Below are 57,671 nucleotides of genomic sequence, written 5' to 3' on the forward strand. Positions count from 1 at the left end.
AGCTAAGAGAATCAGGTTACATCGTGAAATTTGTTGCCGTTCGCCTGCCATACGGAACACAAAGAGATGAAGAGGATGCTGAGCTTGCACTGTCATTTATTAACCCTGATGAACGAATTTCTTTCAATGTTAAAGAAACAGTAGATGTTTTTTCAAAAAACTATAAAACGTATGTTTCACAGCCGCTTTCTGATTTTAATAAAGGAAATGTCAAAGCAAGAGTAAGGATGATCACACAGTATGCTGTAGCTGGTCAGGCAAACTTATTAGTGATAGGAACAGATCACGCCGCTGAAGCGATAACGGGATTTTTTACGAAGTATGGAGATGGAGGGGCAGATATCCTTCCACTCGCCGGTTTAACAAAGCGTCAAGGTAAAATGCTGTTAAAAGAATTAGGAGCGCCAGAAAAATTGTATGTCAAACAACCAACGGCTGACCTATTAGATGAAAAACCACAGCAAGCCGATGAAACAGAATTAGGTATAACGTACGATGAATTAGACGATTATCTAGAAGGAAAAGTCGTTGCTGATCAAACAGCAAAGCGAATTGAAGAACGTTATCTTCAAACTGAACATAAAAGACAGCTTCCCGCATCTCTTCATGATGAATGGTGGCAATAAATAATAACAGCTGATTCTAAAAGGTACTTACTTAGGGTACCTTTGAGTCAGCTGTTTTGTTGTATTTTCCTAAATATTTTTAAAAGAAGTTAACTTTTAGCTATTTTTGGAAAAAATATAAATAAACTAATGAAAGATGCAAAAAACGTTTACGGGACTATTGATTTAGGGAAGAGCCTTATAAATACCTTATGAGCGCATGGAGGATTATAGATGGCTACCGTAATAAAAGGAGAATACAAATACGTGAACTGTGATAGTGAATACGGCACATTAAAAAAAGTAATTGTGTGTGAACCGAGATATATGAAGATCGATGAAATTATTAATGAAACACAGCGCCATTTTGCTAAAGATAACATCAACATGAAACGAGCGATGAAACAGCACCAACTATTCGTAGATACGATGAAAAAAAATGGTGTAGACGTTTATAAGCTTCCTGCGATGGAAAAGTTCCCAGAACAAGTTTTCACTCGCGATATAGGGTTTACGATCGGTGAAACCGTCTTCGTTTCCCGGATGGGAAGCAACATTAGAGATGGTGAAGAGAAGGTCTTGCGAAACTGGTTGTTAGAACACCAGATCAATCTTTCATTGATCGAAGGAGACAGGATTGAAGGTGGAGACGTAATCGTCCATGGTGATACCGTTTATATCGGGGTGAGTGGAAGAACGTCTGAGGAAACCATTCAAGAACTTCAATCACAGGTTCCTCATATGAATGTCGTAGCAGTTCCATTTGATCCTATCTATCTACATTTAGATTGTGTATTTAACATTTTGTCTGAAAAAGATGCTCTGATTTACAAACCAGCTTTCGAAGAAAAAGACTATCAGATGCTTGCTTCTACGTTTAATGTGATTGAAGTAGAGAAAGAAGAACAATTTACGTTGGGTACGAACGTGTTATCAATAGGAAACAAAAAGGTTTTGAGTCTTCCTATTAATGAAAACGTAAATAGGGCGCTTCGTGAAAGAGGTTATGAAATACTCGAAGTGGACATTTCTGAGATCATAAAATCAGGTGGATCTTTCCGCTGCTGTTCAATGCCTTTATATCGGGAAGAGATGCACTAAGGGTTTATGCGGTAGTATTTGCTAGTGGAAGATTCTTTTTCTATATTAAAGAGGAACTTGGACGTTTTCCAAGTTCCTTTCTATATTTCTATTTGAGAAGTCTCTTCTTCCTGCATAGTACCTTGAAGAGGAAGTACGATGGTGAAGGTCGTTATGTTATCATCGGATGAACAACTGATGGAACCATTGTGTTTTTCAATAATTTTTTTACACACAAATAGTCCTATACCTGTCCCCAATTCTTTTGTAGTAAAAAAGGGCTCGAAGATCGTACTGATTGTTTCAGGTGGAATAGCTGGGCCATTATTAGAAATGGTGATATGTACGTTATCGTTATTTTCGATCTTGCTAAAGATCATGATTCGGCGATTCTGTTTCATCTGGCGCAACGCATCGATCGAGTTCATGATGAGATTAAGCAAAACTTGTTTCAACTCATCCTTGTGTGCCCGCAAAGTAATCGTAGGATCAACACGCGGAATAACCGTAACATCTGCATCAACTAAACTTGGATACATAAAATCTAAGATATCTGTGAATAAATCTTCTAAAGCAAAATCCTCCGCTTCACGTTCTTGTACCCCTTTTCTAGAGGCATGAAGAAATTGAGAGATTCGAAAGTTTAATTGAGTTAATTCATGACTGATGATATCAATGTATTTCATGTTTGGATTTTCTTGCTGCATGAGTTTTACAAATCCCATAACAGCTGTTAACGGATTTCTGAACTCATGTACAAAGCTAGATGACATCTGCCCCAAAATGGTTAAACGTTCTTTGTGACTTTGATCGATGAATTCTGTTTTTTCCTCAATCTCGATATCCTTCAACTGTGTATACTTCTTAACCGCGTGATATAAAAACTCATCAAAAAGTGAATTGATCGTTTCAATTACGGGCTGAAGCTGTTCAATAGATATGCCGGAGCCCGTCACGAAACGGACGATTTCACTTCGTCCAAGGTTCACATTATAAACAAATTCACCAATATTAATTTTGGCTTCTAACCGCTGAAGCGCTACTTCATGTGCGAGGTGCATAATTTTTTCAGGAGATAGCTCGCCTCGTAAGGATTGTTTAACGAGCTCAACCATATGTAAGGCATTCTCTATCACTTTTTCTTTATGTACATCATGATTCGATATCACGATTCTCTGGTGCCATTCATGTAAGTATGTAGGCAAGTTATCATCCATATAAGTGACTAGACTTTCTGTTATGTCCACCGCTCGCACCTCTTTCACCATTAAAATCATGGAAAGAATAAAGAACTGAATCAGTAATCATTTGATATATAAAAGTATTTATACTACATATAGTAATTGAAATATAGACTAAATGCCATATGCAGTTTACATTTTTTTCATTAAATTATGAAAATTATGTAGGTATTTGGGCAGAGAGCAACGAAATCATTCATAATCTCATAAACTCCTATTGTTTATACATCTTCGTTATAGAAGAAAAACTATCCTTTAAATTTTACGTACTATACGAAATATATTTTAGTGATTTCATCTGTATCAAACTCGTTTGAGGAGGAGAAATTGTGATTTCATCTGTTCAAAAAATTTCAAGGATATTAAATTGTTTCACCAAAGATGAACCCGCGTTAGGAAACTTGCAGATTGCAGAAAAGTTAAACATGAATGCAAGCACAGTACATCACTTAGTTCGTACTCTGTGCTCAGAGGGCATATTGATTCAAGACAGCCAGAAAAAATATAGATTAGGATGGAAATTGCTAGAATGGAGCAACCACGTGATGTATCAGCAAGATATCAACACAGAAGCACTTCCTCTATGTGAAGGCCTTGTAAGAAGGTTTAATGCGACTGTACATATCGGAATGCTTGATCGTGGAGAAGTCCGCTTTGTTCTCAGAGTAGCTTCTTCAAACTCAGTTTCAGTTCCTACTTTTATAGGTGATACAAAGCCTGCCTATTGTACAAGCACAGGTAAAGTATTGCTTGCATTCAATCCTTCCATGATTAAGCCGACCATCTCAAGAGGCTTGCTTCGCCGAGCTCCAAATACGATTACATGTGTTGAAAAATTAAAGAATGAGTTTGAAGTTATTCGTTCAAATGGATATGCCATCAGTAACAATGAAAATGAGATGGGCTTATATGGGATTGCTGCCCCGATTAAGTCTTATACAGGACAAATTATTGCTGCTCTTAACATGGTAGGACCTGTATCCTATATGGTTGGGCAGGATACTCAATCTATGATTCGTCATGTTGTAAAAACAGCAGAGTCTATCTCAAAAGAATTAGGCTATATAAGCGTTCTATAATAATGTTTTCCTTCTATCCGCTACACGGTATATAAAATTCTTCCACATTTACTCCAAATGTCTATTCATTCAGCTAAATGCTTCTTCGTACATTGCACCTCAGAGCATATTGAATATTTTATTTTAGTGAGAATAATTAATAAAATTTTCTGACGATTTCATAATGTGAAATTTCGTGGTAGCAAATTGAAAGCGCTTTCTTTTATAGTGGAAACTAATTCACATATCTTTAACAGAGGAGGCAGATTGGATGGGAATTCGAACAGGTGCTCAATATATAGATGGGCTCAAGTCACGTTCACCTGAGATTTGGATGGAAGGCAGGAGAGTTGCAGACATTGTAAACGAACCTGTTTTTAAACAACCGATAGCTGAGATCGCCAAATTGTACGATATGCAACATGATCCAAAATATCAAAATGACATCACTCATATTTGTAAAGAGACAGGAGAGCGAGTCAACAATTCATTTCTTCACCCTACAACCTATGAAGAGATGATGGCAAGAAGTCAGCTGTTTGAGATCTATGCAAGGTCCACCTTCGGATTGATGGGGAGAACACCCGATTTTCTTAACGTGGTAGTGACAGGTATGGCCAATAACGGATGGTTCCTCGATCAATATAATCCCGAATGGTCGCTGAATATTAAGAACTACTACAACTACTTGAAGACCAACGATCTGTTTTTAACGCACGCCATCATCAACCCTCAAAATGACCGCAGCAAGAATTCTCATGGACAAAAAGATATGTATACACATTTAGGTGCTGTTGAAGAAACACCTGATGGTTTAATCGTTAGGGGAGCCAAAATGCTCGCTACATTAGCGCCGATTACTGACGAAGTCATCATCTATTCATTCCCAGGATTTGCGCCTGGTGATGAACGTTATGCTCTAGCTTTTGCAGTTCCTGTGGACACGCCTGGACTTAAATTGCTTTGCCGTGAACCTATGCAAGATGGAAAACGTTCGCAGTTCGATCATCCGTTAGCATCCCGTTTTGAAGAGATGGATGCATTGCTTGTCTTTGATGATGTTCTTGTACCGTGGGATCGTGTCTTTCTTTATAACAATGTGGAGGCAGCTAACCTTCTTTATCCTAAGACTGGGATCGCTCAGCAGCCAGCTCATCAGTCTGGTGTAAGAGGATATGTGAAACTTGCATTTGCGACAGAAGTTGCTTGTAAACTTGCAGATTCTATTGGTGTTGATGGATATCTGAATGTACAGAACGACTTGGGTGAACTCGTACAGAACGTGGAAGTAATCCGCTCATTATTAAGAGTAGCTGAATATGAGTATGAAACGACAGCATCTGGTGAAGTGATGCCAAATGCAGCAGCGCTAGAAACAATAAGAGGAATGCTTCCTAAAATGTATCCTAGAGCGATTGAAGTGATGCAGATTATTGGAGCAGGCGGGCTTCTTATGTCACCGACAGGCAACGACTTTAATGCTCCAGAAATTCGAAGTGAGATTGATAAGTACTATTTAGGTCGTGACGGAGTTGACTCACTTGAACGCGTGAAACTGTTCAAGCTTGCGTGGGATCTTTGCGGAGAAGCTTTCGGTCAGCGACTTGTACAATATGAGCGCTATTATACGGGAGATCCGATTCGAAAGAGAGCAATCTTTTATAACGGTTATAAAAGAAAAGCTAAGTTCGCTATGGTTGATGAAGCACTTTCCGTAACAAATGAATTCGTGAAGGACCAGCCTAAGCTGACTAAATAAAGGGAGGTAATTGTAATGAGTACAACGACTTTGAAATCTTTTAACCTATTAAAATGGATTGATGAAAACAAAGACTTGCTCAAGCCCCCAGTCAACAACAAAGTCATTTGGCAAGATTCCGAATTTATCGCCATGATATTAGGTGGTCCGAACAAAAGACGTGATTTTCACGTAGACCCTTCAGATGAGTTCTTTTATCAGATAAAAGGCAGCTGTTATGTAGAAATCATCAATAAACACGGAAAGCGTGAAGTCGTTGAAGTAAAAGAAGGAGACGTGTTCATGCTTCCAGCAATGGTTCCTCACTCCCCTCATCGTGTGGCCAATTCGTATGGTCTCGTAATCGAGCGAAAACGTGCACAAGGTGAGCTTGAAGACTTCGTTTGGTTCTGTGATCGCTGTGATTCTGAGATGCATCGCGTGACCGTGCAATTGAGTGATATTGAGAAACAAGTAAAAGAAGCAATCCACAGCTTTAACTCGAATGAACGAGTTCGTCTATGCAAAGACTGCGGTTATCAGATGCCAGAGAACGTGGAGGAATGGAAGTGCTAAGAATTGACTTTCACACACATATCATTCCAGAGTCGTTTCCTGACTTTGCCGAAAAATATGGTGGAGAAAGGTGGCCGGTGTTAAACCGGACTTGTGCTTGCGGCGCAGCCATTATGGTAGGCGGGAAAAATTTTAGAGATGTAACTGACCAAGTATGGGATCCGAAAAAACGAATACAGGACATGGACCGTGAAGGGGTAGACATTCAAGTGCTATCCCCGATCCCTGTTACATTCTCGTACTGGGCTCCACCAGAACAAGCAGAAGCGATGGCAAAAATCCAGAACGACTTTATTGCTGAAACGGTCAATGAATATCCAGACCGTTTTGCTGGTCTTGGGACCGTGCCGATGCAGGATGCTAAGACGGCGATACGTGAGATGGACCGCTGTATGAATGACCTTGGCCTTCATGGGATCGAAATTGGAACAAATATAAATGGACAGAACCTCGATCATCCTGACTTTATTCCATTTTTTGAGATGGCTGAAAAGTGGGAAGTGCCGCTTTTTATTCATCCGTGGGAAACGCTAGGGAAAGAGCGTATGCCAAACCATAACTTTATGTATACGATCGGGATGCCGAGTGAAACGGCATTAGCCGCAGCTTCATTAATTTGGAGTGGGATGATGGAGAAGTTTCCAAGGCTTAAGATCTGTTTTGCTCATGGAGGAGGTTCGTTTCCTTACTTGATTCCGCGTCTTGATCAAGGATGGCAGGTGTGGCCGCATCTTCGCCTGACAACACATCCCCCAAGTCATTATGCAAAGCAGTTTTATTTTGATTCATTAAATTACGATCCGATGAACATCCGCTATATGATGGAGCGATTCGGTTCAGATAAGATCTTTATGGGTTCAGATTATCCGTTTCTGCTACGTGAAGTGAATCCCGGAAAAGTCCTGGATGAAACGCTTGAGCTGACGGATGAACAGCGTAAAGCGATGTTTGGCGGAAACGCTGCTGAATTTTTAAGTCTTGGTAAAAGAAAGCGGGGTGCAGTCGTTGCAAGTCATTCAAACACCGGAGGATAAACTTGAAACGTTAGGAATCGTGCTGCCAGAAGTCCGCAGAGCTGTAGGGAACTATGTCGGCTGTGTAAGAGTGGGTAATCTTCTATTTACAGCCGGACAAGGTGTCGATCAATACCACGGCAAACTAGGAAGAGACTTATCCTTAGAAGACGGGTATGCCGCTTCTCGCCAATCCATGCTGAATTTGCTGGCAGTAGTTCAGAACGAGCTTGGCAGTTTAAATAAAGTAAAACGCATTGTAAAACTTCTTGGATTCGTGAATTGCACGGAGGATTTTATCGATCAGCCAAAAGTAATTAACGGTGCGTCAGATCTTCTTGTTGATGTTTTTGGCGAGAAAGGAAAGCATGCCCGATCAGCAGTTGGCATGGCCCAGTTGCCAGGCGGAACGGCGATCGAAATTGAAATGATTGTTGAAGTGGAAGAAGAGAAGGGGGACTAACAAATGAAAACAGAAACCCTCGCGCAACATGTAAAAGTGAATAACGCAAAATTGTTCATTGATGGAGAATATGTCGATGCACTTTCGGGTGAAACCTTTGAATCCATCAACCCAGCAACAAATGAAAGGTTAGCGCTTGTTGCAAACGGCAGTGAACAAGATGCGAAACGAGCGATTCAATCTGCCAAAAGTGCCTATGATAGCGGCGTCTGGAGCAAGATGCCTGTAGAAGAACGATCCGAAATTTTATGTAAAATGTCAGACCTTATTATGGAAAACGTGGATGAACTTGCGATGGTAGAGACACTCGACGTAGGAAAACCGATCAAAGAGAGCCGTGGGTTTGATATTCCTCGCGCTGCCTCCAATTTCCGTTTTTTTGCTGAGATGTCCAAGTACATGGTGAGTGAGCATTATGACAAACACAATATCATGTCGTATGCCAAATACAGTCCAGCTGGGGTTACAAGTCTGATCATCCCTTGGAATCTGCCATTCATGCAGATGACATGGAAAGCTTCCGCAGCACTAGCGGCTGGAAACACGGTTGTCGTTAAGCCCGCATCTTACACACCGCTTTCTGCTGTTATGTTTGGGGACATCGCTAATAAAGCAGGACTTCCGCCAGGTGTACTAAACATTATCACTGGACCAGGAAGCACGATGGGAGCTGCGATGACGACTGACCCTAACGTCCGCCGCATCTCGTTTGTGGGTGAATCGAACACTGGGAAAACGATTATGAAAAACGCGGCTGAAAATTTGATTCCAGTTTCTCTGGAATTAGGAGGAAAGTCAGCAAACATCGTTTTTGAAGATGCGGATCTGGATGAAGCAGTTAAAGGATCGATTGATGCGATCTATCGAAATCAAGGGGAAATCTGCCTGGCTGGATCACGTCTGCTTTTACAAGAAAGCATCTATGATCAGTTTATGGACAAGTTTGTGGATGCTGTAAAAAACATTAAAGTAGGCGACCCGACACAGGAAGATACGGACATGGGTGCACTCGTGTCAAAATGTCACTTAGAGACCGTAGAAACGTATGTGGACATTGGTATTAAAGAAGGAGCCAAGCTTGCTTGCGGGGGTAAACGGGTTGAGGGGCTAGGAAACGGAAACTTCTATGAACCTACAGTCTTATATGACGTGAACAACAAATGGCGTGTGGCGCAAGAAGAGATTTTCGGGCCGGTGCTTGTGGTCATACCGTTTAAAACAGAAGAAGAGGCAATAGCTATTGCAAATGATTCACAGTACGGGTTGGCGGGAGTCGTTTGGACGAACGATTTACGCCGCGCTCAACGTGTTTCCGCAGCTGTAGATTCTGGCCTGCTTTGGATCAACTGCTGGTACATACGTGATCTGCGTACGCCGTTTGGTGGTTCGAAGGCAAGCGGAATCGGGCGTGAAGGCGGGAGACACAGCTTTGAGTTTTATTCAGAGGCGAAGACGATAACGATGAAACTATAGAGGGTGGTTACTTTCCAGGTGCTTTTGAAAGTAGTTGATTTCCGCTCCAGGTTGCTCGCTTTCCGCGGGGCAGGCGGTGAGCCACATTTGTACGTTTCACTTTTAAGTGTCTCACCTGCCCGCCTGTCCCGCAGGAGTCTCGCACCTTACGCTCCAATCAACTTGCAAATGATGAGAGAAAAAACAAAAGCAACAATCCTATAGAAAGCAATGGTGTTCCTTCGTCTACAAGCAATTACTTTCGAAAGTGACTTTTCGTCGCATGTCTTGAAAAGAGGATTCAAGCGGTTAGCACCCACCAAATTACCTTCAACGTGTTTTTAAAGCATACTTTGAAAGTTACGATTGTGCCATGTGTAAAAATGTATGTATACAGCTTTTAGTTAAACGTGATTGGACTCCAGTCGCGTTTTGCTCTTTGAGAAAAGAAAGGAGGAAGTAAAGATGCAAAAGCAAGTGATTTCAAGATTAACAGAAGAACTTTTAGAAGCAGAAGAGAAACTGACTCCGGTAGAGCCATTATCCAAGCGTTTCCCAGAATTGTCGGTAAAGGATTCATATGAAATTCAGCTTGAGTGGGTTGAGAGAAAGCTTGAAGAAGGTCGTGTGGTGATTGGAAAAAAGGTTGGCCTCACGAGTAAGGCGATGCAAAATATGCTTGGGGTTGATGAGCCTGATTACGGTCATCTGCTAGATCATATGAAGGTTGACTCTGGAAGTGTTCTCAGCAGAAAAGATTTTATTAAACCGAAAACAGAAGCGGAAATCGGCTTTATTTTAAAAGAAGACTTACGGGGTCCGAATGTGACATACGTGGATGTACTGATGGCAACAGAAGCGATTGTACCGGCACTTGAAATTATCGATAGCAGAATAGAAGATTGGAAGATTCAGCTTGTGGATACTGTCGCTGACAACGGTTCATCGGCTAGAGCAGTTGTAGGGAAACCATTTTACGAGATGGACCAAATTGATCTGCGTACACTGAGCATGACACTTTTAAAGAATGGTGAAGTGACGGCGACTGGAGCCGGAGCCGCGGCTCTTGGGCATCCAGCACATGCCATCGCATGGCTCGCTAATAAACTAGCAGACTACAACATTTCATTAAAAGCGGGAGAGTTAATTCTGCCAGGTGCACTGTCTGCTGCGATAGACATAGATCCAGGCGATGAAGTGACTGCCTCTTTTGGAAAACTAGGTTCAGTAACCATCTCATTTCGGGATTAAAAACTGTGCAGAAAGGACCTAATACATTGAAAAAGATGAAAGCAGCCATAATTGGTTCGGGGAATATTGGTACGGATCTGATGTACAAGCTTCAAAAAAGTAACTATTTAGAACTAACGGCAATGTTTGGAATCGATCCAGATTCTGACGGACTAAGACGTGCGAACTCTGCAGGGTACAGAGTATTTACGAACGGAATTAATGACTTTGTTGAACGTCCAGAGTTAGCTGATATTGTTTTTGATGCAACTTCAGCTAAAGCTCACTTACGGCATGCTGAGATTTTAAAAGATATGGGAAAAACAGTGATCGATCTGACGCCTGCTGCCGTTGGACCTTTCGTGTGTCCGCCGGTTAATTCAGGTGAACATATGCAATCTCAGAACATCAATATGATTACTTGTGGAGGGCAAGCTACCATCCCGATGATTCACGCAATAAATGAAGCTGCTGACGTTTCATATGGTGAGATTGTAGCAACGATTTCATCCTTAAGCGCAGGTCCAGGTACGCGTGCAAATATTGATGAATTTACAATCACAACACGGCGTGGCATCGAGGAAGTTGGTGGAGCGGATATCGGAAAAGCCATTATTATCTTAAATCCGGCTGATCCTCCGATTTTAATGAGAGCGACGATTTATTGCGAAGTAAAGCTTGTTGATGTTGAGAAAATTAGAACGGCTATTTTAGATATGGAGAAAAAGGTACAGAGCTATGTTCCTGGATACAGATTAAAACAGGAGCTGCTATTTGATGGAAATCGCATCACCGTTTTTGTTGAAGTAGAGGGAGCTGGCAACTATTTTCCGAAGTATGCCGGTAATCTTGATATTATGACTGCAGCCGCTAAACAAGCTGGAGAAATGGTTGCTAAACATCACTTAGGGCAAGGGAAACTGGATAAGGCGGTGACAGCATATGAAACGAAATAGCACGTTGCCGCTAAAGTTTACAGAAGTCTGTCTTCGTGATGGCAGTCATGTGATGGCTCATCAGTTCACAGAAAAGCAAGTGTATGATGCAGCAAAAGCACTTGATGAAGCAGGTATGCATTACATTGAAGTCAGTCACGGTGATGGTTTGGGAGGCTCTACGCTTCAGTATGGAAGATCGCTTGTAGATGAGATGAAGTTGATTGAAACAGCTTCGGGTGTGTGTAAGCAGGCGAAAGTTGCTGTTCTTTTGCTGCCTGGTATTGGAACGGTTCATGAGCTTAAGCAAGCGGGAAGATTAGGAGCGAGTCTTGTTCGTGTGGCAACACATGTGACAGAAGCTGATGTATCCGCTCAACATATCTATATGGCACGTGAACTTGGTATGGAAGTGATGGGATTCTTGATGATGGCCCATTCTGCGCCTGTTGAAAAGCTTGTCGAACAAGCAAAGTTGATGGAGTCTTATGGTGCACAAGGTGTGTATGTAACGGATTCCGCGGGAGCATTATTGCCGAACGAAGTAAAAGAAAGAATTGCAGCTTTGCGGGGATCACTTGATATTGAAGTCGGATTTCACGCACATAACAATCTATCAGTAGCAGTTGCTAATACACTTGTTGCGATTGAAGAAGGAGCGACACGCATCGATGGAAGTGTCCGCTGTTTAGGTGCAGGAGCAGGAAATACGCAAACAGAGGTATTGCTTGCTGTACTTGAGCGCATGGGAATACACACAGGTATTGATCTCTACAAAATGATGGACCTAGCAGAAGATGTGATCGGACCGATGCTGCCGGATGCACAGGAAATCCGAAAAGGAAGTTTAGCTATGGGGTATGCAGGGGTTTATTCAAGCTTTCTTTTGCATGCAGAACGTGCGGGTAAACGCTTTGGTGTGGATTCAAGAGATATCTTAATAGAATTAGGTAAACGAAAAGCGGTAGGTGGACAAGAGGATCTTATCCTAGAAGTGGCAGCTGACCTGGCACATCAAGCCAAACTGGAGGTGTAGAAGATGACGGTTACGAATAAGGTTAACGCGGAATGGGTTGATTATCTTTTAAGAGCGGAAAGTGATGTTACAGAAGTGGTCAAGATAACAGACCGATATCCTGAGCTTTCTTTAGAAGAAGCGTACGATATGCAAAAAAAACTGATCGAAAGACGCATGGAGAAGACACAAACAAAGCGTATAGGAGTTAAGCTAGGACTAACGAGTAAAGCGAAACAAGAGATGATGGGCGTTCATGAAGCGATTTACGGTTATCTTTTGAGTGATATGCTCGCATTCGAGTGGGAACCCTTACAGCAACACCGTCTCATCCATCCAAAAGCTGAACCAGAGATCGCTTTTATTATGGGTGAGGATTTGATGGGAAAAGATGTGACAGCATCAGATGTCATGAGGGCGGCAAAGTATGTGGTAGCTGCAATCGAAGTAATCGACAGCCGTTACAAGGACTTTCGTTTTACACTTCCTGATGTTGTGGCAGACAATTGCTCATCCGCCAAATTGATTTTAGGAAGCAAGATGGTTCGGCCAGAAGAACTTGATATGGCGAATATCGGAATGGTGATGAGTAAGAATGGAGAGATTATGACAACCGGTGCGGGATCTGCAGTTCTTGGTCATCCAGCAGAAGCGGTAGCTTGGGCTGTTCAAAAGCTAGCCGAGCGTGGTGAAGGTTTAGTAAAAGGAGATATCGTTTTGAGCGGGGCATTATCTGAAGCGATTGCTTTTGATATGGATGATACGATTGTTGCACAGTTTGATTGTCTAGGATCTGTAACACTATCTTCGAGATATGTGAAATAGGTGAAGAGTTATGCCAATCATTCAAGTGCATGTAATAGAAGGACGAACAGATGAACAGTTGAGCACCTTGATGGAACGATTAACAGTGGCAGCTGCTGAATCATTGGATGTAAAAAAAGAACAAGTCCGCGTGCTGATCCAAGAGGTCCCAAATAAGCATTGGGGAGTTGGCGGAAAACCGAAGTTTTAAGAACGGGAGTTGAGACCCTTTGCTAAGCAAAGGGTTTTTCTTTTAGGGATACAAGTGGTTTGTGAGCGATTCTTGAGATTTATGATCGATTCCGGAGTTGGTGCTCGTATCTTGTCCCTTTCCTTCATCTCATCGATATTCAAAATTAACCAGCATAGTACAATCTTGACATCACATACCCTTAAACGACATGCAATCGTGAGGAGGGAGCACTATGTTTAAACGCTATAACCGGCTGGCGATCGAACTACCAACACCTACGAATCCTGATGCGAATGCGGCCGCTGCGGTTCAAGAATTGCTAGGCGGTCGTTTTGGTGAGATGTCGACACTTAATAATTATATGTATCAATCTTTTAACTTTAGAAAAAGAGGGAAATTAAAACCGTTCTTTGATCTCGTCTCAAGTATTACTGCAGAAGAATTTGGGCACGTTGAGCTTGTTTCACATACCATTAATATGATGATCTATGGCACGACACATCCAGGTGATGTCAATGATGCGCCAATGGCAGCTGCTACTGACAAGAGGAACACACAGCATTTTATTGGGACCGCACAAACATCCTTCCCTTTTGATTCGATGGGGAAAGCTTGGAACGGTGATTATGTGTTCAGCAGCGGAAACTTACTCCTTGATCTCCTGCACAACTTTTTCTTAGAGTGTGGAGCCAGAACACATAAGATGAGAGTTTATGAGATGACGAGTAACCCTGTTGCTCGAGAGATGATCGGCTATCTTCTTGTACGCGGTGGTGTGCATGTTTTGGCATATGCAAAAGCAATCGAGATGGTTACAGGTGTCGACATTAAGAAGATGCTGCCAGTTCCTGATCTAGAGAACTCAGCTTTTGAAACGACACGAAAGTTTGAAGCAGAAGGCGTACACCGAAAGTTATATACGTTCAGTGATACCGATTATCGAGATATTGCTTTAATCTGGGCTGGTCAGCATCCGCTAGGAGGACCACTTGAGACGGTAATCGGTGCTCCAGAAGGTGCCCCAATGCCTGAATTGCGCTCCATCTCAGAAGAGTTTGCTCCAGGCATCTCTCATGAAGATTTTATGCAGATTGCTGAAAGACTGAAGAAGAATGCAGGAATAAGTTGATCGACCGGCGTACAATACGTCGGTTTTTTTTATGGTATGATTTATTATGTTTATAGAATTTGTAAGAAATGAAGGGAAGTCTGGCAGATGACATACAGACAGATTAAATGGTTGATCCTGCTTATTCCAACGATTTCAGTTGGTTTATGGGAATACGTTAGACATACGGTTCTCTTGCCTTATATATCCATGAACACGGGAAACTGGCTCTCTGCCATAATTGTATTTCTTGTTACGCTTTACTTTTTGAATATCTTGTTTGGAAGATTAGAGAGAATGCAGCAGGAGCTTCAGAGAGAACGTTCTGAGAAAGCAGTCTTAGAAGAGCGGGAAAAAATTGCGAAAGAGCTGCATGATGGCATCGCACAGTCTTTATTTTTTCTCTCTGTTCAAGTGAACAAGCTGGGTAGTGAATTTAGTAAGGATGATAAATCGTATAATAAGTTAAAAAAAACGTTGCAGTACATTCATGACGATACTCGAAGTGCCATTCAAAATCTACGTAGCGTTCCGGCAGAAGCTGATATTTCGTGGACACGAGCATTAAATGCATTTTTTAATGAAATGGAGAGTCAGCATGACTTAAAGATTCATCGAGAGTGGCGTTTAAAAGACGATGATCTTACCTCAAAGGAAAAAATTGAGCTGTTTGCATGTGTACGAGAGGCAATTATCAATGTTATAAAACACGCTAATACGAACGAAGTATGGTTGAATACTACGACTACTCCAAAAGGATGGATCTGTACCATTGTAGATAAAGGATCAGGATTTGATTCACAAGAGCCAACGGACGGCTTTGGTCTGAAAATTTTACAAGACAGAGCTTATTCTATGGACTGGAAACTAAGGATCGCCAGTACGGAAGGAAAAACAACGGTTACGGTTGAAAAGGAGGAAAATGCATGACGACACAGCCTATTCGTTTATTAATTGTTGATGATCATCATCTAGCACGAGAAGGAGTCAAAGAGATTCTTGAGGATCAGACCGAGTTTGAAATTGTGGGTGAAGCCTCTAACGGTATACAAGCCGTAGAGAAGACTGAAGCTCTTATGCCAGATCTTGTTCTCATGGATATCTCTATGCCTAAGATGAATGGTTTTGAAGCGACTAAAGAAATTAAGATGCAGTTTCCAAACGTAAAAGTAGTAATCATGACGGTTTCTTATGACATTACGGACTGGTTTGAAGCTTTAAAGCGTGGTGCACAAGGATACCTTCTTAAAAATTTGAACACAGAAGATATGCTGAACGGATTAAAAGCATATGCGATGGATGAAATACCGATGTCGAAAGAGATGGCTTTTCGTATATGGAAGGAATTTAAGAAGGATGGACAAGCTGAGCAATCTCTTTCTTTAAGAGAGCAGGAAGTGTTGCAGTTGGTAGCTAAAGGACATTCGAACAAGGACATTTCAAAAGTACTTACTATTTCTGAGAATACCGTTAAAACACATATGAAGAACATCCTAGGAAAACTGCATCTAGAAAATCGTGTACAATTAGCGAGTTATGCTTACGACAATGGAATCGTTTAACTTCCAATGTCATACAATTGACACATTTTTATTTTCGTAATCACCCTTTAGAGTGATTACCATTTCATGCTTGTTGTTTATACTTTTCCATATTGAGTACGAATAAGGAGAAAATAATTATGCAAGCAACAGCTTATAAGTTACCAGAAAACAATGAAAATCCATCGAAAAAATCCAATAGTCTTTATCAAACTTTTTGGAGATGGCATTTTTATGGCGGAATTATCTTTGCACCTTTTTTAATCTTACTTGCCATAAGTGGCGCACTATATTTATTCCAAGCTGAAATTGAGACGATGATCTACAAAGACAAGATTATTGTTCAAAAAGGCGATCAATCTCTTCCGCTCTCACAGCAGATCGACACCGTTAAAGCAGAGTACCCAGAAGCTGAAATAGGTTCGGTCAGACTTCCGAAAGAAGATAATCGAGCTACTTTAGTAAAAGTGATCGAAAATGACGTTGTTACACAGGTTTATGTAAACCCATACACTGCATCAATAACGGGAACCATTCTCGATGAAGATCATTTCAAAAACGTTGTAGCCAAACTGCACAGCGAGTGGATCGTTGGTGGAACATTCATCAATAGATTCGTTGAACTGGCTGCATGTTGGACGATCATCATTTTAGTAACGGGGCTTTATATTTGGTGGCCAAGGAATAAAAAGACATTCATGGGGACGATTTTTCCTCGTCTGAAGAAAAATGGCCGCATGTTTTGGAGAGATCTTCATGCAGTTACTGCATTCTGGCTATCACTGATGATCCTAATTCTTATTGTAACGGGTCTGCCATGGTCAGGTGTGATGGGAGAACAGATCAACAAGCTGGCGACGAATGCAAAAGCGGGATATCCAACTTATGCGTTCATGGCACCAACAGCAGAAAAGACGACAGATGAGATCGCAGAAGATATTCCTTGGGCAACGGAGAACAACCCTGCTCCAGCTTCAAAAAAAGATGACGGATCACTCTCTGTTGATCAAGTGATGTACTTAGCTCAAGAGAACAAGATTCAAAAGCCTTACACGATTTCAATGCCAGTAGGAGAAGATGGAGTATTTACTGTTGCTTCTTCAAGAGATAAACCTGAAAATGAAGCTACCGTTTATTTTAACCAGTATAACGGTGATATCGTAGAGGATGTAAGGTTTAGCGATTACGGATGGATGGCTAAAGCTATTTCAATCGGAATCGCACTGCATGAAGGTCATTACTTTGGTCTGGCTAATCAGCTTTTAGGAGCAATAGCTGCTCTAGGCTTAGTTGCAATTGTCATCTTCTCACTTATCATGTGGAAGAAGCGTAAACCTTCCGGGAAATTGGGAGTGCCAAAAAAATCAGACAAAAAATTAAAGCCGTGGATCATTATCCTTATGGTCATAACAGGTATTGTTATGCCACTTGCAGGTATATCTTTCGTCTTCGTATTCTTACTTGATCGTTTTGTTATACCAAGAGTAAAGCCACTACAGGCTTGGCTATCATAATATAAATTTTATTAGAGGTGAACTTATTATGAAAAAAATGATGATAATTTTCGGTCTAGTGCTGACGATGGCAATCTTATCAGCATGCGGTTCAGGCGGATCAAAGGACGAACACGAGAATCATAAGAACCACGAACAACATAATAGCGAAAGCAAGGAGACGTCTCAGTCATTAGACTGGGACGTTCAGTCGTTTTCTTTCAAAGACCAAAACGATGCTGAATTTGGATTGGAAGACTTAAAGGGAAAAGTGTGGATGGCAAATTTTATCTTCACGAACTGTACAACAGTTTGCCCGCCGATGACTGCACATATGGCTAAACTTCAAGGAATGGCGAAAGAAGAGAATGTGGACGTAGAATTTGTTTCTTTCTCTATCGATCCAAAAAGAGATGATGCTTCAGCATTAACGAAGTTTGGTGAGAACTATGACGCAGACTTCTCCAACTGGCACTTTCTTGGAGGCTATGAACAGAAACAGATTGAACAGTTAGCAAGAGATTCATTTAAAACACCTGTAGTAGCTGATCCTAACTCAGATCAATTCATTCATGCGACTGCATTTTTCTTAGTTAATAAAGAAGGAAAAGTAGTTTCTAGATATGATGGAGTAGAGAATACGCCGTACGAAGAGATCATTGCAGATATGAAAAATAGACTGAAAAAATAAAGTAGCTGTATTACATAGTGAAAATATAGCAAACACCCTAGTGGAATAACGAAAAGCGAAGGAAAAGAAAAATAGTTTGGGGTCTGACCCCAAACTATTTTTCTTTTATTCATTTGTTCACACAATAGTTATGGTTTGGAAGTCTAACTTCTACCTACTTATGATAAAACTAAAGATAGAATCGTCATTATGTGATAATGGAGGTATATTCATTTATGAATCCGATAAAAACGTTAAAAACAGTAGGTTATCTTGAAGGTGCTTCGTTCTTGATCCTTCTTTTCATCGCCATGCCGTTGAAGTATTTCTTAGATCAGCCGATGGCCGTATCAATTGTTGGTGCCCTTCATGGTCTATTGTTCGTTCTCTATATTCTCGTCATTCTATATGTGTACAACGTGAAGAAGTGGCCGATCATGCGTGCGTTCTTGGCGCTAGTTTCTTCTGTCTTGCCGTTTGGCCCGTTCATTTTCGATCGTAAGTTTTTAAAAGATTAATACTGTTAGATGGGAGCCTGCTTTCACAGGCTCTCTTTTTTTGTTAGGTAAAAAAGATAGAAGAGATGTATCAGGATTTGTCGAAAAGTCTATATTTTTCAATTTAGACTTAATTATTTTGATTTAGACTTAATTATTAGCAGATTAGACTTAATTACTACTGATTCCGACTTAATTAACCCGCCACACCTAAATCACACTCGTGGGTGTACTTTCCACATGTACACTTAGCCTGATATTGTACTCCTCAGACACAACTACCCCCCATTAGAATAAAATCTCAATAAAATCTTAAAACCAAACCGTTCATGTTAAGAATTCGTTTAAATTGTTTTAATTTTCTAATTTTCGGCTATTTATACTTTAATATGGTTTTTAACAAGGAGGGACAAGCTTGTGATTAAAGCACTACTACTTAATGCGTCTCTTAAAAGTGGTGAAGAAGTCTCCAATACGGAAAGTTTGATGAACGAAGCGGTGCATATTTTTAATAAGAACAACATAGATACAGAGATGGTAAGGCTTGCTGATTACAGAATCGCACATGGTGTTACGGCAGATGAAGGTGATGGCGACGAGTGGCCTGAGATTTTTGAAAAAGTGAAGGCGGCTGATATCCTCATTATCGGTACACCTCTATGGCTCGGTGAAAAGAGCAGCTTAGCAACACAAGCAATCGAGAGGCTGTACGGTGCGAGTGGTATGACAAACGAAAAAGGCCAATATATATTTTATAACAAGGTGGCAGGTGTAGTTGTGACAGGTAATGAGGATGGAGCGAAACACGCGAGTGCATCCATTCTATATGGCCTGTCTCATATTGGATTTACACTACCACCAAATGTGGATACATATTGGGTTGGTGAAGCAGGTCCAGGGCCTTCCTACATTGAAGCGGAAGGCAACAAAAATGATTTTACGATGCAGCACAATAAAATAATGACGTACAATCTGATTCACTTTGCAAAGCTATTAAAAGAACATCCTATTCCGACAGAAGGCAATGTGGTAGAAAGCAACAGCTAATAAAGGGAGGATATTTATGGCCATCGATCAAGTAGCAGTGGAACGATTAAGTGAGCAATTCAGGGGAATTAGGTCATTATCTGAAAAACTGGCATCAAAGCTTCAAAATGAAGATACGATTATTCAGGCGATGCCAGATGTGAGTCCACCAAAATGGCACCTTGCGCACACGACGTGGTTTTTTGAACGTTTCATCTTAAAAGAAAAGAATCTTTCATACGTTCCCTTTAATCCAAAGTTCGATTACCTCTTTAATTCCTACTATGAAACGATCGGTTCTTATCATCCTAGACATTCTAGGGGCGTATTGTCCAGGCCATCAATGGATGAAGTCTATGCTTATCGGAACTATGTTAACGAAGAAATTTTGAGTCTGCTTAGGGACTATGGCGATCAGCTCCCTAAAGAGGTTGAAGATTTGATCGAGATCGGTCTTCAACACGAACAGCAGCACCAAGAACTTCTATTAACAGATGTAAAATATAACTTCAGCTGCAATCCGATGCTGCCATCGTACACAGAACCTTCACTCTCAAACAAATCAACAAATACAGATCAAAAATCGCAAGTTACTGAAATTAAGTTTGAAGGGGGACTCGTTGAAATCGGTTTTGCAGAAACGGGGTTCTCATTTGATAATGAACGGCCGCGTCACAAGGTTTGGTTGGATGCTTATCAGATATCTTCCCATCCAGTTACGAACGGAGAATATCTTTCTTTTATTGAAGCGGGTGGATATGAGCAGCCAGAGCATTGGTTGTCGGATGGCTGGGCAACAGTCAAAAAAGAAAAATGGAAACATCCCCTTTATTGGCGTAAAACCGAGGATGGTTGGTACACGTTCACGTTAACAGGTGAAAAGAAATTAAATCTTGATGAACCCATCTGCCACGTAAGTTTTTATGAAGCGGATGCTTTTGCTAGGTGGAGTGGAAAAAGGCTGCCAACAGAAGCAGAATGGGAGCATGCAATGAGTTCCATCCCAATAGAAGGGAACTTTGTTGAGGATGAATCGTTTCATCCGGTTGTCGGTGAGTCTTATTCAAAATCACCAATAAAAAAAGCTTTTGGAGATGTATGGGAATGGACCAGTAGTCCTTACACTTCTTATCCTCAAAGTAAACCACTCGAGGGTGCGCTCGGAGAATATAACGCTAAGTTCATGTGCAATCAGATCGTTTTGCGTGGTGGATCGTGTGTAACATCAAAGCTGCATATTCGACCTACTTATCGCAACTTTTTTCAAGCAGATAAAAGATGGCAGTTCAGCGGAATTCGCTTAGCGGGGGACCTCTCATGAAAACGGTAAGATCGAATGTTCATTATCATATTGGAAACGAACCTGAAACAGATATGTATAGTGAGGTACTACATGGACTCCAAAGCGAAAAGAAGTTCATTTCACCCAAGTACTTTTATGATAAAAAAGGTTCTGAGCTGTTTGAAGCGATTACGATGCTTACAGAATATTATCCGACCAAAACGGAGCTGCTTCTATTAAATAAATTTAAAGACGAAATGGCCAATGCAATTGGAAGGGATACAGCACTCGTAGAGTTTGGAAGTGGCAGCAGTGAAAAGGTGAGGACGCTTTTAGAGGCGATGCCTGAACTTAAAGAATATGTACCGATTGATATCTCAAAAGATTTTCTGTATCAATCAGCACGAGCGCTTTCTATAGAATATCCTCATCTAGACGTTCATGCGGTTTCTGCCGATTACACGGATAAGTTTGAGCTACCAGAGCTCACATCTAAACGGAAAGCTGTGTTTTTTCCAGGATCTACTATTGGAAACTTTGAGCCACAAGAAAGAATGAATTTTCTAAAGATGACAGCCGATTTTCTTCAGCCAGATGGCGGCCTATTGATCGGTGTAGATATGAAAAAGGATCATGCTGTTTTGAATGCTGCTTACAATGATAGTAAAGGGATTACAAGTCAGTTCAATACAAACCTACTAAACCGATTGAACAGAGAACTTTTGGCAAACTTTGACCTTGAAAAATTTCAGCATCATGCTTTTTATCATGCAGACAAAGGCAGAATTGAAATGCACCTTGTTAGCTTGTCAGATCAGACGATCACCATTGGTAATGAAAAAGTCTTCTTTAATGAAGGTGAGACTATTCACACTGAGAATTCTTATAAGTTTACAATTGAAGAGTTTCAAAATATGGCAAGAGAGTGTGGGTTCACACCTAAAAAAGTATGGTGTGATGATAAGAGCTGGTTCAGTATGCATTATTTGGTTGTAGAATAGACTCGAATGGACTCCTTCATTAGGGGTTCCTTTTTTGTCCAAAACCTTTTTCTTCCTCAGCAGGTTTACGTTCATAAGTACGTGTCAAAGCATTTTATTGGGCATTTTTATAGCAAAGGGAGATAATAGGGGAAAATGGCATAGAAGAGAGGTTAATCATGAATTTAAAAGGAATTCACCACGTTTCTGCGCTTACTGCAAAAGCACCTGAAAACTTTAAGTTCTATACAGAAGTAATGGGATTAAGACTGATCAAGAAAACTGTAAATCAGGATGACACTAGCGTTTATCATTTGTTTTATGGGGATGAGAAAGGAAATCCAGGAACGGAGCTTACGTTTTTTGAAATTCCGATGGCTGGAAGAAACCATGATGGGAACAACAGCATTTCCGCTATCTCGCTTCGCGTAAATAATGATGATGCTCTTCACTATTGGCAGGGTCGTTTAAAGGATCATGGAATCGAAACAGAAGGTATTAAAGATCGGGCAGGTCGAAGCACACTGGCGTTTAGAGATCCTGAAGGTCAGAGGATGATCTTAGTTTCTGATGAGAACAACAGAGGGGTTGTAGGTGGTCAGCCTTGGAGTAAGAGTACAACACCAAAAGAACATGCAATTGTTGGGCTTGGACCTGTTAGGTTAACAGTTCCTGCAGCTGAACCAACTATTGGAGTGCTAACAGAACTATTAGGTTTTCGGAAAAAGGGAAGCTATTCACCTGAACTGGCAGGTCAACCTGATATTGTTGTATTAGAAACGGGTGAAGGTGGAAGTGGTGCCGAAATTCATGTAGAAGAACGAAATGACCTTCCCCAAGAACGACTTGGTCGGGGTGGCGTGCACCATGTAGCCTTTAGAGTAGATAATGAAGAAGAACTTCGTGATTGGATTGAAAAAGTACAAACATCTAGGTTTCCAAACTCTGGATTTGTGGATCGTTTTTATTTTAAGTCTCTCTATTTCCGTGAACCGAACCGAATTCTATTCGAACTTGCAACAGACGGTCCAGGCTTTGATACGGACGAAGAATTGGAACATCTAGGAGAGTCACTTGCATTACCTCCGTTCTTAGAGCCTCATCGTGAGGATATTGAAGCGAAATTAAAACCTCTCCAAACAAAACAATAAAATTTTCTTTGCCTGAATCTTAACGGATTCAGGCATTTTTGTTTGAAGTAATGTTTTCCATTAATACAAATGAGCGACTTTAGGGGTTACTACAACTGTTGAGGCACGACAAAAGCTGAGTTATTGAAATTATTTTTTGAGCAAGAACTGGTCATAAAAAATGCAATTTGGGAAAAATTAAAAAGCGTTACAACAATAAACAAAAATGAAGGAGATGTCACAAGATGTATTGGCAAAAAAATGCAAAGAATATTTCAAAATATGTGAGTGCTTTTGTATTGGCATTAGCACTACTTTTAGGTACTTCAAATGCAGCTTCTGCAGTTGGGAAGAATGCGAAGGGTCCAGATGTTTACGCAATTCAATCCATGCTTAAATCCCTAGGAAGTTACTCTGGAAAAATAAATGGTTACTATAACGCATCAACGGTTAAGGGTGTAAAGTATTTTCAAAAAAGTCACGGACTACCTGTAACAGGATCTGTTGACGCTCGTACGTATCAATCCATTCTGTACGCTTACTCTTCGTTAAAATTACCTAAAGTTCGCCAAGGCGGCGGAGCAGGTCAAGGCGGCGGAGCAGGTCAAGGCGGCGGAGCAGGTCAAGGCGGCGGAGCAGGTCAAGGCGGCGGAGCAGGTCAAGGCGGCGGAGCAGGTCAAGGTGGCGGAGCAGGTCAAGGCGGTGGAGCAGGCCAAGGTGGCGGAGCAGGCCAAGGTGGCGGAGCAGGCCAAGGTGGCGGAGCAGGCCAAATTGAACAAGGTGAAGGTCAACAGCAACAGCAAGAAGAAGGACAAGAGCAGGAAGGTCCTAAGCAGATGGAAGAACAAAAAGGTGAGACTCCACAAGCACCACAAGCACCTAAACAAGATATGCAACAAAAAGATTCAAAACAAGGTCCAAGTGTTCAACCTGGGAAAAGCAGCCCATCACCAGGAATGAAAGATAATGGAAAAGACTAAAAGTATAGTATGAAAACAAAATTTTAAATGAAAATAACAAAGAGGTCAGCTCCCGTGATCTCTTTGTTTTTATGAATAAGAGAAATAATTAATCGGAGTGATCGATAAATGTTGCAAGTATGGTTAGCTGGACTGCTTTTATTATCAACAACTGGTCAACAAAGCGCTGAAACATTAATAGTGAATCAGGAAGGGCAAAAACTTGCAGAAGTAAGTCGCAAACAGTTCGAAGGCTCTATACCTGGATTTCCAATGATTGATGACACAAAATATAATCAATTTGTTGATCTGCTTGATAAGAGATCATACAAAGCGCCTGTTAACGCTAAATTAAATGATTATGGTGCTATCATACCTGGACAAGTAGGTTATAAATTAAATCGGAAATTATTTAAAGAAAAGTTCTACACCTATTTTTTTGAAAACGGACCAAAAATGATAGATGTGCCAGAAATGAATATTTATCCTAAAGTCGATACGGAAGTACTGGCGCATATTAAAAATCAGCAGATTGGGCAATACGTTACATACTTCAATTCAAATAATAAAAGCCGAACAACAAATATTGAGCTTGCTGCCAAAGCGCTTGATAGTCATGTTGTTTTTCCAAATGAGACGTTTTCATTCAACCAAGTGGTAGGCAGACGAACGACTGCAAAAGGATACATGAGAGCACCAATCATCGTTAGAGGTGAATTGTCAGAAGGTATTGGGGGAGGAATCTGCCAAGTATCCTCCACATTGTTTAATGCTGTAGATCGTGCAGGACTAAAAATCGTTCAACGTTATTCGCACAGCAAACGTGTACCATACGTACCATCGGGTAGAGATGCTACCGTCAGTTGGTATGGACCCGATTTTCAATTTCAAAACAAATACAATCAGCCTATCCTTATCCGGGCTAAGCGCTATGGAGGAAGTTTAGTCATTAAACTCTATTCGTCTGAAATCCTTGATCAGAGAAAAAGGACAGTACCGAATGCACCAACTCATATTCCTGAAGAAATTAAGACTGAACAGAATGTGCATCTTTCTAACCCTAGCAGATAATATAAAGTACAATAATGAAGTAACATATGTGTTTGAATAGGGAGTTGGATCGTATGCAAACATTAGAAAAACTAACAGAACGTTTTTGGTACCAAACACCTGTTTCAGAGACAGATCGTCCTATTTTAGGAGCTGTTGTGGGAAACGAAATGACTTTGATGATTGATAGTGGAAATTCAGAGAATCATGCAGAGTACTTTTTAGATGAGTTGCGCAAAAAGGGTATCAAAGGACCGAGTTTAGTCGTCATCACACATTGGCATTGGGACCATATTTTTGGATTGCCCGCGCTAAACATTCCTTCTATTTCTTCGGCAGAAACAAAAACAAAAATGCAAGAACTCCTTCCATTCTCTTGGAGTGATGAAGATCTGGATGAAAGAGTCAAGAAAGGTATTGAAATCGAATTTTGTGCAGAAGCCATAAAAAAAGAATTTCCAGATCATCGCAACATTAAGATAAAGCTGCCAACGATTACGTTTCATCAAGTATTGGAAATCGATCTAGGTGGTGTAACGTGTGTTCTTCAACATGTAGGAGGAGACCATACAACAGATTCGATCATTGTGTACATAAAGGAAGAAAAAGTTTTATTTTTATCGGATTGCCTCTACGCAAATATGTATGCACCTAAAAATAACTATACGGTAGATCGAACGCTGAAACTGTTAGATCAATTAGAGTCCTTTGACGCAGATTTTTATATTTTTTCTCATTGGAAAGCTGCGACAAAGCAAGAGTTTCAAACTGAAACATCCATGTTACGAAGTTTCGCTAACCTTACGAAAAAGTTTGAAGGTAATCAACAAGCTATTGAAGAAGAATATAAAGTCCAGGTCAAACGGGAGATAACTGAAGATGAACGTGAGACCTTACAGTTTTTTGTTAACGGTTACAGTCTTAACTTGCATAAATAGAATAGGAGAGTATGATGTTACAAGAATTTAAAGTGACTATTGAACAATTCGGGGGAATAGAAAGACAGATCCGGGTGTGTTTGCCCTGCGATTATAGTGACAGACAAGACCATTATCCTGTGCTGTATATGCATGACGGTCAAAATCTGTTTAATGATGAAGACGCCAGTTACGGTGTCTCGTGGGGTTTAGCTGATTATCTAAAGAGGAGTGAAGCACCCCTTATCATTGTTGGAATCGACTGTAATCATGAAGGCTTCGAGCGTTTTAATGAATACGCACCATGGGAAAACCCGACAGTAGGACCTGAACTTTTAAAATGTGAAGGGGTGTATGGAGGAAAAGGAGCCGCATACATTGAGTTCATTCTTCATACCCTAAAGCCGCTGATCGATGAAAAATACAGAACAAAGACTGACGAAACATTAATGGCAGGCAGTTCGATGGGTGGTCTCATATCGACGTATGCAGCTTGTCGTTACCCTCATGTATTTAGCAGGGTGGCAAGTCTATCTTCCGCTTATTGGTTCAATCAAAACGAGATTGAGAGCTTGATCGAAGAAAGTGAACTCACGAGTATAAAAAGATTTTATATGGATGTTGGAACTGAAGAGGACACATCAAAAGTGGACGCCACGCATTACATCCGGTCCTCTGAAGAGGTTTATGAAGTCTTTAAGAAAAAGAACGTCGACCTGAAATTTGAATTAATACAAGATGGAAAGCATCATGAGAGCGCATGGCGTGAAAGAATGCCTCAAATCATTGATTACCTGATGAAGTAAAGGGGAGATAGACGTTGATCACATTTGAAAGAATGGACAATAAGCAGTTTAAAGATTATATGAAGTTTATGCTGCCTGATTATATTCGTGATACAGCTGAACATTATAAGCTAGATACAGAGCTAGCTACTGAAAAAGCAGAGAAACAAATGGAACAACTGCTCCCAGATGAGGAAAAAACAGAAGGACAGCATTTATTTCAAATCAAAAGCGATAAGGAACTAGCAGGCTACCTTTGGTTTCATGTTTCAAAAGAAGAGAAAAAAGCTTTTCTTTATCATATCTTTGTGAAGGATGCATTCCGTAAACAAGGGATCGCACAAGGGGCTCTTCGTTTTTTTGAGAATGAATCAAAAGATGAAAGAGCTGATTATGTTGGCCTTCATGTCTTTGGTTCGAATGAACAGGCAATTGCACTATATACAAAGCTAGGCTACAAACAAGCATCCATATCGATGAACAAAGTTTTGTAAACGTTATAAAAAGGGAGAGAGATAAACATGAGAAAAATTGGATTGCAACTGTACTCCATCCAACAAGAAGCAGAAAAAAATCTACTAGGTACACTAGAAAAAGTGAAAGAAATCGGATATGACAGTGTTCAGTTTGCTGGATTGTTTGGAATATCTGCTAAGGATGTAAAAAAAATATTGAACGAAAATGTTTTAACCGTTGCTGGAGCTCATATTCCTCTTCAGCAATTTTCGGGAGACGCATTTAAAAAGCAAATGGAAGATCAGCTTATCTTAGAGAACGATTTAATGATCATGCCTTACTTAACAGAAGATCAAAGAAAATCAATCGATGATTACAAGCGTGTAGCAGAAGTGTTGAACGAAGCAGGATTTAGAAGCAAAGAGTATGGGATACGTGTGGCATACCATAATCACGATTTTGAGTTTTACGAGCTTGATGGAAAGATGCCGTTCGATTTGCTCTATCAAGAAACAGATCCTGATTTAGTAAAGATGGAGCTCGACACGTATTGGGCAAAATATGCGGGGTATGAGCCAGAAGAGCTGCTTAATAAGTATCGCTTCCGTTGTGTGTCACTACACCTGAAAGATATGGTAGAGAAAAACGGTCAAAAACAGAGCACGATTGCGGGAACAGGAATGCTTGATATCGGTAGCTTCTTACGATTGGCAGATGAACAGAAAGTGGATTATTGTGTGATCGAGCAAGAACATTTTGAAGGAGATCTTCTTTCGGAAGTAGAAAAAGGTGTGCAGAACGTCAAAGCACTTTTATAGAGGAGAACCCAGTCGTGGAAGATATAACGTTTGCTCTTTATATAGAAAAGGTGCATTTTGAAAGAATTCAAGAGTTGAACAAAAAAGAGAATTGGACGCAATTAGTTGAAAGATATGAAGAAACCAAACAAGCATGGAATAAGTCTAATGTAGCCTATGTCATGTTAAAGAATGAAGAGTTAATAGGTTATATTCGAGGGTTGACAGATGAACACGTAACACTCTATATATGCGAAATGCTGATATCAAAGCCTTATCGAGGACTAGGATTAGGTGGAAAGCTGTTGAACAGCATTCAAGAAAAGTATCCAACAGCACGTATGGAGATGCTGGCATCACGAACATCACACACTTTTTATGAAGGGCAAAACTTTAGATCTTTTTACGGATATCGAAGAACGTATGAAGAATGTAAATCTTAGGAGGCGTTTTATATGAGTGAGAAAGTAAAGAGTATCTCTGTTATACAGAGCCACGTTAACAATGTATTCGTACATGTTACTGATTTGAAAAGATCTGTAGAGTGGTATGCAGATCTGTTGGGTGTAACGATTGATTCAAGTGAAGTACAATCCCCTGTACATAACATTCCCGTGACAGGACAAACTGGATTATCACTAGATGATCATACGTTTGACCCGTCCTTCCACCGGACGCCTGGTTCAGGTCCTATGTTTAATGTATTTGCACCAGATATTGATGCAGCTTACAAAGAGCTACAAGAAAAAAACATGAAAGTCATTAAAGAAATTCAGTGGCATGGTGAAGTGGCTTGGTTTAATGTAGAAGATCCAGATGGAAACGTAGTTATGATTTGTAATTGCTAACAAAATTAAATGTTTAGTAACTGGCCCTTACTAGCCTTCCTTGGTACTAGTAGGAGTCAGTTTTTTTCTGCAAAAGTATATAAACTGAACATTCTATCTATCAAGCATTTTCCTATTTGTGGTAAAGTGGATAGTAGAATGAATTGGGAGGAATAGGTATGAACGAGCAGAAAATAAATGCACTTAAAGAAGAGTTCGAGAATCTTGTAAGCGTAACCATAACTTCCATAGATGATCTCAAGAATTTTTTAAACCAACAAAAGCACACCTACGAAAAAGTAGAAGAAGAGATGCTTCGACATTATATTGCTTTTCAATGCCAAAGCAACCATGACGAAATTAAGCGGCAATATGAATTTGATCAGCAGCACATAAAGCCATTGTTTAAAAAATACCAATCTATATTGGACGAGAAAGTATTAGAGTCACCCTTTATGGCAGAACTTCCTGACGATGAATTTGGAGAATATAAAAAGAAGCTGAGAACGCAATTTGCTCTTTTTCAAGAAGCTAACCTAGATATAGAAAAACAAGAAGATGCTCTTACGAATCAATATTTTGAGATCACAGGAAGTCTCTCTTCAAATTGGGAAGGAAAAGAAGTTACGATTAGTGAGCTTTTTGTTCATGTTAGAGATTCTAAGCGTGACACAAGAGAGAAAGCGATGAAAGCCTTGTATGAACCTATCTTAAAAGAAGAAGAGAAACTTCAAAGTATTCTTGACGAGTTGATCCAACTTCGTGTGAAGAAAGCAGAGAATGCTGGTTTGAGCAGCTTTAACGATTATATGTTTAAAAAATATAATCGATTCGACTATACGCCAGAGGATTGTACAGAACTCGCTGAATCCATACGTGAGCATGTTCTTCCGATCACGATACAACTTCAAAAAGAGCACAAAGCTGAAATAGGTGTTGATGTTTATAAGCCATGGGATGTTCAAGCAGAAGCAATCGGTCGAAAACCATTACAACCTGTAAGTTCCGATGTGGAGTTAATCAATAAATCAGCGAAGGTTTTAGGCGAACTTGATGTTGAATTTGGTTCACTTGTTCATGAAATGAATGAGAAGAAACTTTTTGATCTAACGAGCAGAAAAGGAAAAGCGCAGGGGGGATTCTGTGAATCGCTACCTAAAACAGGACTTCCGTTTATCTTTATGAACATGTCCTACACGGATAGTGATCTTGTTGTTTTTATGCACGAGATGGGACATGCGATTCATGATCTACTGAAGAGTGATCAAGAATTATATGCTTATAAACAAATTCCAATGGAGTCGGCCGAACTAGCGAGTATGAGTATGGAGCTTTTCACGATGGATCGTTGGAATGAGTTTTACAAGACAGAGGAGGAACTTAACCGAGCGAAGAAAGATCAGCTAAAGGGGGCTTTAATGAGTCTTCCGTATATTTTGGTCATTGATCAGTTTCAGCACTGGCTGTACCAACATCCAAATCATACTTGGGAAGAACGCACAAAGAAGGTTGGTGAGTTGAAAGATCGCTATGATGCTTCGATCGTAGATTGGAATGGATATGAAGAATGGAAAGTAAAAGGATGGTTCTATACACTTCATATATACGAAGTTCCTTTTTATTTTGTTGAGTATGCGATTTCCCAACTTGGAGCTATTCAATTGTACAAAAATTTTAAAGAAGACCCAGAGGGAACGATCAATAAATATAAAGAAGCATTGAAACTTGGAAGTTCTAAGTCACTTCCGGAAGTTTATGAAACTGCAGGGATTGAGTTGGATTTTTCATCTAGTAAGATTGCTGAGCTGATGGAGTTTGTTGCGAAAGAACTTAACCTGCTATCCATTAGTTAGGTAAAGAAATAAATAATTAAAGAATTTAAACAATATAAAGGGTTTCTATCTATTTAGTAGAACTATTAGAAAAGGCGCACTTTATATAGAAATGTTAAATCAATTAATAATAAAGAGGTGTCCATAAATTCTTGTCATAACCGGTTGGTGAGAAAGTATTTCATTGCACTGCCGACATACCGATTCCGATATTGAGCCGGACTCTATTCCCAGTGAACAAAGGAGATTGTATGCTGGATTCTCAATAACGAGAGCAAAATATGCACGTTTTAACATACGATTTAGGATTCATTTTCCTAAGTAGGGGAAAACAAAGTTAAATGGCATATTGTTATGGGATATTAGTCGGAATATGAGGGGTGAGAGGTATGAGAAAACCCGATGACGAAAAATTATGGGACACAGGCACATCAGATTTTGAAGAAGGCGACAAGATCACCTTTCACAATACCGAGCAAGGTGTTGAGAAAACTTACACGGTGAAGCGTGTGAAGGAGAACGGTGATATTGAGCTCGTTTATTCTGTAAAAAAGCCGAGACCACCAATGCAGTAGCATATGAAATAAATAGCAGGAACAGCTCACACGTTTAGTGAGCTGTTTTTTTTATTATGTGGGAAAGAAAAATGTAATAGGTATGAATATATGGTTAATAGTAATAGGAATGATAAATTATGGGTGTTTATGATTATGTGATTAAGGTAAAACATGATTGAACAGCTACTAGAGAGGAAGTTTTATATGACGCAAAAACCATTAATAGGATTAACAAGTACGATCATGTCAATCAATACAATTGAAACTCAAAATGAAAACGTTGATACGATCGTTGTTTATAATAAATTTGCAGAAACTGTTAGAGATGCAGGGGGTATCCCCATCGTTATTCCGATGGGAAAGCCTGAAGAAGCTGAATATTATGCAAAATTATGTGATGGATTAATCTTTACCGGTGGAGAAGACATCAGTTCGATCACTTATAACGAAGAACCTCATCCAAAGGTAAAAAAGGTGAACAAACACCGTGATGATTTTGAGATTGAACTCGTGAAAAAGGCACGTGAGAACGAAAAGGCCATTCTAGCTATGTGTCGAGGATATCACTTACTGAACGTTAGTTATGGAGGTACGATCATACAGGATGTGGAAAGCGAGTATTCAAATAGTATTAATCACTTTCAATCATCTGCAACACGAACAGAACCTTCTCACACCGTTAACATTGAAGAAGGTAGTAAACTGCACAAAATTGTTGGAGAAAAAGAAGTTGCTGTAAACAGCTTTCATCACCAGGCGATCGGAAAAGTGGGTAAAGGATTACGAGTAGCAGCTAGAGCATCTGACGGTATAATCGAGGCATTAGAACTTGAAGATCAGGATAAAACATTCTTGCTTGGAACACAGTGGCATCCAGAAGAATTGAGACATGAAAACGAGAATATGATGGCAATCATTACTACGTTTATTAACGAAGCGAAGAAAATGAAGGAATAGAGATTGAAACCTCCACACCAGGAGGTTTCTTTGTTTATAAGGAGAGGTAATGTTTTGAAAGGAAACTTTTTTCATGGTAATCACGTAGTATATAATAGAAATTATTGAGGAGGCTGTCTCATGAATATATCGAGACTATTGAAGATGGTAACAGGCGGTATTGAGGCTTTCCTTGGCATTCCTTTCTTAGGAGGAGCCATCATTCTTGCTTCAGCATGGGGACCACTTCAATTCATGTTTGTTTTTCATTTGATCACACTCATCATTTGTATCGTTCAAAAAGAAAGGTTTACAGGAAGTGTGTTAGGTCTTATTACTTCTATTGTCGGCTACTTGCCAGTCATCGGAATGATCATGCACATCGTTACAGCGCTTGTTTTATTTTTTGACGCTGCAAGAGGGAGCAGAAAACGGAAGAACGAGCATATCATTGATGTAAGAAAAGGTTATTAAAGGCTTAACTCTTCATGAAAGCTTTCAGCCAAACAGTGGTTGAAAGTTTTTTGTTGGAGAAAAAAGGGTTATATTTGGTAGGACAAGAGTACTTTCAGATTAGAGAGGATGAAAAAAGATTGGGATTCATATTCTATGCGATAACACAGATTGCTATCGCTTATTATTTATATGTTCAAGCTCCACTGTATAATAAAGATCGGTGGCTTTGGACGATATTAGGTTTAATGTTTGGTCCCTACACATTAAGTATTTTTCTTATTCTAACAAATCGAAAAGGGTTAGGATGGACGTTGTTAATAGTAATGTTCCTCTGTTTAATAGCTGGAATTCTATTTTTAAGTTTACTGGTCTGGGCTGTCTTTTTTTCAAAAGGATAATGCTTGTAAAAAAGAAGGTGAGTTTATGAAAAAACAACTAGTATTTGTTTACGGGACGCTTCGAAAAGAGGGAAGCAATGCCAACTATTTGCAGTATGCAAAATACATAGAACATAGTTGCTACGCCCAAGGACAACTATACGATACAGGTTGGGGTTACCCAGCATTAATTCTTGAAAAAAATAAATGGGTAACAGGTGAGCTATATGAAGTAACCAAGGAGGAACTAAAACGATTAGACGAACTTGAAGATTTTGTTGAAAACAGAGCTAAAAATTTATATGATCGCATCGTTGCTAAAATAAAGACATCAGTTGGAGATAAAGAAGCTCTGATGTATGTAATGAATACTAAAGCGAATGACTTTATTTCAATTGAGGAAAATGATTGGATAAAATATCTCCAGAGATAAACAAAAAAAGAGGTCACCATTACTTTGGTTGACCTCTTTTATTATGAAAAAGAGTAAATCTCTATTTAGCGATTAAGTTGTTTATACAATGAACGGCAGAATCGACATCATCGAACCGCTCCAGGGAGTTAGTTTCAATCTGAATCACTTCGAACGATTGATCGTTCTTTAAATACTTTACAGAAAAAACAGCTGAATTGTTTTCACTAAAAGTGTGTGTAATATCGGATTCAATATACTGTTTGTTTTGTAAATTTAAGAGTATGGTTTTCACATCTTGTTGGTTCATGATACATCGTCCCCTTTCTATTATGGGGGAACTTGTTAGGAACCCAAATAATAAATTACTTTCCTTCCTTAACATTTATGCTAACATAAGTAATTTTTTAAGTACAGGTAACGAAAGGACTGTTCTTCTAAATTCATCCATTTTCTATCGTCAAAATCGCCTCTATTTCGACATTACCTTTCAATGCTCGTGAAATCATACACGAATGCTCAGCTTTAATGGCGAGTTTTTGAAGAAGTGTCGAAATGTTTTTTGACGTGCCATGTTTGATCGTGACGACCGGTCGATGGATGATTTTTTGATACGTAATCACTCCGTTTGTAACATCGACATATCCTTCAGACTCCATCGTTAAATTTATGTTGTCTATCTTACTTCGTTCTATCATGGCAGCAAGTGTGATGATATAACAAGTTGCCGCTGCTCCAAGCAACATCTCATCTGGATTCGTTCCAATACCTGGTCCATCCATCTCAGGAGGTATCGATACCTTAGTCTTCAAATTCTGTGTTTCTATCGTTCCTATATTATTTCTTCCGCCTGGCCAATGCGCATTCAGATAAAAAACATGTTGTGCCACTTTAAATCACCTCAAATTTTTACTTCTTTAAGTGTAAAGCAAGCGAGCTTTTACGTCACATTTCCTGTTTAAAGTGTACAAAATGTAAATTTTTTTGTTTTTTTAGTGATCCAAATCAAATTTGTCTTCGTTAGCTATTTGAAAACACTTACAGAAGGAGGTGATAACCAGGTGAAACGATTTGTACAATTGGTTGTATTCGCAGCGGGTATGAGTATTCCCGCAATCGTATCGGCTGATAGCGGAGGTATTCTTTCTTCAGTCACAGACCTTACAAAAGAAACAACTGAGATTGTTGAAAGGGTTCCAGACAAAGTGAACATTTCGACGAAAAATCATTCAGTTACCGATGAGGTTGTGAGACCTACTCTTAACACAGTTACAAATATTGTGAAAGACACAACTCGTGCTGTCGACAAGGTGGATCAAACGGTTAACAAAGTTACCGAGACCGTAAAGCCAGTAGATCAAGCGGTCAAAACGGTAACGAATACTGTCGATTCGGTAAAAGAAGCAGTTCCGACAGAAAAGCTAAAAAGTTCTAAACCGATCGTAGATGTAAACCTTACTGAAAAACCATCGATAAAAGTCGATGTTTTAGATCAGGAGGTGAACGTTACGGTCCCTGTTACACCGGAAAAACCTCAAGTAGAGGTGAAGCTTCCAGTCGTTTCAGAGATTGTTACTACTAAGCCGGAAGTTGAGGAAGTGGTCAAAGCAAAACCAGAACCAGCTCCTACCCCAACACCAGTCACTGAACCTGTTGTGGAGAACAAACCGAATACGAGTGAAACGATTAATGAAACGAAAGGTGCAATAACTAAAAAGCCGGTTGTTGTGAAGACAAAAGAAATTTTTGTAAAAGACATAGAGAATCCCGTTAGTACGATTACGAGTGGAGAAGTACTTAAAAAGAGCAGGGATCAAAAAGAAACTGAGAAACCTGTACGGCAAAAAACAAGTACGGATTATCCGGTAACTCAAAAGGCAACTCAAATACAAATGCTAACTCCATCATCACAAGGTGGACAATCTCCTTCAGGTTCATCCAATGGACCGATGACTTCTTCAAGCACTGTTACGTTCTTGGCTATTCTAGATGGTGGACAAAATGATACTCAGCTTGAAACAGGAAGTCGACTTGGTGAGGGAGTTCGACACTATTATGATCAATGGCTAAATGCTCCACCTGGGCAACCACCACAATCTTTCTTCTTCTAATTCAAATTTGGTAAAACAAAAAAATTAAGAAGAAGAAGGAGAGAAATGACAATGAAAAAATCAAACTTTATTAGAACATTTGCGATTACAGGTGCTGCTGCGGCTGGGTTATTTTTTGGAGGAAGTGAAACATTTGCAGATGAAGGGTCATCAAGTCTTAAAATCGGAACAGGGTTGATCAGTAACATTCAGCTTTCTGAGAAAGATGAAAAGTCTAATCTTAACCTTGATCTAGGTGCCGTAACAGGCATCGATTTAGAGAGCTCAGATGATGATTCGAACCACAATAGCGTAAAAACAAACGTTGGCGCAAATGTGAATGCTGAAGCTTCCGGTGAAGAAGATGAAAAAGCTCAAGTAGGTACGGCTGTAAATGCTGGAGTTGAAGCGGAATCAAAAACTGAAGATCATAACGATGGTGCTAAAGCTAATGCGGCAGTCGGAACTGATGCCACAGTTAAAAGTTCTTCTGATGATGAAAGTAAAGCGTCTGTAAACGCAGATACAAACGTTGAAGCGGAAGTGCGTTCTAATGAAGAAGATAACAAAGATTCTAGTTCTCTAAATGCGGGAGCAGATGTTCATGCAGCTGTTGAAGCTCAAGATAAGGAAGAGTCAAATACAGAAGCGGCTGTGAACGCGGGTGTAACTGCAGGAGTAGAAGCAACGGAAGAAGACGAGAAGTCAAGTGCAAAAGTAGATTTAGGCACAGATGTGATGGCGAACGTTACTTCTGAAGACGAAGAGAATAACTCTTCTGTAATAGCTGATGCTGGTCTATGGGCAGGAGTAGAATCATCTGAAGAAGACGAGAAGTCAAGTGCGAAAGTAGATCTAGGCACAGATGTAATGGCGAACGTAACTTCTGAAGACGAAGAGAATAACTCTTCTGTAATGGCTGATGCTGGTCTATGGGCAGGAATAGAAGCATCTGAAGAAGACGAGAAGTCAAGTGCAAAAGTAGATCTAGGCACAGATGTAATGGCGAACGTAACTTCTGAAGACGAAGAGAATAACTCTTCTGTAATGGCTGACACTGGTCTATGGGCAGGAGTAGAAGCAACTGAAGAAGACGAGAAGTCAAGTGCGAAAGTAGATCTAGGCACAGATGTGATGGCAAACGTAACTTCTGAAGACGAAGAGAATAACTCTTCTTTGATGGCTGATGCTGGTCTATGGGCAGGAGTAGAAGCGACTGAAGAAGACGAGAAGTCAAGTGCGAAAGTAGATCTAGGCACAGATGTGATGGCAAACGTAACTTCTGAAGACGAAGAGAATAACTCTTCTTTGATGGCTGATGCTGGTCTATGGGCAGGAGTAGAAGCGACTGAAGAAGACGAGAAGTCAAGTGCAAATGTAAATCTAGGAACAGACGTGATGGCGGCTATTATGTCTGAAGACGAAGAAGATCGTTCTTCTTTAAGCTCAATGCTTAACACGGATACAGCACTTTCTTTGTCTTCTGAAGATGAGCTTGAAAATACTTCTCTTAAGTTAAATACTTCAATCATGGCAGACTTAATGAGCTCATTTGATGAAGATAAAGATCGTTCTTCTCTATACTCTTCATTAGACGCTGGTCTTGAACTTGGACTTGAAGGCGATGATGAAGACCCTGGGTTGAATCTAAATCTTTGGACAGGTTTAATGCTAGATGCAATGTATGAAGGACAAGATAATGAAGATTCTATCTTAGAACTTTAATAGGTAAGCTAAAAAGAGACGGCAGACGTGCTGTCTCTTTTTCTATGTGAAAGAATAGGAATAAGGGGTGTGGATAATTTAATAAATTCGAAATTCAACTATTTTTATAGGTTGATATGTAGAAAACACCCTAATTAAATGGAGAGAAATAGCGAAGGAAATAAATTGTTGGGGGACAGTCCCTCATGTATACTTAAGTTTATTAAGTATACATGAGGGTGTTAGGTTAGGAGATGGCGCTATGGTGCATAAAGAAACAAATCTAAAGTTAGTGGTAGCTGGTTTGTTGCTAGGTATTCTAATGGCTGCAATGGATAATACCATTGTTGCAACTGCGATGGGGACGATTGTAGCCGACCTAGGTGGTTTTGATAAATTCGTTTGGGTTACTGGCTCTTATATGGTGGCAGTAATGGCAGGGATGCCAATTTACGGAAAGTTATCCGACATGTATGGCAGAAAACGATTCTTCATTTTTGGACTTGTCGTTTTCCTTATCGGTTCTGCCCTTTGCGGTCTTGCTCAAAGTATGGAGCAGCTGATAGCGTTTCGAGCGATTCAAGGTATCGGTGGTGGGGCATTGATGCCGATCGCTTTTACAATTGTTTTTGATATTTTTCCTCCAGAAAAGAGAGGGAAGATGACAGGGCTTCTTGGGGCGGTTTTCGGAACTTCGAGTGTTCTCGGACCTTTACTCGGAGCGTTCATTACAGATGCGATCAGCTGGCATTGGGTGTTCTATATTAACGTTCCAATAGGTGCAGCTTCGTTTTACTTGATCTTCCGTTATTACAAAGAAACACTGGAACACCGTGAGCAAAAGATTGACTGGTGGGGTGCCATCACACTTGTGATCGCAGTCGTTAGTTTGATGTTTGCCCTTGAACTTGGTGGCAAGACATATGCATGGGATTCAACGCAGATCGTAGCTTTGTTTACGATATTCACGGTCTTTTTCATTGTGTTCTTTGCTGTAGAACAAAAAGCATCCGAACCGATTATTTCATTTTGGATGTTTAAGAAAAGACTATTTGCTACTTCACAGATTTTAGGTTTTCTATACGGTGGAACATTCATTATACTAGCCGTTTTTATTCCTATTTTCGTTCAAGCGGTTTATGGAGGTTCTGCAACAAGTGCAGGCTTAATTCTTACACCAATGATGTTAGGTTCTGTTGCTGGAAGTATGATCGGTGGTATTTTTCAAACGAAAACCAGCTTCCGTAACCTCATGATTGTATCTGTAATTTCTTATTTTACTGGCATGTATATGCTAAGTGGTATGACACCAGATACTTCAAGAACGATGCTTACATTCTTTATGGTCACTGTAGGTTTTGGTATGGGGTTCTCGTTTTCCTTATTACCTGCAGCAACTATCAATAAGATGGAGTTTCGTTACCGAGGTTCAGCCAACTCTACAAATGCCTTTTTACGGTCATTAGGTATGACACTTGGTGTAACCATTTTTGGAGCACTTCAAAACCGAATTTTTTATGAAAGAATAAGCGAGAATTTAAAAGGCTTTGCAGGTCAAGGGTCTGCTACTATTAAAGATCTTGATCCACAAAAAGTGTTTCAGTCCGGAGAGCGTGATAAAATACCACCTGAAATACTTGATGGAATTTCAGCTTCTATGTCTGACTCCATTACAACAGTATTCACATATGCACTAATCCCAATCGCGATTTCGGCTGTTGTCATATTGTTTATGGGTAATGAACGAGTAGAGACATCGAAACAACATAAAGAAGCAAAATAATATTATAAAAGAGCTTGGGATGATAATATCCCAAGCTCTTTTAGGTTAAGCGGCACGCGTTGCTTTCTTTTCTTTTTTTGGAGCAACCGTATAGGACAACGATACGACTACATCAATCGCAAGTATTAGAGCCCAAATACGTGTGACATTATTAGCGGTATCGTTTTTGTAGAACAGATCTGTATCTGTTGTGTCATACCAATCTTTTAAAAAAGTGTCTAGATGTATGGATGATACGGCATCTGATAGTCCAAATACTAGCCAAAAAACACCTTGTACCGTGCTGAATAAAAAAATGTGCTTATAAAGATTTCGTCTTTCTTGCTTCGCGTGTTGCATCCCATACAGTGGTTTTGAATCGAGCAGTTCGGGTTCAGGCAATCCACGCCATTTTGCGACCTTTCGCTGAATAAAGCGATCCAACTTCTGAAAATCGCTTTTCCCATACAAAAAGGCATAAGCTATGACAACCAGAATTATGATTTGATATGTAGAGAATTCTCCTGTTCTTAAATAATCGAAATATCCCATCGCAGCAATCCATAGGTCATTTAAGAGAAAAAGAACGAAGAATGCAATGCTTAATTTCTTTAGATTGAACCAATAACGTACCACTAAAAAAGATAATGTAGAAACCCAAAATACGGTTTCTGCCAGAATTAGAAATACCCATTTATGATCCAGTACAAAATCCATTTGATGTTCATCCTTTCTTTGCTGCATTTTAAATCAGTGTTTTCTCATTTATAGAATACCACTTAAAAATGGGTAAGTCTCCCATATTTAGTATCATTTCTCTTTGCTAATATGTGATAATTAACAGAAAAAGAATATAAAAAATGGAGTGATTTTTATGTATTCAGATACAGCTTCTGAATTGCGCAGCATTCGTAGGACATTGATTGTATTAGGAATCTTGTTATTATTTGTAATCGGATCTATCAATAATGGTGGTAGCGAAGAGAATGAAGAGAATGAAGATTATCCTGTTATTACAACAAATGTAGAGAATAATCTTGTTCCATTAGGTAACGGGTATTTTGGACTGTACTCCAACTTTGAAGAAACTGGTTCGGAGCATGGAATGAAGATTTATTATTATGATGAAAAAGAAAATAAACTTGTGTTAAAAAAAGAAGAAGACTTAAACACAGTAGAAATTTCAGAATGATGGGAAAGGGTATTATGGATCACAAAAGTAAATGTAAAATACAAGTAAGTTGTTTTATTAAGTAAGTTCTTCAATTATATGATATACTTTTTCTTGATTATAAAAATTTATAACACTTAGGAGGTGACAACTTATATTCCAGTAACTTGGGGTATAAGGAGTCTTTTTGGACAGTTTGACCTTATTGAAATTACTTGCAGTAGCCGTACTTATTCTACTAACCGCTTTTTTCGTAGCAGCAGAATTTGCGATTGTTAAGATTCGTAAATCAAGAATTGACCAATTAGCTGAAGAAGGCAACAAACGAGCGATTGCAGCACAAAAGGTTATTTCAAACCTTGATGGATCACTCTCTGCCTGTCAGTTAGGTATTACAATTACAGCATTAGGTTTAGGTTGGTTAGGTGAGCCTACGGTAGAAGCAATTCTCGGTCCAGTATTTGAAAAAATGGATTTAAGCCCGGCGATTGTTCATACATTATCATTTGCAATTGCTTTTGCATCCATTACTTTTTTACACGTTGTTCTTGGTGAGCTTGCACCAAAAACAGTAGCTATTCAAAAAGCTGAAACAATCAGCTTATTGTTATCACCTGCATTGATTGGATTCTACAGAGTTATGTATCCATTCATTTGGTTCTTGAACGGAAGTGCGCAGCTTTTAGTAAGAATGTTTGGATTAAAACCAGCGTCAGAGCATGATATGGCACACACCGAGGAAGAACTACGTTTAATTCTAAGTGAGAGCTACAAAAGTGGTGAAATCAACAAATCTGAGTTCAGTTATGTAGAAAAGGTATTCGAATTTGACGACAGAACTGCAAAAGAGATCATGGTCCCTCGTACTGAAATGGTTTGTCTTTATGAAGATAATACCGTTGCAGAAAATATTAATATAATTGCAGAAGAAAAATATACACGTTACCCTGTTGTAGGGGAAGATAAAGATAATGTGCTTGGTATGGTGAATGCGAAAGAAGTATTTTTTGACTTGATTAAAGGAAAAGAATACCCTCTTGAACATTACATTAGACCAACATTGAGCGTATTTGAAAACACACCAATCAAAGAAACACTATTAAAGCTGCAGAAAAAAGGGTTTCATATGGCAGTTTTAGTTGATGAATATGGTGGAACAGCAGGTATTGTTACCATTGAAGATATTTTGGAAGAGCTTGTTGGTGAAATACGTGATGAATTTGATGACGATGAATCACCAATGATTCATGCAGTCAGTCCAAATGTTAAGCACTTTGACGGTAAAGTATTGATCGCAGAAGTGAACGACATTTATGGATTTGAAATTGATGATAGTGAACTTGATACGATTGGTGGCTGGGTCCTTTCACAGAACTCAGAAATACAAGAAAATCAGGTCATATCGTATGATGAATATGATTTCAAGGTGATTGAGATTGATGGACATCAAGTTAAAAAAATCGAAATTACGAAAAGGCTTAATCAGGATGACGAAACCTCTTCTTCATCCAAAGAATTAGAGCACAACTTAGTTGAAAAAGAAGCTTAAGTTTTAAGAGACCATCGTTAACAGATGGTCTCTTTTCTTGTTTATTATTTTTGATGCAGGGAACAAATGAAGGTAAAGGAGGAGATTACTTTGAAAACTATTACTATTCAATTAGAATACGATGAAACAACAATCCTAGCATCGCAAAATATAGAAAAATTATTAGAAGAACCACTTTCTAGAACAGGATTTAAATTAGTTTCCTTATCCTCATCTTCAAAACATAATACGACTAACGGGATTAAAGATAAAGACACTACAGGAGCTGGTGGACAAACTTCGCCTGATAATGAAAAGCCACCTAACAGAAATTAAGACGGGATTTCCCGTCTTTTTTTCTTTATCATTCTAATTTCCCAGGAAATCGACTTAAATTGACAGAATATATTGACAAATTTATAGTGATTATTTACTATTTAAATAACTAAACTTTTAAGACAAAAGTAAAAGGGGATGAAAGATTAAAAGGGGGCTGAGGGATATGGTAAGAACACCGCAATATCGCTTTATTCGTGTGATAACAGGTAATGAAATAATGGATGTTGATCTATTTCTCTATACCAATAAAACAACTGTAGTGGTAAGTATGCTCTATTACAAACAAGAACATATTATCATGTCCTCTCATACAGCTCCGGATCGAAAAACTGCTTTGAAACAGGCATTCCATACTTTTTACGAAACTAAATTCATCTATGATCAAAAACAACTATCTATAATTAACTAAAAGAAAAAATTAATCATTTTTATAGTAAGAATATTTTTTAAAAAATATCTTTATTTGTAAAAGGACATGTGTTTATAATTTAGGTAATCATGAACGAAACGTTTTGATTAACGTTTTTAATGGAGGGTGGGTATGGAAACTTCAGATGGTCAAGTATTAGGAGACAGCCTTTTCATTAATCAAATGAAAACATACGCCAATCAATTTGAACATTCTGAAACACCTTTTCTTATCCAGAAAGATCGAACTTGGGTATATGTAAATCCCGCAGCAAGAAAGATATTAGAAGCGGAAGAAGAAATAATCGGTCAGCCGATATGGAACAACCTCCCAAATGAGTTGCATCATCTAGTGGAGGAAAGAATTCAAACATGCGACAAAGGTATTGCCCCTAAGCCAAGTGAACAAACATGGATCACCCAAAAAGGTAATTCTATTCAATTAGAAGTCATCGGATTTCCCCTAATGTTTACATCACACGCCACACAAATAATTATTCGAAATTTAACACAGCAGCATCTTGAAAAGAAAGAAACGCTTGATCATTTAAAGCTTATAACTGAAAACATGATAGATATTATTGGAATTGTTAGTCATGAGGGGATCTTCACCTATTTGACACCGTCCTATTTTTGGGTAACTGGTCACACTCAAAGTGAAGCGATAGGTACCACTCCATTTAACCTTGTTCATCCTGAAGATAGAGACCGTGTGATTCAAGAGTTTACTCGAATGATCATGAAGGAAATACCTCTTTCGATTGAGTATAGATACTTGAAAAAAGATGGGAGTTATATTTGGCTAGAGTCTAAAGGGACCCCTATTAGTCATAAAGACAACCTCTCTGCGATTGTTGCTTCTCGAGATATTACAAAGAGAAAAGAAGCAGAAGCTGCCTTAAGAAAGAATGAATTTAAACATAAGATTATCTTGGATCATAGCAATGATTTAATCTGCTCAGTTGACATGAATGGAGACTATTTATATGCCTCACGATCTTATAAAAATGTACTAGGAATCGAACCAAGCTCACTCCTCGGTACGAGCGCATTGAATTGTGTTCATTTGGAGGATCATGAGAGTGTAGAGAAATATATTAAATTAGTTGCCGCATTGGAAAATCCGCTACCTCTTGTTTATCGCAAGGTACATGCTTCAGGTCATCCTGTTTTATTAGAGGGGAAGGGCATGCCGATGGTGTCTGATGAAGGGGACATAGAAGGTCTCGTATTTATCTCTAGAGATATTACGGAAAAGAAAAAAGCAGATGAATATATACGAAATAGTGAAAAACTTGCCGTATTGGGAGAACTAGCAGCAGGTGTTGCTCATGAAATCAGAAATCCACTCACATCCATTAAAGGACTGTTTTCTTTAATGAAAAATAGTGAGATCGATCAAAACAAACTCTATTTATACAATGAAGTAATTTGTGAGGAACTTCATCGGATTGAATCTATCGTGAATGAGTTTATGGCATTAGCAAAACCAGACGCTACTCAATATATGAAGAATGTGAACATAATTCAACTTCTGCAAGACACTGTAATGTTACTAACGTCTGAAGCTAATTTGTACAATGTAGAAATTCGTCTATTATTTAAAGAGAGAGATCTCTTTGTCTCTTGTGAAAAGAACCAGATTAAACAAGTTTTTATCAACGTGATTAAAAATGCGATCGAAGCTATGAATGATGGCGGAATTCTCACGATAGCCATTGAAGAAACGACGGATCAGAAAATTAAACTTATCTTTGTAGATAATGGGATTGGAATTGAAGAAGAAAGATTAAAGAGCATTGGCGTCCCTTTCTTTACAAATAAGGAAAAAGGAATTGGCCTCGGCCTTACGGTTAGTAATAAAATTATTACAGAGCATAAAGGCCATCTAAAAGTAGAAAGTTACCCAGGGAAAGGAACAACCGTTTCTATCACTTTACGAAAAACGGAATAATTTAGAGCTTAAGGTTCTGAATGGAAAAGACTGAACTCGAAAAGAGAGTCCAGTCTTTTTAAATTCCGTCAAACAGCCTAAAAACACTTCTTCCAAGCAGTCGAATCAGCCAAAAAATAAGCTCAGGAATTACTAATACAAGATCAATAATTAAGTCTACCCATGTGTATGTTTCATTGTTGGACTTCTTTTTCTTTCTCCGTCTGAGTGCCATTTTGCCATCACCAATTCCTTTTAATCAAGATAAAATATCATAGATTATGTTTATGAAGTAAAGATTTAATAAAGAAGAACAGGACATAAGAAGCATAAGGTATTTTAGCGAATTGTGATTAATAACTAATGCAACAGTTCGTCTCTTTCATTGCATTATTAAGATTAGTAAGTTGTTCCTATGTGTAGTCCTTTATACGTTTACATAAAAAAATAGTTTCTTAACATTTCCTCTCTATAATGAACGTTGTACTAAATTCATTTAAAAGGGGTTGCATCAAGCATGGATGAAAGACCGATGGATGAATGGATTAAGAAGCTTACGGAAGACAGCTTAAAAAAAAACAAACTGAATCGCAGAACTTTTCTATCGGGTGCCGGGAAAATTGCAGGAATTTCACTGGGACTCACAATTGCTCAGTCGCTAGGCAGCTACGAAGTGAATGCGGCACCAAAATTTAGAAATTATCCGTTTACGCTAGGTGTAGCTTCAGGTGACCCGTTAGCAGACGGCGTTGTTTTATGGACAAGATTAGCACCAGATCCATTGAATGGCGGAGGAATGCCAAATCAAGCTGTACCTGTAAAATGGGAGATCGCAGAAGATGAACGATTTAAAAAGGTTGTGCAAAAGGGAACGGAGCTAGCGCGTCCTAATCTCGCGCACTCTGTCCACGTTGAAGTAGATGGGCTTAAGCCAAACCACGTATACTACTACCGATTCAAAAGTGGATATGAGTACAGCCCTGTAGGAAGAACGAAGACACTTCCTAGAAAAGGTGCGAATGTGAAAAGTATGACTTTTGCATTTGCATCTTGTCAGCAATATGAACATGGTTTCTTTACAGCCTATCAGCATATGTCAGAAGAAGAGCTAGATTTTGTTGTTCACTTAGGTGACTACATATACGAGTACGGACCGAATGAATATGTATCACCGTCTGGCAATGTTCGAACACATAGCGGTCCTGAGATCATGACACTCGAAGACTATCGAAACAGACATGCGCAGTATCGTTCAGATGGTAATTTGAAGGCAGCTCATGCAGCATTCCCTTGGGTCGTAACATGGGATGATCATGAAGTAGAGAACAACTATGCAAACATGATTCCCGAAAAAGGACAGTCTGTTGAAGCGTTTGTCAAACGACGTGCTGCGGGTTATCAAGCGTATTACGAGCACATGCCACTTCGTCAATCTTCTTTACCACACGGAGCTGACATGCTGCTCTATCGAGACTTCACTTATGGAAACTTGGCAATGTTCAACGTTATGGATACACGACAATATCGTGATGATCAAGCAAATGGAGACGGAAGTAAGCCGCCTACTCCTGAATCTCAAGATCCGAATCGAACGTTAACAGGAATAGAACAGGAACGATGGTTGCTTCAAAACTTAGGGAACTCTAAAGCGCATTGGAATGTTCTAGCTCAGCAAGTATTCTTTGCACAAAGAAACTATGGGACAGCTGAGGCGCCTAGGCTGAGTATGGATGCATGGGACGGGTATACGGCATCCCGTGAACGTATCACAAATTTTATACAATCAAAGAATTTAAATAATATTATTGTACTGACAGGCGATGTACATGCAAGCTGGGCGTGTGACCTGAAAGTGGATTACAATGATTCATCATCTAATGTAATTGGAGCTGAATTTGTAGGTACATCCATCACCTCGGGTGGAAATGGTGCTGATAAACGTTCTGATACTGATAAAATACTAGGATTGAATCCTCATATTAAATTCTTCAATGATTACCGTGGGTATGTACGATGTACGGTTACACCAGAAGAATGGCGAACAGATTATAAAGTCGTTCCGTTTGTCACTTCACCAGGTGCTGCTATCTCAACGCGTGCTTCCTTTGTCTATCAAAAAGATCAAAACGGTCTGCAACAGATCGGGGCAGCGAAGGTTGCAGAAGGAGTTAAGGTATCTCGTGAGGTAGAAGAAGATCGAAACAGAGCTCATGGTAAAGCACATGAGAAGCAGATGAAGAAAATCGGTGTAGAAGCTGGGCAATAAATTTAGTTAGATGCGGTTGTGACTTAGAAGCTTCTGCCACATATAAGGGTAAGTAAGAAGAGCTCCTTTGAGATTGGACAGATTAACTGTTCAATCGGACAGATAAATGCTCGAATTGGACAGATTACTCGTTCAATTGGACAGATTAACACTCTAATCAGACAGATTCGTTATGCAATCGGACAGATTAACGTTTAAAGCGTACAAATCCAATTTACTCTAATTAAAGAAAGCTAACTTCACGAGTCAAAACTGCAATATCATGCTAGTTTTGGTTCTCGGAAGTTAGCTTTTCGTCTATTTTTTATCTTTCATCGCTGCTTTTAGAGCATCTGCTAGACTGTTTCCAAAGCCTTCATCTTCTTTGTTGTTACTATATTTCTTAAGAAGCTGGCGTTCTTCTCGCTTTGTAACCTTCTTTTTCTTGTCTTCTGCTTTTTCCACTACATTACATGGTTTACACTGAAAATAAGTCCCAGCCTTTCCGTTATGCAGTTCCATCTTTTTGTGACATTGAGGACAGCGTCGGTTCGATAGTTTAGGGTCTTTACGTCGGCGATATGAACACTCACGATCAGAGCAGACAAGCACCTTGCCGTCCCGCCCTTTAACTTCTTTCAACAACTTGCCGCATTCAGGACATTTTGAACCTGTAAGGTTATGTGCGCGATATTCCTGCGAGCTCGTCTTGATCTCCATTACAAGCTGTTTTGTTTGTTTACGGATGTTCTCTAAAAACTCTTTTGGATTTCCTTTACCACGTGCTATGGCTTCAAGTTCTTGCTCCCATTTAGCCGTCAGTTCAGGTGACTTCAGCTCATCATTTACAAGATAGATCAACTGTTTTCCTTTTGGAGTAGGATGAAGCTTATTGTTTTTACGATCAAGTACTTCAGATCCTAGAAGTCTTTCAATGATATCAGCTCGTGTTGCAGGTGTACCTAGACTGTATTTTTCCATACGAGATAAAAGGTCGGCCTCAGTAAAACGGGAAGGTGGCTCAGTGAGCTTTTTCTCCGCATTCACATCTTTAACAGAAAGGGTTTGCCCTTCTTTTAGATTGGCAAGTGCACGCGGGCTTTCTTCTTCTTTACCTGACAGCACTTTAAACCCTGGATCAAGGACTAGCGTTTCACGGGCCATAAATGTTTCACCTGCAACGTTTAATGTAGCGGTCAACGTTTCCGATCGATACACAGGGTAAAAAAGAGCAAGGAAGCGACGCGCAATCATGTCATATAATTTGCGTTCATCGTTATCGAGATCACCTAAGTGCAATGGTTCATCTGTCGGTATAATCGCATGGTGATCCGTTACTTTTGAATCGTTAAATACTTTCTTAGCTACTACGTTTCCTTTGTGCTTAAGCAAGGGCTGCACTTCTTCACGATAACCTGAAGACATCCCTTGAAGACGATCATACATCGTATTTTCCATATCTTTTGTTAAGTAGCGGGAATCTGTTCTTGGATACGTAACGAGCTTGTATTGTTCATAAAGTTTTTGTAGTACAGAAGAGGTCTTCTTAGCAGAGAAACCGAAACGACGATTGGCATCACGCTGTAACTCAGTAAGATCATAAGGCATCGGATGTGCTTCTGTTTTTTCTTTCTTTTGAAGTGAAGAGACTGTTGCTTGCTGTCCCTTTACTTTGCTTACGATGTCGTTCGCTTTTTTCTCTTCAAAAAGACGCTTCTCACCGTTATGTTCCCAAGACGCTTTTAACATACCAATCGTCGCATCAATCGTCCAAAAATCCTTCGGTTGGAACGCGTTGATCTCTTGCTCGCGGTCTAGGATCATCGCAAGTGTTGGCGTCTGCACTCGACCTGCAGAAAGCGGATCGTTGTACTTTGTTGTTAACGCTCTTGTTACGTTTAGTCCGATCAACCAGTCTGCCTCAGAGCGGCAAACAGCAGATTGATAAAGGTTGTCATACTGCTTAGCCGGTTTGAGTTGATTGAATCCATCACGAATCGCTTTATCCGTTTGAGATGAAATCCATAATCGTTTCACAGGTTTTTGCCATCTCACTTTTTCCATGATCCAGCGAGCCACAAGTTCGCCTTCACGCCCAGCATCTGTTGCGATTACAAGCTCACTAATGTCTTTTCGTTTAGAAAGTTGTTCAACTGCACGAAACTGGTGACTAACTTGTCGGATTACTTTTAGTCCCATATGGTTTGGAATAATCGGAAGGTCTTCCAAGCGCCATTGTTTATATTGCTTGTCATAGTCTTCTGGCATCTTTAACTCAACTAAATGACCAAGTGCCCAAGTAACGATGTGTTTCGGTCCCTCAATATAACTTTTATTCTGTTGCTTGCAGCCAAGAACACGAGCAAGATCACGTGCCACACTCGGCTTTTCAGCAAGGATTAATTGTTTCATAGTGTACCCCTTTCAAACTTCTACTTTAGTCATTATAACAGAGTGTAAAAATAAGAAAAAAATGAAGATTTATATCTCCTGCATGTTTTCTAAATACTGTATACTGAATAGTGAGTCTATTTTACTTTGTTAAGTATTTTTTAATCAATATAGTGACACAGTTTCGGTATAACTGAGAGGGGAAAGGGAACATGTGGAGAAACCGGAATTTTTTAATTTTGATGTTTGGACTTGCTGTATCTAGCACAGGTCTATGGGTAGGTATTATTGGGAATCTTGAATTTTTACAGATGAATGTTGAATCATCTTTTCTACAGGCACTAATTATCTTGGCTGGGTTCCTAGTAGGAATCTTTCTTGCACCGATGGCGGGTCGAATCATTGATCGCAGCAATAAGAAAAAGATACTGATCTACGCTGGATTTGCTCGATGTGCGGCTATCTTCTTTATGTATTTGGCAATCGCTTATAACAATGTTTGGTGGATGGTCGTTTATACGCTTGTTATCGGTATATCTGGAACGTTTTCTCAGCCTGCTATGCAAACCATGTTGCCCTTAATCGTAAAAAAAGAAGAACTTTTAGATGCCAATGGTGTCAACATGAACATCTTTACGGCATCAAGGATCGTAGGTACTGCACTCGGCGGAGTGATGCTAGTTGGCATGTCGCTATTTTCTTTGTACACGGTTACTCTTATTTCATATGTAATCCTTCTTATATCTACTTTCTTTTTAGATGTGGAGGAACAGCCTAAGAAAGCAGATTCCTCAGGTAGAAAGGATAATTTCTTCAGAACGCTTGGGGAATTGTATCCCATTATAAAGAACGAACGTAAAGTTGTGTATGGTATCTTTTTATTAATTCCTGCTTACCTATTTTTATCTGGATTTAACTTAATGGTGATTGAGATCAGTGAGTTGCAGGATAATGCCGGTATTAAAGGAATTCTTTATACGACTGAAGGCGTTTGTGTATTCATTGGAACATTTTTATCAAAGAAATTCTTTAGAGATAATCCGAAGTTAAGCTATATGTTCGCCATTACCTTTGTTATCGCTGCTGCACACACATCTTTGTTTTTAGCAGATCATCCAATCATGTCGGTTCTTTCTTTCGGATTGTTTGGTCTTGCTGCTGGAACGCTGTTTCCTGTTGTTACTACCATTTTCCAGACAGATGTCCCATCAGACTATCACGGCAGATTTTTCTCTATTAAAGGAATGGTTGATAATATTATATTCCAGGTTTTGATGCTGCTAACAGGCTTGTTCCTAGACACAATTGGATTTCATAAAATGGTCATAGGGTTTGGTATTACATCTTTCTTCATTGCAACAGTCATCTATTATCAATATAAGACTAAGAGTGGATCAAATAAGAATGATAGAATGGCAGCCATTAAATAAATACGGGTTCGAATGAGAGTGGCTAATCGTCACTCTTTTTTAATACTTTGGTTCTGGGTTTAGCGTTTCAATTATAGGACCATAACAGCAAGATTGAGGACGATTTGCTCAGTTAAAATGGTTAAAATAATAAAAAGATGATTGATGGAGGTGTGGTCTGTGGGTACGATACAAATGTCTTTTGATGAGATGTGGGATAAAATTATGGAATGTAACAGGTCATATGATGGCCTTTTTTATACAGCAGTAAAAACAACAAAGATTTATTGCCGTCCATCTTGTCGTTCGCGAAAACCTAAAAAGAAAAACGTAGTATTTTATGACTCAATTTCTCAATGTGAGGAAGCAGGCTATCGAGCGTGTAAAAGATGTCAGCCAGAGATCGAACATTGTCCACAAATAAATCTGATTAGAAAAGCTACAAGTTTCTTAGTAAACAATCATCAAAAAAGAATTCTTCTACAAGATGTAGCCGAACATTCTGGAGTGAGTTCATTTTATCTCGAACGATTATTTAAAGAAGAATTGAATGTTACGCCCCGAGAATATGTGGAGAACATTCGAATAGATAAAGCGGCTTATCTGTTAAGTAACACTTCAAAAACCAGCCTGGAGATATGCTACGAATCAGGATTTCAGAGTCCATCTAACTTTTACAAAACGTTTCGCACGTATAAGAATTGCTCACCAAGTGACTACCGAAAGTCCAGAGAAGCTAAGGTTACGAATCATGAGATGGACTGAAGAATTAGATGGAACATTGGAGATAGAATTGCCACCGGAATTCTCCTATAGCGAATGCCTTGTTTTTCTTGAGAGATCACCAGTAGAAGTTCTTCACCACATACATGATAAATATATTTATAAGTTAATAATTGTGAATGCTGAACTGGTCTTAATCAAGATCAGCTACAAAGATCACGTTCTTATCATCGAGTTCCCAGATAGGGAGCCACCTAACATGGATACGGTCGTTGAATATATAAGGAATTGGTTTGACTTGAATCAGGATCTTTCATCATTTTATGAAGCTGTTTCAGAAGACAGCCTATTACAGCCGCTCATAGAACGCTATTATGGTTTACGTATGATTGGTATTCCTGATCTTTTTGAAGCATTGACTTGGGCAATCATGGGACAGCAGATTAACTTGACTTTTGCCTATACTTTGAAGAAGAGGTTGGTTGAGAACTTTGGGAAAAAGCTAGTCCTTCATGAGAATGAATACTGGGCATACCCATCTCCTGAAATCATCGCAGATCTCCAGGTTGATGATTTAAGAAATCTCCAATTTACAACGCGAAAAGCGGAATATGTGATTGGTATAGCAAAAGAAATAGTGGAAGGTCGTCTGTCAAAGGAAAAACTGAGATCTTCTGAAGATCCTGCTAAACAACTTATCTCCCTCAGAGGGATCGGACCTTGGACAGCAGATTATGTGTTGATGAAATGCTTACTAAAGCCCGATGCTTTTCCAGTCGCTGACGTAGGGCTGCAGAATGCCGTGATGAAACAGTTAGAATGGCAGCAAAAGCCAACAAAGAATGAATTAAAGAAACATGCGGAAAATTGGAGTGGATGGGAAGCATACGCCACTTTTTATTTATGGAGGTCGTTATATGAGTAAGCACTATAAAGTAGAGTTAGATTCTCCTATAGGCGTTATCGAGATTTTAGGAACCGAAGACGTCGTTCAGTCCATTCTTTTCTTAGAAAAAGAGAAGGCGCTTGAGAACCAAGAGGAGATTTCTGCAGTTCTACTCGACTGCAGAAATCAACTTATAGAATACTTTCAAGGTGTAAGGCAAACTTTTACGTTTCCATTCCAATATAGCGGTACTCCTTTTCAACAAACAGTCTGGAATTCACTAATTGGTATTCCGTTCGCAGAAACCGCCTCTTATCGAGATATTGCCATCACGCTTCAAAAAGAAAAAGCGGTTCGGGCGGTAGGGAATGCCAATGGCAAGAACAAGTTAAGTATTGTGGTTCCTTGTCATCGAATAATAGGTTCAAGCGGAAGCCTAACAGGTTATGCGGGAGGCTTATGGAGAAAGGAATGGCTATTACATCATGAGAAAAAGGTTAAAGAATCACGATTAGTATAGAAAGATAACTTTTATATTAAAAGAAATAAGAATGTTAATTACAAGAATAGTTAGATAATTCAATCATATTAAGGCTTCAGGATTATTTTTAACCCTTTATAAGAAAACGGATACATTTTAATTTACAATAGTAAGAAAAAGTATTAAAATGAGAAAGTTCCAAAAAATAGAAATATATAGGGGGCTTTCTCGATGAAAAAGTTTTTAGCGGTAACAGCGGCTGCTGTACTTGCGCTTAGCGTAGGTTGCAGCAAGGAAGAAGAGAAACCAAAAGAAGAGGCTAAGCCAGCGGCTGCAGAAAAGAAAGAAGATGGAAATGCTGAAAAAATCACACTTCTTAACTTTGAAGGTGATCTTATGAACCAGCTTCGTGGATACCATGCTCCATTCAACGCATACGCTGCAGGTCTTGAAAAAGAAGGCGAAGAAGCACTTCCGCAAGCAGAGCTTGATAAATTAAAAGCAGATGCAAAAGCAAGCGGTGAAAAAGCAGTTGCAGAGATTCCATCCATTGAAGTACCATCAGATCTTTCAAAAGAAAACCAAGAAGCTGTAAAAGGTTCTCTTGAAGAGCTTAAAAAATCTTATGAAGCTCGTGTAGCTGGCTTAGAAGATGAAGCTAAAGCAACTGAAGCTGATGAGTTGTTCACAGGCTTTGAAGAAAAGTTGAATTCAGTTCACGAAAAATTAAAGTTGATCCCAGGTCAATTTGCTAAAGAAGTTCAATAATAGTTGATATTGCTGTCTCTTAAAGAGACAGCTGTTTTTTATATTTGGATACAAAAAAAGAAGCCGACGGCTTCTTTTTTTGAATTTCCTTATAGAAACAGACCCGCAATTGCAGCAGATAAGATACTTACTAAAGTTGCACCGTATAGAAGTTTTAATCCAAAACGAGCAACGGTATTACCTTGTTCTTCGTGCAGCCCTTTAACAGCTCCCGTAATGATACCGATAGAAGAGAAATTGGCGAATGAAACAAGAAAGACAGAGACGATCCCGACCGTTCGATCAGACATGTCTTTCGCGTATTTTGCTAGATCGATCATAGCTACAAATTCATTCGAAACAAGTTTGGTTGCCATGATTGTACCTGCAGAGACAGCTTCTGCCCAAGGGATACCAACTAAAAATGCAACGGGAGCAAATACATATCCGAGCATCGTTTGGAACGTAATCCCGAAAATCATATCAAACACATCGTTGATTAACGCGATTAATGCTACAAATCCAAGAAGCATGGCACCGACAATTACAGCTACTTTAAAGCCGTCCATGATGTACTCACCAAGCATCTCGAAAAAGGTTTGCTTTTCTTCTTCAATTTCGATGATGTCATCATCTTCAGTTACTTCATAAGGATTGATGATGTTTGCGATGATGAATCCGCCAAATAAGTTGAGTACGAGTGCTGTTACAACGTATTTTGGATCGATCATAGCCATGTATGCTCCTAGGATAGAAGCGGATACAGTTGACATGGCAGAAGTACAAAGCGTATATAGGCGATGCTTTGGTAGATGACCTAATAATTTTTTTACAGAGATAAATACTTCTGATTGTCCAAAAACAGCAGAAGCCACTGCGTTGTAAGACTCCAGTCTTCCTAAGCCGTTTACCTTACTTAGCGCAAAACCGATCCATTTGATGATGAATGGAAGAATTCTAAAGTGCTGTGCGATTCCTATTAATACAGAAATAAAGACGATCGGCAATAAAACAGTTAAGAAAAAAGGCATCGCAGCTTCATTTGCGAGGCCGCCGAACACGAATTCAACCCCTGCACCTGCATAACTTAACAACTTTTCGAACAGTTTTGAGATACCTTTTATAATGACAAGGCCAACGCCTGTATTTAATAGAAAGTATGTAAGGACAAGCTGTAATCCAAGCATAACCAAGATCGGCTTGTATTTGATCTTTTTGCGATCATTGCTGACAAGAAAGGCTAACAAGAAAACTGCTGCCACTCCAGCCAGAAAGATGATGTACTTCATTTTTCTTTTCCTCCTAAATAACTCACTTGTTGAACCTTACTATTATTAGATAATATCCTGTTTTTCGCAACTATAAAAAATTCCTTCTTTGTTAGTATTAACCATTAAACGAAATAAATAATTGAGTTGCAAGGATTTTAGTTGTTTTAGAAGAAGTATTAATGGGATAAAAGGAAAAAGGAGCGGATCATTTGAAACATGCTTTATTGGTTATTGATGCACAGCAAGAACTGATCGAGGGGAATGAGAGTGAGCAGGGAGTTTATAACAAAGAGGGATTGCTTCAAAACATAAATAGTGTAATTGAAAAAGCGAAGAAAGCCGAAGCTTCGATTATTTTTGTTAGAGACTTAGATGTCTCTGAGGGAAGGGGACCAGGCTTTGAGGTTCATTCTGTCATTAATATACCAGAGGATGCTGAAGTTTTTGATAAAAAAGCAACGAATGCCTTTTACAACACACCTTTATTAAGTTATCTAAAAGATGAAAATATCGGCCATCTTGTTCTAATGGGTTGCAAAACAGAACATTGCATCGATACTGCTGTAAGATTCGCAACTGTCTCTGGCTTCGATGTCACCCTTGTTGAAGATGGTCACTCTACTTCAGATTCAGAAGTGTTAAAAGCAGAGCAGATCGTAAGCCATCACAATAAAGTTCTGCATGGCCACTATAATGTCGATCATTTTTCAGTTGTACGCAAGACAGAGGAAGATCTGTTCAATCCTATTCACGATAATTACCGATAAAAACAAATAGCAAAACGTTTGTTTTGAAGTGAGTGTATACGTATGATGAATGGGAAAGAGCAAATTCTAAGGAGGTTTATTATGAATCAATTAACAATTCAAAACTTTGAACTAGCGAGAAGTTTCTTTCTGAAGCAATTGGATGGTATGGATGAGTCTGCAGCAGATATCCAACCCCATGGGTTCAATAATAATATCCGCTGGCACATTGGACACGTCCTCACGACTGCGGAATACTTTATGTTTGGGTTCCCGGAACATTCTGCTAATCTACCTACGCACTATGTTGAGCTATTTAATAGAGGTACAAGTCCTGCAGATTGGAAAGGTGAAGTTCCTACACTTAAAGAACTCAAACAGCAGTTAGAAGAACAATTAGTGCGTGTAAAAGAGATGCCAGAAGAGCGCTTGTTTGAAAAGCTAGAGAAACCAGTATTCAATTTTACTACTTTTGGTGAGCTTGTGAATTTCACTGTTTTTCACGAAACGTATCACCTCGGACAAATGCATGCGATAAAAAGAGTCATCGAAAATCAAACAGCTAAACAAGCATAGTTTTTTTTTGAACAAAAAAACAGTGAAAACCTTTTAGGGATTCACTGTTTTTATATATGTACTTTATATACAGAAATATGCTATTATAGAAAAGACGCACTAACTCATTGGTTTTAATTATAATTGTTCCTAATTTTATTATACGATAAAACAGGAACGTGTGTCAACGATTAACTAATAAATTTTTTTGTAGGGGGAAATCGGATGACAACATGGGATCAGGAACAACGAAATGAACAAAAGCGTGTAGATCAAGTCATTCATAAACTTTCTGATGCAACAGATAAACTTCAAGATCATCTCGGAGGAAAGAAGGCAGATGTTGTTCAAATCCGAAAGAATTTTTGGTCTGATGTGACAGTTAACCTAGAAGATGCCGACGATGCGATTGAAACGGCAGCTAGCATCAAACAGCAGTCAGAGTTATTATCTGAGATTGAAAGAAGTCACACTTCTGCAGAAGCTCGACTTAAAACTTATGAAAAATTAAAAAGCTCCCCTTACTTTGGTCGAATTGATTTTAAAGAAGACGGTGAAGAGGAAACAGAACAAGTTTATATTGGAATAGCATCTTATTACGATGAACCTTCAAGTACGTTTCTTGTTCATGATTGGCGTGCGCCGATATCGAGTCTGTATTATGATCACTCTCTTGGCGAAGCTGATTTTCGTGCACCGAGTGGTACCATTGAAGGAAAGTTAGAACTAAAAAGACAATTTATGATTAAGAATGCTCATATAACAGGAATGTTTGATACGGGAGAAGCGATCGGGGACGAATTGTTACAGCACGTATTAGGAAACCAAGCGAATACACAAATGAAAAGCATTGTGGCGACAATTCAAAAAGAACAAAATGCTATCATACGAAATACAGCAAGTGATTTACTTGTTGTTCAAGGTGCAGCAGGATGTGGGAAGACATCAGCGGCTCTTCAGCGTGTAGCATTTCTGTTATACCGAGATCGAGAAACCATTCAGTCGCACCATGTTGTATTATTTTCTCCAAACAATATGTTCAACAGCTATGTAGCTAATGTCCTGCCTGAACTTGGTGAAGAAAACATGGAACAAACCACGTTTCATGCTTATGTGGACCATCACTTAGGAGGAGACTACTCGATAGAAACACCTTTTGAGCAGATGGAGGAGCTCTTATCTGAACGAGAAGATTCAAAGCGTGTAGAAGCGATACAGTTTAAAGCATCAGTTGAATTTTTAAAAGCGATCCATCGCTATGCTGAGGAGTTAAGTACATCGGGCATTCAATTTTTAAATGTGAAATTTAGAGACCGTATCGTGATTCGGGCTAAACAGATCAGTGAATACTTCTATTCTCTCGATCAGAAAGAAACCGTTCCTTATCGAATGAAAAAGACGGTGGCATGGATTTTAGAAGAGCTGAAGAAGATAGAACGAAGAGAACGCAAGAAACCATGGGTTGAAAAAGAGATACAGCTTCTTGATAAAAATGTATACACAAGGTTGTATGAGAAGCTAGAGGAACGCAATAAATATGGAGCTGACTCATTCAACGATCTTTCAAGTGAACAAAAAGTACTTTCGGCATATGTGACGCGAATCGCCTTTAAATCACTTAGAGAGAGCATCGAACAGTTTTCGTTTATTGATATAAAGAGTTTATATGCTAAGTTGTTTCAGAAGAATAAACGATTGATTGAGGACGTGAACGTTTGGAACGAAATCTGCAATCAAACGTTGTTTAACTTGAAACAAAACCATTTCGCGAATGAAGATGCCACTCCACTA

General features: G+C 39.3%; 61 protein-coding genes (2 of these 61 cut by a window edge). 54 read left to right on the top strand and 7 right to left on the bottom strand.

Translation table 11 applies throughout. From position 1 onward, the window contains the following. Both nadE and IHV10_RS01810 read left to right on the top strand, forming a co-directional pair. On the top strand, positions 1-626 hold the 3' portion of the coding sequence (gene nadE / locus IHV10_RS01805) for an ammonia-dependent NAD(+) synthetase (protein WP_197127054.1). Its footprint begins 193 nt before the window's first position; only the last 626 of its 819 coding nucleotides appear in the window; its start codon lies off the left edge, out of view; the stop codon is at positions 624-626. Positions 627-839: 213 nt separating this feature from the next. Then, positions 840-1,706 carry a dimethylarginine dimethylaminohydrolase family protein gene (locus tag IHV10_RS01810; protein ID WP_197127055.1) on the top strand — a complete coding sequence of 289 codons (867 nt, stop codon included), beginning with the start codon at positions 840-842 and terminating at the stop codon, positions 1,704-1,706. Between the two features lie 80 nt (positions 1,707-1,786). Here IHV10_RS01810 and IHV10_RS01815 read toward each other — a convergent pair whose 3' ends face one another. Continuing rightward, positions 1,787-2,932: a histidine kinase N-terminal domain-containing protein gene (locus tag IHV10_RS01815; protein ID WP_370568790.1), complete on the bottom strand. Its 1,146-nt coding sequence runs from the start codon at positions 2,930-2,932 to the stop codon at positions 1,787-1,789. A gap of 323 nt (positions 2,933-3,255) precedes the next feature. On the opposite strand from IHV10_RS01815, the gene IHV10_RS01820 reads away from it, so the two are divergent. The 35 genes from IHV10_RS01820 to IHV10_RS01990 all read left to right on the top strand — a co-directional run bounded on the left by IHV10_RS01820 (position 3,256) and on the right by IHV10_RS01990 (position 33,512). Next, a complete protein-coding gene (locus tag IHV10_RS01820; protein ID WP_197127057.1) occupies positions 3,256-4,005 on the top strand; it encodes an IclR family transcriptional regulator in 750 nt (249 codons plus the stop codon). 250 nt (positions 4,006-4,255) lie between these two features. Continuing rightward, the gene (locus IHV10_RS01825) at positions 4,256-5,743 is read left to right on the top strand and encodes a 4-hydroxyphenylacetate 3-hydroxylase family protein (protein WP_197127058.1); all 1,488 of its coding nucleotides are present in this window, start codon (positions 4,256-4,258) and stop codon (positions 5,741-5,743) included. Positions 5,744-5,758: 15 nt separating this feature from the next. Next, a complete protein-coding gene (gene nbaC / locus IHV10_RS01830) occupies positions 5,759-6,298 on the top strand; it encodes a 3-hydroxyanthranilate 3,4-dioxygenase (protein WP_191753060.1) in 540 nt (179 codons plus the stop codon). Beyond that, entirely contained in the window at positions 6,286-7,332 is a 1,047-nt protein-coding gene (locus IHV10_RS01835; RefSeq protein ID WP_197128152.1) for an amidohydrolase family protein, read from the top strand. The genes nbaC and IHV10_RS01835 overlap by 13 nt, the downstream gene beginning before the upstream one ends. Beyond that, positions 7,304-7,774 (top strand): RidA family protein, encoded by a 471-nt coding sequence (locus IHV10_RS01840; RefSeq protein ID WP_197127059.1) that lies wholly within the window; start codon positions 7,304-7,306, stop codon positions 7,772-7,774. The genes IHV10_RS01835 and IHV10_RS01840 overlap by 29 nt, the downstream gene beginning before the upstream one ends. Before the next feature lie 3 nt (positions 7,775-7,777). Next, positions 7,778-9,247 carry an aldehyde dehydrogenase gene (locus IHV10_RS01845; protein WP_197127060.1) on the top strand — a complete coding sequence of 490 codons (1,470 nt, stop codon included), beginning with the start codon at positions 7,778-7,780 and terminating at the stop codon, positions 9,245-9,247. Between the two features lie 444 nt (positions 9,248-9,691). Next, positions 9,692-10,477, top strand: coding sequence for a 2-keto-4-pentenoate hydratase (locus IHV10_RS01850; protein WP_197127061.1), 786 nt, complete (start codon positions 9,692-9,694; stop codon positions 10,475-10,477). Between the two features lie 26 nt (positions 10,478-10,503). Beyond that, positions 10,504-11,412 carry an acetaldehyde dehydrogenase (acetylating) gene (locus IHV10_RS01855; protein WP_197128153.1) on the top strand — a complete coding sequence of 303 codons (909 nt, stop codon included), beginning with the start codon at positions 10,504-10,506 and terminating at the stop codon, positions 11,410-11,412. After that, positions 11,399-12,427: a 4-hydroxy-2-oxovalerate aldolase gene (gene dmpG / locus IHV10_RS01860; protein ID WP_197127062.1), complete on the top strand. Its 1,029-nt coding sequence runs from the start codon at positions 11,399-11,401 to the stop codon at positions 12,425-12,427. Before IHV10_RS01855 ends, dmpG begins: the two co-directional genes overlap by 14 nt. A 3-nt stretch (positions 12,428-12,430) precedes the next feature. Continuing rightward, the gene (locus tag IHV10_RS01865; RefSeq protein WP_197127063.1) at positions 12,431-13,231 is read left to right on the top strand and encodes a 2-keto-4-pentenoate hydratase; all 801 of its coding nucleotides are present in this window, start codon (positions 12,431-12,433) and stop codon (positions 13,229-13,231) included. A gap of 10 nt (positions 13,232-13,241) precedes the next feature. Beyond that, complete coding sequence (locus tag IHV10_RS01870) at positions 13,242-13,421, top strand: 4-oxalocrotonate tautomerase (RefSeq protein WP_197127064.1); 180 nt, start codon at positions 13,242-13,244, stop codon at positions 13,419-13,421. Positions 13,422-13,635: 214 nt separating this feature from the next. Continuing rightward, entirely contained in the window at positions 13,636-14,532 is an 897-nt protein-coding gene (locus tag IHV10_RS01875; protein ID WP_197127065.1) for a manganese catalase family protein, read from the top strand. Positions 14,533-14,619: 87 nt separating this feature from the next. Continuing rightward, entirely contained in the window at positions 14,620-15,441 is an 822-nt protein-coding gene (locus IHV10_RS01880; protein WP_197127066.1) for a sensor histidine kinase, read from the top strand. Continuing rightward, on the top strand, positions 15,438-16,073 hold the full coding sequence (locus IHV10_RS01885) for a response regulator (protein ID WP_197127067.1): 636 nt from the start codon (positions 15,438-15,440) through the stop codon (positions 16,071-16,073). The genes IHV10_RS01880 and IHV10_RS01885 overlap by 4 nt, the downstream gene beginning before the upstream one ends. Positions 16,074-16,192: 119 nt before the next feature. After that, the gene (locus IHV10_RS01890; RefSeq protein WP_197127068.1) at positions 16,193-17,566 is read left to right on the top strand and encodes a PepSY-associated TM helix domain-containing protein; all 1,374 of its coding nucleotides are present in this window, start codon (positions 16,193-16,195) and stop codon (positions 17,564-17,566) included. Between the two features lie 28 nt (positions 17,567-17,594). Continuing rightward, positions 17,595-18,236 carry an SCO family protein gene (locus tag IHV10_RS01895; protein WP_231618104.1) on the top strand — a complete coding sequence of 214 codons (642 nt, stop codon included), beginning with the start codon at positions 17,595-17,597 and terminating at the stop codon, positions 18,234-18,236. 215 nt (positions 18,237-18,451) lie between these two features. Beyond that, positions 18,452-18,733 carry a DUF3817 domain-containing protein gene (locus IHV10_RS01900; protein ID WP_066391923.1) on the top strand — a complete coding sequence of 94 codons (282 nt, stop codon included), beginning with the start codon at positions 18,452-18,454 and terminating at the stop codon, positions 18,731-18,733. Between the two features lie 399 nt (positions 18,734-19,132). Further along, positions 19,133-19,759, top strand: coding sequence for a flavodoxin family protein (locus IHV10_RS01905; protein WP_197128156.1), 627 nt, complete (start codon positions 19,133-19,135; stop codon positions 19,757-19,759). A gap of 16 nt (positions 19,760-19,775) precedes the next feature. After that, positions 19,776-21,059, top strand: coding sequence for an ergothioneine biosynthesis protein EgtB (gene egtB / locus IHV10_RS01910; RefSeq protein WP_197127069.1), 1,284 nt, complete (start codon positions 19,776-19,778; stop codon positions 21,057-21,059). Beyond that, positions 21,056-22,021, top strand: a complete 966-nt coding sequence (gene egtD / locus IHV10_RS01915) for an L-histidine N(alpha)-methyltransferase (protein WP_197127070.1) — start codon at positions 21,056-21,058, stop codon at positions 22,019-22,021. Before egtB ends, egtD begins: the two co-directional genes overlap by 4 nt. Before the next feature lie 158 nt (positions 22,022-22,179). After that, positions 22,180-23,151 carry a ring-cleaving dioxygenase gene (locus IHV10_RS01920; RefSeq protein WP_197127071.1) on the top strand — a complete coding sequence of 324 codons (972 nt, stop codon included), beginning with the start codon at positions 22,180-22,182 and terminating at the stop codon, positions 23,149-23,151. 224 nt (positions 23,152-23,375) lie between these two features. After that, the gene (locus IHV10_RS01925; RefSeq protein WP_197127072.1) at positions 23,376-24,110 is read left to right on the top strand and encodes a peptidoglycan-binding domain-containing protein; all 735 of its coding nucleotides are present in this window, start codon (positions 23,376-23,378) and stop codon (positions 24,108-24,110) included. A gap of 108 nt (positions 24,111-24,218) precedes the next feature. Continuing rightward, complete coding sequence (locus IHV10_RS01930) at positions 24,219-25,160, top strand: VanW family protein (protein ID WP_197127073.1); 942 nt, start codon at positions 24,219-24,221, stop codon at positions 25,158-25,160. Between the two features lie 53 nt (positions 25,161-25,213). Continuing rightward, positions 25,214-26,077 (top strand): MBL fold metallo-hydrolase, encoded by an 864-nt coding sequence (locus IHV10_RS01935; RefSeq protein WP_197127074.1) that lies wholly within the window; start codon positions 25,214-25,216, stop codon positions 26,075-26,077. Positions 26,078-26,091: 14 nt separating this feature from the next. Next, positions 26,092-26,862: an alpha/beta hydrolase gene (locus IHV10_RS01940; protein WP_197127075.1), complete on the top strand. Its 771-nt coding sequence runs from the start codon at positions 26,092-26,094 to the stop codon at positions 26,860-26,862. A 14-nt stretch (positions 26,863-26,876) separates the two neighbouring features. Then, a complete protein-coding gene (locus IHV10_RS01945) occupies positions 26,877-27,335 on the top strand; it encodes a GNAT family N-acetyltransferase (RefSeq protein WP_197127076.1) in 459 nt (152 codons plus the stop codon). A gap of 27 nt (positions 27,336-27,362) precedes the next feature. Then, positions 27,363-28,115 (top strand): sugar phosphate isomerase/epimerase family protein, encoded by a 753-nt coding sequence (locus IHV10_RS01950; RefSeq protein ID WP_197127077.1) that lies wholly within the window; start codon positions 27,363-27,365, stop codon positions 28,113-28,115. A gap of 14 nt (positions 28,116-28,129) precedes the next feature. Next, positions 28,130-28,537 carry a GNAT family N-acetyltransferase gene (locus IHV10_RS01955; protein WP_370629635.1) on the top strand — a complete coding sequence of 136 codons (408 nt, stop codon included), beginning with the start codon at positions 28,130-28,132 and terminating at the stop codon, positions 28,535-28,537. Between the two features lie 12 nt (positions 28,538-28,549). Continuing rightward, positions 28,550-28,942: a VOC family protein gene (locus IHV10_RS01960; protein WP_197127078.1), complete on the top strand. Its 393-nt coding sequence runs from the start codon at positions 28,550-28,552 to the stop codon at positions 28,940-28,942. Positions 28,943-29,100: 158 nt separating this feature from the next. After that, a complete protein-coding gene (locus tag IHV10_RS01965) occupies positions 29,101-30,774 on the top strand; it encodes a M3 family oligoendopeptidase (RefSeq protein ID WP_197127079.1) in 1,674 nt (557 codons plus the stop codon). A 368-nt stretch (positions 30,775-31,142) separates the two neighbouring features. Next, positions 31,143-31,328, top strand: coding sequence for a hypothetical protein (locus tag IHV10_RS01970; RefSeq protein ID WP_197127080.1), 186 nt, complete (start codon positions 31,143-31,145; stop codon positions 31,326-31,328). 186 nt (positions 31,329-31,514) lie between these two features. After that, on the top strand, positions 31,515-32,267 hold the full coding sequence (locus tag IHV10_RS01975) for a gamma-glutamyl-gamma-aminobutyrate hydrolase family protein (protein ID WP_197127081.1): 753 nt from the start codon (positions 31,515-31,517) through the stop codon (positions 32,265-32,267). A gap of 120 nt (positions 32,268-32,387) precedes the next feature. Continuing rightward, positions 32,388-32,720, top strand: coding sequence for a hypothetical protein (locus tag IHV10_RS01980; RefSeq protein ID WP_197127082.1), 333 nt, complete (start codon positions 32,388-32,390; stop codon positions 32,718-32,720). Between the two features lie 119 nt (positions 32,721-32,839). Continuing rightward, positions 32,840-33,100 (top strand): hypothetical protein, encoded by a 261-nt coding sequence (locus IHV10_RS01985; protein ID WP_231618105.1) that lies wholly within the window; start codon positions 32,840-32,842, stop codon positions 33,098-33,100. A 25-nt stretch (positions 33,101-33,125) separates the two neighbouring features. After that, a complete protein-coding gene (locus IHV10_RS01990) occupies positions 33,126-33,512 on the top strand; it encodes a gamma-glutamylcyclotransferase family protein (protein WP_197127083.1) in 387 nt (128 codons plus the stop codon). 61 nt (positions 33,513-33,573) lie between these two features. On the opposite strand, the gene IHV10_RS01995 is transcribed toward IHV10_RS01990, so the two are convergent. Further along, positions 33,574-33,801: a DUF1797 family protein gene (locus IHV10_RS01995; protein WP_197127084.1), complete on the bottom strand. Its 228-nt coding sequence runs from the start codon at positions 33,799-33,801 to the stop codon at positions 33,574-33,576. A 133-nt stretch (positions 33,802-33,934) separates the two neighbouring features. Further along, the gene (locus tag IHV10_RS02000) at positions 33,935-34,381 is read right to left on the bottom strand and encodes an OsmC family protein (protein ID WP_197127085.1); all 447 of its coding nucleotides are present in this window, start codon (positions 34,379-34,381) and stop codon (positions 33,935-33,937) included. Positions 34,382-34,552: 171 nt separating this feature from the next. Here IHV10_RS02000 and IHV10_RS02005 point away from each other — a divergent pair, with 171 nt between their 5' ends. The 3 genes from IHV10_RS02005 to IHV10_RS02015 all read left to right on the top strand — a co-directional run bounded on the left by IHV10_RS02005 (position 34,553) and on the right by IHV10_RS02015 (position 39,068). Beyond that, positions 34,553-35,602, top strand: coding sequence for a hypothetical protein (locus IHV10_RS02005; protein ID WP_197127086.1), 1,050 nt, complete (start codon positions 34,553-34,555; stop codon positions 35,600-35,602). A 51-nt stretch (positions 35,603-35,653) separates the two neighbouring features. Further along, complete coding sequence (locus IHV10_RS02010; RefSeq protein ID WP_197127087.1) at positions 35,654-37,306, top strand: hypothetical protein; 1,653 nt, start codon at positions 35,654-35,656, stop codon at positions 37,304-37,306. A 241-nt stretch (positions 37,307-37,547) separates the two neighbouring features. Continuing rightward, positions 37,548-39,068 (top strand): MDR family MFS transporter, encoded by a 1,521-nt coding sequence (locus tag IHV10_RS02015; RefSeq protein WP_197127088.1) that lies wholly within the window; start codon positions 37,548-37,550, stop codon positions 39,066-39,068. 45 nt (positions 39,069-39,113) lie between these two features. Here the strand turns inward: IHV10_RS02015 and IHV10_RS02020 are convergent, their stop codons facing one another. Then, a complete protein-coding gene (locus IHV10_RS02020; RefSeq protein WP_197127089.1) occupies positions 39,114-39,764 on the bottom strand; it encodes a hypothetical protein in 651 nt (216 codons plus the stop codon). Between the two features lie 157 nt (positions 39,765-39,921). On the opposite strand from IHV10_RS02020, the gene IHV10_RS02025 reads away from it, so the two are divergent. From IHV10_RS02025 to IHV10_RS02045, 5 genes are all read left to right on the top strand, one after another. Beyond that, positions 39,922-40,239 carry a hypothetical protein gene (locus IHV10_RS02025; protein WP_197127090.1) on the top strand — a complete coding sequence of 106 codons (318 nt, stop codon included), beginning with the start codon at positions 39,922-39,924 and terminating at the stop codon, positions 40,237-40,239. 175 nt (positions 40,240-40,414) lie between these two features. Then, the gene (locus IHV10_RS02030) at positions 40,415-41,767 is read left to right on the top strand and encodes a hemolysin family protein (protein ID WP_197128159.1); all 1,353 of its coding nucleotides are present in this window, start codon (positions 40,415-40,417) and stop codon (positions 41,765-41,767) included. A gap of 90 nt (positions 41,768-41,857) precedes the next feature. Then, the gene (locus IHV10_RS02035) at positions 41,858-42,082 is read left to right on the top strand and encodes a hypothetical protein (RefSeq protein WP_197127091.1); all 225 of its coding nucleotides are present in this window, start codon (positions 41,858-41,860) and stop codon (positions 42,080-42,082) included. Between the two features lie 166 nt (positions 42,083-42,248). Next, entirely contained in the window at positions 42,249-42,494 is a 246-nt protein-coding gene (locus IHV10_RS02040) for a hypothetical protein (protein ID WP_197127092.1), read from the top strand. A 132-nt stretch (positions 42,495-42,626) separates the two neighbouring features. After that, positions 42,627-44,447, top strand: a complete 1,821-nt coding sequence (locus IHV10_RS02045; RefSeq protein ID WP_197127093.1) for a PAS domain S-box protein — start codon at positions 42,627-42,629, stop codon at positions 44,445-44,447. A 58-nt stretch (positions 44,448-44,505) separates the two neighbouring features. Here the strand turns inward: IHV10_RS02045 and IHV10_RS02050 are convergent, their stop codons facing one another. Continuing rightward, entirely contained in the window at positions 44,506-44,661 is a 156-nt protein-coding gene (locus IHV10_RS02050; RefSeq protein WP_197127094.1) for a hypothetical protein, read from the bottom strand. Between the two features lie 282 nt (positions 44,662-44,943). Here IHV10_RS02050 and IHV10_RS02055 point away from each other — a divergent pair, with 282 nt between their 5' ends. Further along, positions 44,944-46,692, top strand: coding sequence for an alkaline phosphatase D family protein (locus IHV10_RS02055; RefSeq protein ID WP_197127095.1), 1,749 nt, complete (start codon positions 44,944-44,946; stop codon positions 46,690-46,692). A 297-nt stretch (positions 46,693-46,989) separates the two neighbouring features. Here the strand turns inward: IHV10_RS02055 and IHV10_RS02060 are convergent, their stop codons facing one another. After that, positions 46,990-49,083, bottom strand: coding sequence for a DNA topoisomerase III (locus IHV10_RS02060; RefSeq protein ID WP_197127096.1), 2,094 nt, complete (start codon positions 49,081-49,083; stop codon positions 46,990-46,992). Positions 49,084-49,274: 191 nt separating this feature from the next. Here IHV10_RS02060 and IHV10_RS02065 point away from each other — a divergent pair, with 191 nt between their 5' ends. The 5 genes from IHV10_RS02065 to IHV10_RS02085 all read left to right on the top strand — a co-directional run bounded on the left by IHV10_RS02065 (position 49,275) and on the right by IHV10_RS02085 (position 53,329). Next, positions 49,275-50,492, top strand: a complete 1,218-nt coding sequence (locus tag IHV10_RS02065; RefSeq protein ID WP_197127097.1) for an MFS transporter — start codon at positions 49,275-49,277, stop codon at positions 50,490-50,492. 189 nt (positions 50,493-50,681) lie between these two features. Then, positions 50,682-51,236: a bifunctional transcriptional activator/DNA repair enzyme AdaA gene (locus tag IHV10_RS02070; protein WP_197128160.1), complete on the top strand. Its 555-nt coding sequence runs from the start codon at positions 50,682-50,684 to the stop codon at positions 51,234-51,236. Beyond that, complete coding sequence (locus tag IHV10_RS02075) at positions 51,223-52,119, top strand: DNA-3-methyladenine glycosylase family protein (RefSeq protein WP_197127098.1); 897 nt, start codon at positions 51,223-51,225, stop codon at positions 52,117-52,119. The genes IHV10_RS02070 and IHV10_RS02075 overlap by 14 nt, the downstream gene beginning before the upstream one ends. Then, complete coding sequence (locus IHV10_RS02080) at positions 52,112-52,600, top strand: methylated-DNA--[protein]-cysteine S-methyltransferase (protein WP_197127099.1); 489 nt, start codon at positions 52,112-52,114, stop codon at positions 52,598-52,600. Before IHV10_RS02075 ends, IHV10_RS02080 begins: the two co-directional genes overlap by 8 nt. Positions 52,601-52,792: 192 nt before the next feature. Next, complete coding sequence (locus IHV10_RS02085) at positions 52,793-53,329, top strand: hypothetical protein (RefSeq protein WP_197127100.1); 537 nt, start codon at positions 52,793-52,795, stop codon at positions 53,327-53,329. 89 nt (positions 53,330-53,418) lie between these two features. Here IHV10_RS02085 and IHV10_RS02090 read toward each other — a convergent pair whose 3' ends face one another. Continuing rightward, entirely contained in the window at positions 53,419-54,597 is a 1,179-nt protein-coding gene (locus tag IHV10_RS02090) for a NupC/NupG family nucleoside CNT transporter (protein ID WP_197127101.1), read from the bottom strand. Between the two features lie 191 nt (positions 54,598-54,788). On the opposite strand from IHV10_RS02090, the gene IHV10_RS02095 reads away from it, so the two are divergent. The 3 genes from IHV10_RS02095 to helD all read left to right on the top strand — a co-directional run. Continuing rightward, positions 54,789-55,346 carry a cysteine hydrolase family protein gene (locus tag IHV10_RS02095; protein ID WP_197127102.1) on the top strand — a complete coding sequence of 186 codons (558 nt, stop codon included), beginning with the start codon at positions 54,789-54,791 and terminating at the stop codon, positions 55,344-55,346. An 81-nt stretch (positions 55,347-55,427) separates the two neighbouring features. Beyond that, positions 55,428-55,901 (top strand): DinB family protein, encoded by a 474-nt coding sequence (locus IHV10_RS02100; protein WP_197127103.1) that lies wholly within the window; start codon positions 55,428-55,430, stop codon positions 55,899-55,901. Between the two features lie 204 nt (positions 55,902-56,105). Continuing rightward, positions 56,106-57,671 carry the 5' portion of an RNA polymerase recycling motor HelD gene (gene helD / locus IHV10_RS02105; RefSeq protein WP_197127104.1) on the top strand. Its footprint extends 750 nt past the window's final position, so the window shows 1,566 of its 2,316 coding nt (coding positions 1-1,566); the start codon lies at positions 56,106-56,108; its stop codon lies beyond the right edge, outside the window.

Origin of the sequence: Fictibacillus sp. 5RED26, from assembly GCF_015903895.1 — a bacterium.
GTDB lineage: Bacteria > Bacillota > Bacilli > Bacillales > Fictibacillaceae > Fictibacillus > Fictibacillus phosphorivorans.

Bases quoted from the DNA above. Each gene is read 5' to 3' on its own strand.
- IHV10_RS01810 (WP_197127055.1), top strand. From the start codon at position 840: ATGGCTACCGTAATAAAAGGAGAATACAAATACGTGAACTGTGATAGT.
- IHV10_RS01825 (WP_197127058.1), top strand. From the start codon at position 4,256: ATGGGAATTCGAACAGGTGCTCAATATATAGATGGGCTCAAGTCACGT.
- nbaC (WP_191753060.1), top strand. From the start codon at position 5,759: ATGAGTACAACGACTTTGAAATCTTTTAACCTATTAAAATGGATTGAT.
- IHV10_RS01835 (WP_197128152.1), top strand. From the start codon at position 6,286: ATGGAAGTGCTAAGAATTGACTTTCACACACATATCATTCCAGAGTCG.
- IHV10_RS01845 (WP_197127060.1), top strand. From the start codon at position 7,778: ATGAAAACAGAAACCCTCGCGCAACATGTAAAAGTGAATAACGCAAAA.
- IHV10_RS01850 (WP_197127061.1), top strand. From the start codon at position 9,692: ATGCAAAAGCAAGTGATTTCAAGATTAACAGAAGAACTTTTAGAAGCA.
- dmpG (WP_197127062.1), top strand. From the start codon at position 11,399: ATGAAACGAAATAGCACGTTGCCGCTAAAGTTTACAGAAGTCTGTCTT.
- IHV10_RS01865 (WP_197127063.1), top strand. From the start codon at position 12,431: ATGACGGTTACGAATAAGGTTAACGCGGAATGGGTTGATTATCTTTTA.
- IHV10_RS01870 (WP_197127064.1), top strand. From the start codon at position 13,242: ATGCCAATCATTCAAGTGCATGTAATAGAAGGACGAACAGATGAACAG.
- IHV10_RS01875 (WP_197127065.1), top strand. From the start codon at position 13,636: ATGTTTAAACGCTATAACCGGCTGGCGATCGAACTACCAACACCTACG.
- IHV10_RS01880 (WP_197127066.1), top strand. From the start codon at position 14,620: ATGACATACAGACAGATTAAATGGTTGATCCTGCTTATTCCAACGATT.
- IHV10_RS01885 (WP_197127067.1), top strand. From the start codon at position 15,438: ATGACGACACAGCCTATTCGTTTATTAATTGTTGATGATCATCATCTA.
- IHV10_RS01890 (WP_197127068.1), top strand. From the start codon at position 16,193: ATGCAAGCAACAGCTTATAAGTTACCAGAAAACAATGAAAATCCATCG.
- IHV10_RS01895 (WP_231618104.1), top strand. From the start codon at position 17,595: ATGAAAAAAATGATGATAATTTTCGGTCTAGTGCTGACGATGGCAATC.
- IHV10_RS01900 (WP_066391923.1), top strand. From the start codon at position 18,452: ATGAATCCGATAAAAACGTTAAAAACAGTAGGTTATCTTGAAGGTGCT.
- egtB (WP_197127069.1), top strand. From the start codon at position 19,776: ATGGCCATCGATCAAGTAGCAGTGGAACGATTAAGTGAGCAATTCAGG.
- egtD (WP_197127070.1), top strand. From the start codon at position 21,056: ATGAAAACGGTAAGATCGAATGTTCATTATCATATTGGAAACGAACCT.
- IHV10_RS01920 (WP_197127071.1), top strand. From the start codon at position 22,180: ATGAATTTAAAAGGAATTCACCACGTTTCTGCGCTTACTGCAAAAGCA.
- IHV10_RS01925 (WP_197127072.1), top strand. From the start codon at position 23,376: ATGTATTGGCAAAAAAATGCAAAGAATATTTCAAAATATGTGAGTGCT.
- IHV10_RS01930 (WP_197127073.1), top strand. From the start codon at position 24,219: ATGTTGCAAGTATGGTTAGCTGGACTGCTTTTATTATCAACAACTGGT.
- IHV10_RS01935 (WP_197127074.1), top strand. From the start codon at position 25,214: ATGCAAACATTAGAAAAACTAACAGAACGTTTTTGGTACCAAACACCT.
- IHV10_RS01940 (WP_197127075.1), top strand. From the start codon at position 26,092: ATGTTACAAGAATTTAAAGTGACTATTGAACAATTCGGGGGAATAGAA.
- IHV10_RS01950 (WP_197127077.1), top strand. From the start codon at position 27,363: ATGAGAAAAATTGGATTGCAACTGTACTCCATCCAACAAGAAGCAGAA.
- IHV10_RS01960 (WP_197127078.1), top strand. From the start codon at position 28,550: ATGAGTGAGAAAGTAAAGAGTATCTCTGTTATACAGAGCCACGTTAAC.
- IHV10_RS01965 (WP_197127079.1), top strand. From the start codon at position 29,101: ATGAACGAGCAGAAAATAAATGCACTTAAAGAAGAGTTCGAGAATCTT.
- IHV10_RS01970 (WP_197127080.1), top strand. From the start codon at position 31,143: ATGAGAAAACCCGATGACGAAAAATTATGGGACACAGGCACATCAGAT.
- IHV10_RS01975 (WP_197127081.1), top strand. From the start codon at position 31,515: ATGACGCAAAAACCATTAATAGGATTAACAAGTACGATCATGTCAATC.
- IHV10_RS01980 (WP_197127082.1), top strand. From the start codon at position 32,388: ATGAATATATCGAGACTATTGAAGATGGTAACAGGCGGTATTGAGGCT.
- IHV10_RS01990 (WP_197127083.1), top strand. From the start codon at position 33,126: ATGAAAAAACAACTAGTATTTGTTTACGGGACGCTTCGAAAAGAGGGA.
- IHV10_RS01995 (WP_197127084.1), bottom strand. From the start codon at position 33,801: ATGAACCAACAAGATGTGAAAACCATACTCTTAAATTTACAAAACAAA.
- IHV10_RS02010 (WP_197127087.1), top strand. From the start codon at position 35,654: ATGAAAAAATCAAACTTTATTAGAACATTTGCGATTACAGGTGCTGCT.
- IHV10_RS02015 (WP_197127088.1), top strand. From the start codon at position 37,548: ATGGTGCATAAAGAAACAAATCTAAAGTTAGTGGTAGCTGGTTTGTTG.
- IHV10_RS02020 (WP_197127089.1), bottom strand. From the start codon at position 39,764: ATGGATTTTGTACTGGATCATAAATGGGTATTTCTAATTCTGGCAGAA.
- IHV10_RS02025 (WP_197127090.1), top strand. From the start codon at position 39,922: ATGTATTCAGATACAGCTTCTGAATTGCGCAGCATTCGTAGGACATTG.
- IHV10_RS02040 (WP_197127092.1), top strand. From the start codon at position 42,249: ATGGTAAGAACACCGCAATATCGCTTTATTCGTGTGATAACAGGTAAT.
- IHV10_RS02045 (WP_197127093.1), top strand. From the start codon at position 42,627: ATGGAAACTTCAGATGGTCAAGTATTAGGAGACAGCCTTTTCATTAAT.
- IHV10_RS02050 (WP_197127094.1), bottom strand. From the start codon at position 44,661: ATGGCACTCAGACGGAGAAAGAAAAAGAAGTCCAACAATGAAACATAC.
- IHV10_RS02055 (WP_197127095.1), top strand. From the start codon at position 44,944: ATGGATGAAAGACCGATGGATGAATGGATTAAGAAGCTTACGGAAGAC.
- IHV10_RS02060 (WP_197127096.1), bottom strand. From the start codon at position 49,083: ATGAAACAATTAATCCTTGCTGAAAAGCCGAGTGTGGCACGTGATCTT.
- IHV10_RS02065 (WP_197127097.1), top strand. From the start codon at position 49,275: ATGTGGAGAAACCGGAATTTTTTAATTTTGATGTTTGGACTTGCTGTA.
- IHV10_RS02070 (WP_197128160.1), top strand. From the start codon at position 50,682: ATGTGGGATAAAATTATGGAATGTAACAGGTCATATGATGGCCTTTTT.
- IHV10_RS02075 (WP_197127098.1), top strand. From the start codon at position 51,223: ATGAGATGGACTGAAGAATTAGATGGAACATTGGAGATAGAATTGCCA.
- IHV10_RS02080 (WP_197127099.1), top strand. From the start codon at position 52,112: ATGAGTAAGCACTATAAAGTAGAGTTAGATTCTCCTATAGGCGTTATC.
- IHV10_RS02085 (WP_197127100.1), top strand. From the start codon at position 52,793: ATGAAAAAGTTTTTAGCGGTAACAGCGGCTGCTGTACTTGCGCTTAGC.
- IHV10_RS02090 (WP_197127101.1), bottom strand. From the start codon at position 54,597: ATGAAGTACATCATCTTTCTGGCTGGAGTGGCAGCAGTTTTCTTGTTA.
- IHV10_RS02100 (WP_197127103.1), top strand. From the start codon at position 55,428: ATGAATCAATTAACAATTCAAAACTTTGAACTAGCGAGAAGTTTCTTT.